This is a genomic window from Achromobacter sp. 413638 (assembly GCF_043119405.1).
Taxonomy (GTDB): Bacteria; Pseudomonadota; Gammaproteobacteria; order Burkholderiales; family Burkholderiaceae_B; genus Achromobacter.
Genome location: NZ_JBICCO010000012.1, coordinates 56,067 through 105,404, shown reverse-complemented (window position 1 = coordinate 105,404; position 49,338 = coordinate 56,067). Strand labels below are relative to the sequence as shown.

The window sequence follows — 49,338 nt, the reverse complement described above, 5'->3', positions numbered from 1 at the left end:
CCCCCCCCCCGCCCCCCCCCCCCCCCCCCCCCCCCCCCCCCACGTCCAGCACGGCGTGTTCGCCGACCCAGAGTGAGCGGCCGGAGCCGGTCGCCATCATCTCGTCCATGGTCGTGTCGCGCAGCGCGGTCACCGCGATGCGGCCCGACCAGGCCTGCAGCGTGCCGTTCAGCGTGATCTGGCCGATGCCGGCCAGATTGATGCGCTGGCCCGGGTCGACCGCCACCAGCGAACCTTCCGCCAGCGTCAGGCCGACGCGGGACAGCTCGTTCTGCGCGGTCTGCAGCGTGCCGCTCTGCAGGGTCAGGCTGGCGCCCTTGCGCTGCGTCAGCACGCTCTTGACCGCGTCTTCCTGGTAGAGCGGCGGCGTCCAGGGCTGCAGGGCCCGCGTCTTGTCCGTCGCGGCGGCGGCGTCCGGCGCCAGGCGCAGCAGCGGCATCGAGACGCGCAGCTGCGCGCCTTCGACGACTTCCAGGCCGCGCGTGCCGATCAGTTCGTATTGCGAGAAGCCCTGCGCGAAGTCGCTGTCCGCCAGCACCGACACGCCGGCGGGCGCGGCCTGGCCGCGCTGCTCGGCGCGCACCACGCGGATCTGGTTGGCCTGCAGGGTCAGCTTGCCGCCGCCGTCCACGCCGCGCGCGGCCAGCGCGCCGTCCAGCGCCAGCACGCCGGGCGACCCCGCCGATCCGGCCTCCAGCAGCAGATCGCCGCCCCGGCCGGCCAGGGCCTTGCCGCCGCTCTGGATGGCGGCCCCGCCGCTCACGTCCACCAGGCTGCCCTGGCCGAGCGCGATGCTGCCGCTGCTGCGCAGCGCCACCTGTCCGCCGTTGCGGCGCGCCAGGCCGGGCGAGGCGGCGGGATCGAGCGCGGCATTGGTCCACAGGCCGCTGACATCGAGCGTGGCGCCCGCAGCCAGCGTGACGCCGGCGGGCTTGCCGGTCGCGGGCCGGACGAGGACGTCCTCGATCGCGCCACGGTCATTGACCTGCCTGAGCACGTTGCCGGCCTGGATGCGGCCGCCCTGCGCGGCGATGCCGGCCTGGATGTCGACCTGCGGCGCGTACAGCAGCACGCCGGCGCCGGGGGCGAACCCCAGCGCCTGTTCGACGGCGATCCTTTCCTTGGCGGCCACGGTCAGCTGACCCGGATTGACCGCGTTCAGCCAGGCGGCGTCCAGGCGTATCTCGCCGTCGGCGGCCGGACCGCTGCCGATGGATACCTTGCCGGCCAGCGCGGCCAGGGCCCAGTTCACCTGGCCGCTGTCGGCGTCATAGCGCGGCAGGTAGCTGCCGACGATCAGGCGGCCGCGGCGCGCCACGGTCGTCTGCGACTGCAGATAGCCGTCCATGTCCCATTGCGGCGCATCGGTCTGGCGCGGGCCCTGGTAGACCTCGCCGGTGACGCCGCCTTCCAGCCGGGCCTGCCCGGTCGAGACGATCAGGGCGCCGGCGTCGCGGCCGACGGTGTAGCCGTTCTCGAACCGCGTCCGGGGGCCGATCAAGGGGTTGTAGAAGACCCGCGTGGCCTTGTCGCCCCAGCGCTGGTGCACCTGCTCGAAGCCCTTGTACAGGCCGGTGTAGAGCAGGTCACCGGGCGCGCGCGACACGTCGTAGAGGCGGCCGTCGGCGCCGCGCAGCCAGCTCTGGCGGATGTACCCGTCCTGCACGTCCAGCGTGCCGCCGGACAGGTTGATGTCCGAGCCGGCGCGGGTGACCAGCGCGCCGCCGGTGAAGGTGGCGGTGCCGCCCTGGGCCAGCCATTCGCTTGCCGTGCGCCCGCTGGTGGCCAGGTAGCCGCCCACTTCCAGCAGGCCGCCGCCGGTGTACCAGCGCTCGCCGGCATAGCCGTTGGCGCCGCCGGGCACCTTGACCAGCGTGCGCCGGTCGATCCAGATCTCGCTGTTGTTCAGCAGCTTGCTGTCCCGGTTGACCGGCGCGTCGCGCTGTTCATTGCCCTGGACGTCGATCTTCAGATTGTTCGATTCCATGGCCAGGCGCACGCCGATGGCACCCGCCACGTCCAGCCGCGCGCCGGCGTCGAGCAGGGTCTGCCTGCGCGCCGACACGGCGATCTGGCCGCCGGTGGCCAGCGTGGTCGAGCCGTCCAGGAACGAGGCCAGGTTGCCGCTCACCACTTCGATGCGCGGCAGGTCCGGGCGGTCGGCCACCGTGCTCAGGTTGTCGAAGACGCCGGCCGTGTTGTTGTTGGCGAGGCCGTCCAGCGTCTTGAGCGCGGCGGTGCGCTGGCCCTCCAGGCCGGTCACGGCGGATGGCTCCAGCAGCACGGCGGTGACGCTGCCCGCGCCCAGCGTCACGCTGCCGCTGGCGTCGCTGGCGCGGTTCAGCAGGTGGATGGCGCCGCGCGCGCCGATGTCGGTGCTGGCGACCAGCACGCCGTCCTGCCGGATCTGATGGCCGGTCAGCGTGATGTCGCCGGTGGTGGCGCTGATCAGGCCGCTGTTGCGCACCAGGCCCGCCGTGCTGGCGGGCTTGAGCGTGGCGCTGACTTCATTGCCGGCCGTGGTGGACTTGAGGTTGCCGTCGGTGCCGTAGCCCTTGCGGATGTAGAAGTCGTCGCCCGCCGCCAGCGCGGTCTGGCCGCCAGGCGTGGCGATGGCGCCGGCGTTGTGGACCTCGCGGCCCAGCAGCAGCACGTAGCCGCCGCCCTTGGTCGCGGTGGTGGACGCGGCGGTGTCGATGCGCGCGCCTGCCTGCACCTGTATCTGCCCCAGCGCGTCCTTGAAGGTGGGCTGCGTGCCGTTGGCATCGGTATAGATGCCCTTGTCGCGGAACTGCTGGTCGGTGATGGTGGCGGCGGCGGCCACCAGATTGCGCGCGTTGACCTGGCTGGTGCCGGTGAAGATCACGCCGTTCTGGTTGACCACCAGCACGGTGCCGTCGGCCTTGATCGCACCGTGGATCTCGCTGGGTTTCGCGGACGCGCCCACCACGCGGTTCAGCGCCGCGTCGGACGCGTTCTGCTTGAATTGCAGCGTGGTGTTGCGGCCGACGTTGAAGCTGTCCCAGTTCAGGATGGCGCGCGACTGCGTCTGCTCGATGGTCACGACCTGGCGGCCATCGGCCGTGCTCTTCTGCGGCGCCTTGGCGCCTTCCCATTTGGCCTGCGCGCCCTCGGCCGCCCACAGGCCGCCCGGCGTCAGTCCGTCCGGCACGCCGGCGCCATTGGCGGCCGCCGCCGCGCGCGCGGCGGCCTGCGCCGCCTGCTGCGCGGCCACGGCCGCCGCCGTGCGGTTCAGGTTGTCGAGCGAGCGCTGCAACTGCTGGCGCGACTGCGCCTGCTGCTGGCTGGCGTTGCCGACGCCTGCCAGGCTGCCGTCCGGCAGGCGGCCCGAGCGTTGCACGGCCGATTGCGCCGCGCCCTTGTCGGCGAACCAGCCGGGACTGAAGGCCCGCGATTGCGCCTGCGCCGCGCCCGCCGCGCCGCCGGCGATCAGCAGCGCGGCCACCGCCTGGGAAACCGGCGTGCGCCGCCAGGCGCGAGGGGAGGAGGAAGGACGGACGGAAGGCGCTTGAAACGTGGGCATGGCGTCGTTCTGGTATGTCGATGAGGGGCGTCGGCGGCGTGGCCGCCGGGGCCGGCTTACTCATCTAGTCGAACGGCGCGCGGGGACTCGGCACAACAATCCCCATGAAATTTTTATGACATGCGCAATCCGGACCGCGCGCCATCCGTCTCAGCTAAGGAAGACCAGATCGCCCACGCGCCGCACCTGCGCGCCGTACAGCTGCTGGATCTGGGCGATGGCCTGGTCCAGGTCCTGCACCTCGTAGCGGGCGCTCAGGCGGCGCCGCGCCAAATCTCCATTCATCAGCACCACGCGCCCCGGGCGGTAGCGGTTGATCTCGTCGATCGCCTGCTCCAGCGGCAGGTCATGGAAGCTGACCACGCCCGCGCGCCAGTCCGAGGGCCGAGCCGGCAGCGGCGCGGGGGCGTCCAGGGCATCGTCGTCGTAGGCGATCTGCATGCCGGCCGCGAGCCGCAGCGCGCCTTGCGGATGGCGCACTTCGAGCTGACCGGCGTTGCAGCGCAGCTGCACCTGCTGGCCGCGCAGCCGGCGGATCTCGATATCGCCGTCGGCCAGCAACAGGCGCGCCGCGCCGGCTTTCACCAGGCAAGGCTGGTCGCGCCGGGCCTGGATCGCCGCCTCGCCGGCCACCAGCTCGATCTCCGGCCGGCCGTCGCGGGTGGCGACGTTCAGGCTGGTCTGCGTGTTCAGCGCCAGCGTCAGTTGCTGCGCGTCCAGCGCATAGCGGCGCTGCTCGCCGGTGGCGGTCCGGTAATCCGCCTGCATTTCGGCATAGGATGGCCACAGGCCCAGCGGCGGTCGCAGCAGCCCCACGGCCGCCAGGCTGGCGAAGGCGCCGGCGCCGCCGGCCAGCAGCCAGCGCCGCCGGGGCGAGAATGGCGCCTGCGCCCGGCGGTCCGGGCGCGCCTGGGCGGGGCGCTCGGCCGCATAGGCTTGCACCACGCCGCCCAGCTCGCGCCAGGCGCGGCTGGCTTGCGCCCAGGCGCGCTGATGCGTCGGGCTTTGGCCGCGCCAGGCCTTGAAGGCTTCGCCGTCCTGGACGGTGGGCGACCCCGCGCCCAGGACGCGCGCCCAGGCGTGTGCCTCGCGTTCGATCGCGTCGTCGTCGGGAGAGCCGGGGCGGTGTGCGGTGTTCATGGGCGGGTTCGGGCGGCGCGGGCGGAAGCGCCGTTCTCTTGCTTAGACGTTTGGGCGACGGCAAAACGGCACGCCAAACGCGCGAAATACACACTTGCTTGCATTATTTCTTCGCTCGCTGTCCTCGCCGGCCCGGTTCGACGGGCGGCTGGCCGGGCGTGGCGACGTCCTGCGCCCGCCGCATCGCGCGCAGGCAGTGCTCGTGCGCGGTCTGCAGTTCGCGTCCGACCAGCCGCAGCGAAATGCCCCAGCGTTGCGCCAGTTCGGGCCGCGACAAGCCGTCGACGCGCGCCGCCACCAGGATGTCGCGCTGGCGCGGCGTCAGCATGTCCAGCGCCTTGAACATGCCTGCCATGTCCGAACGCGACTGGGCGATCTCGGCCGGGCCGGGGGTCTCGTCCTCCAGCTCGAAGAATTCGCTGACCTCGCTCTCGCTGAGCAGGCGGGTGTCCTGGCGGATGCGGTCGATGGCCGCGTGCACGGCGGTGTTGACCAGGTAGGTCTGCGGATGGCGCACGCCGTCCAGGTCGTCGCGCGCGGACAGGCGCAGATAGGCGTCGTGCAGCGCGTCGCCGGCCAGGTCGGAGGCGCCGCCCAGGCGCCGCGAGACCTGGTTCCTGAGCGCGTCGTAGCGCTCCGCGATCAGCCGCCTCAGCGCGGCCAGCCCCGCTCCGCTCATCGTGCGCAGGCCTCGCGTCCGTTGGCCGAGGGCAGGATCAGCAGCGTGGCGGGCAGGCCGAAGCCGGGCGGCGGCGCGCCCATCGGCAGCCCGGCCAGCGCGTTGCGCAGGCCGGGCTCCATGTCCGGACGTCCGTCCGCGTGGACCTGCACGCCGTCAATGGCGTGGGAGGCGTCCAGCGTGATCCGCAAGGCGGCGCGGTATTCGCCCACGCGCAGCGCCGGGCGCGCGCACAGGGCCGACAGCACGCGCGCCTGGATCTGGCCGTAGTAGCGCAGGCGGGCGGCGTCCGGCGCGGCCTTGGGCGCGGGCAGGGGCCGCAGCATCAGTGCGCGCGGGGTGGTGTAGATGGCTTGCAGGCCGCTGCCGGCCAGCAGCTTTTGCAGCGCGTCGCGCGAGCTGTAGCGGCCCGACAGGGCGGGCGCGGTCTTGTCGGCCACATGGCCGGCGTCGTAGAGCACCGAGTCGCCGGTCAGCTCGCTGTAGCGCTGCAGGGCGTCATGCAGCGGCTGGCGCGGCCAGTCGAAGGCATGGACGGGATCCGGCTGGGCCTGCGCGGCCGACAGCGCGGCGCCCAGCAGGCCGGCGGCCAGCATCAGCGGCAGGCGCTTCACGCCGCGGGACACGCGGACGTCGGACACGGCGCAAGGGGCAGGGCAGCGGGGAGCTTCATACGCGCGGGCACCCGGCGCGGGCGGCCGGCAGACGGGAAGGGAGCCGCAATGGTAGGGCGCGAAGATGAAGCTTTGGTTGCAGTCAGATGACGGCAGGCGCGGCGGCCGTCATCTGGCGCGGATGCCGACGCGGCTGGGGCGCTGGCGGGGAGCGCGGGCGGCGCCCGATCAGCGCATGCCGGGAAAGGCCGTCACCCAGGAAACCTTGATGTCGCCAAAGGCGCGCACGATCTGGACCTTGAAGTCCGGGAAGGCGGTGACGATCTCCCATTTGCCGCAGCTGCTGGCGAAGGCGCGCACGCGCTCGACGCGGATGTCCTCGAAGGCGTTCACGACCTCGATCTTGATGTCGGGAAAGGCGTTGACGATCTGGACCTTGCCGCGCAGCGGGATGCCCTTGTAGGTGCAATTGGCCTTGTCGAGGTCGCCGGCCTGCGCCAGGGCGGGCGCGGCGAGCAGGCAGAGGGCGAGGCGGATCAGCGTTCTTTTCATGGGGCAGGGATGGTAGCGCGCGGCCCTCAGCCCTTCAAGCCCAGCCGGCGCGCCAGCTTGTGCAGGTTGCTGGGGTCCACCTCCAACACGCGGGCGGCCGCGGCCCAGTTGCCGTCGTGCGCTTGCAGCGCCAGCCGGACGTGCTGGCGCTGGCAGGCGTCCACGGCGTCGCGCAAGGCAGGCAGCGCGCCGTCCGGCGTCGTGGCGGGCGGCGCGTCCGGCGCCGGCGCGAGGGGACGCAGGTCGGCGCCGGACAGGTCCAGCAGGCCGGCCTCCAGCGTGACGATGTGGTTGCGGTTGGCGCCCCGGCTCACCGCCTTGATGGCGGCGCGGCTGATGACATGCTCCAGCTCGCGCACATTGCCCGGCCAGCGGTAGCGGCGCAGCGCCTCTTCGGCGTCCAGCGCCAGCCGCAGGCTGCGCAGGCCCAGCCGGGCGCGGTTCTGTTCCAGGTAGCGGCCGGCCAGCAGCAGCACGTCGTTGCCGCGCTCGCGCAGCGGCGGGATGGCGATGGGATAGACCGACAGCCGGTGGTACAGGTCGGCGCGGAAGTCGCCGTCGCGCACCAGGTCCTTCAGGCTGCGGTTGGTGGCGGCCACGATGCGCACGTCCACGCGCCGGGGACGGTCGTCGCCCAGGCGCTGGATCTCGCCGTTCTGCAGCGCGCGCAGCAGCTTGGCCTGCACCAGCAGCGGCAGTTCGCCGACTTCGTCCAGGAACAGGGTGCCGCCGTTGGCGGCCTCGAAGCGGCCGGGCCGGTCGGCCACCGCGCCCGAGAACGCGCCCTTGGCGTGGCCGAACAGCTCGCTCTCGGCCAGCGACTCGGGCAGGGCGGCGCAGTTCACGTGCACCAGCGGCTTGGCGCGGCGTCGCGACAGCCGGTGCACGCGGTGCGCGAACAGTTCCTTGCCCACGCCGGTCTCGCCCAGCAGCAGGATCGGCAGTTCCGAGTCCGCCACCACGTCGATCTCGTGCAGCAGGCGGGCGATGGACTCGCTCTGGCCCAGGATCTCGTGGTTGTCGGCGGGCGTACCGTCGGCCCGGGACTGGCCCCGCGTCAGGCGCAGCGCGCGCGTCTCGGCCTCCAGCCGCGTGGTGCGCAGGGCCGCTTCCACCAGCATGATCAGCTCGCGCAATTCGGACTGGGCCTCGGCGCCGAAGGTGCCGACCTCCAGCGCGTCCAGCGTCAGCACGCCCCAGGGCTGGCCCTCGACATGCAGGCTGGTGCCCATGCAGTCGTGCACCGGCAGGGGCTCGCCGGCCATGCCGTTGATCAGGCCGTCGTAGGGGTCGGGCAGGGTGCTGTCGTGATGGAAGCAGGTGACGCCCCGGCGCGCCAGGATGGCGGCCAGCCGTGGATGCTGCTGCACCGCGAAGCGCCGGCCCAGCGCGTCCTGGGTCAGGCCGTCCACGGCCACGGGGCGCAGATGGTCTTCCTCCAGTTGCAACAGGGCCACGGCGCCGCAGGAGAAGTGCGCGCGCACGCTGGAGACGAGCCGTTGCAGACGCACGGCGGGGGGCAGATCGACGACCAGGTCGGCCAGGAGCAGGTTTTGCATGGCGGGGTGATTTGTACCGTTCAGGGTTCCATTTACCCGCATCGGGCAGGGTCATGGCTACCCTTGGAATCGCAAGTGCTTGATCCGGCTCAAACTATTTGCTGGCACGGAATTCGCTTTGGAAGAAGCACCGTCACGTACCTTGGAGAGACGCAATGAGTTTGGTCGAGCAATCCCTGGGCCAGCTGGCCCGCAGCATCCCTGGCGCCACGCAGGTGTTTCACGAATACGAGCTGGATTTCTGCTGTGGCGGCAAGAAAAGCCTGGCCGATGCCGCCGCCGAGCGGGCGCTGGACGCCCGCCGCATCGAGGCGCGCCTGATGGAGCTGGCGCGGCAGCCGTCCGACATGCCCGACTGGAACGCGGCCAGCCCCGCCGATCTGATCGATTACATCCTGGCGCGCTACCACGAGGTGCATCGTCAGCAGCTGCCCGAGCTGATCCGGCTGTCGCTGAAGGTGGAGCAGGTGCACGCCGACAGCCCGGACTGCCCCACCGGGCTGGCCGAGCACCTGCGCACCATGAGCCAGGAGCTGGAGAGCCACATGCAGAAGGAAGAGCAGGTGCTGTTCCCGCTGCTGGCGCGCGGCCATGGCGCGATGGCGGCCATGCCCATCACGGTGATGCGCATGGAGCACGACGATCACGGCGTGGCGCTGGAACGGCTGCTGGCGCTGACGAACAACATCACGCTGCCGCGCGCCGCCTGCAATACCTGGCGCGCGCTCTACCTGGGGCTGCGCGCCTTCAAGGAAGACCTGATGGCGCATATCCACATGGAGAACAACATCCTGTTCGAGAACGCCATGGCGCCTGCCGCGCGGAGCGCGTCGGTCAGCACGCCGGCGGGCGGGTGTTGCGCAGGCGCCAGCTGAGTCCGGCGCGCGTTCAGCGGCCTGCCCTTGGCCAGTGCGCCATCGGCAGACCGGGAACGGGCGAGCGGAAGCAGGGAATGCGCGTGCCGAACAGGCTGCCCAGATACACGGTGCGCAGGTCCGGGCCGCCGAAGGTGATGCTGGCCATCCACGGCGCGATGGCGCCGCGCGCGCGCTGCATGTCCTCGCTGCGCAGCGTGCCCGCGTCGAAGCGCCGCATCAGGTTGGCGCTGGCCTCGGCGTCGCCGTCGTCCAGCAGCAAACGCATGTCGCCCTGGGGCGTGAGCGCGATAAGCCGGTCCACCATGATCAGCGTGGCCCACAGATTGCCGTGCGCGTCGAACGCGATGCCGTCGGGCAGGCCGCCCAGGTGGGCGGGGCCGAAGATCTCGCGGTCGACCAGCCTGACTTCGCCTGGCCGGGACTCGTCCAGCCGCATGCGGGTGATGCGCGGGCCGGTGGTTTCCACGATGTACAGCCATTGCTCGCGGGCGTCGAGCCGGATTTCGTTGGTGAAGTGAAATCCGTCGGCCACCACGCGGATGCGGCCATCTTCGAGCACCGCTACGTAGCCGTCGCGCACGCGGTCGGCCAGCGCCCGGGTCCATGGGTTCACCCGCGTCGAGACGGTGAGCCAGACGCGGTCCCTGGTATCGCGCAGCACGAAATTGACCTTGCCGATGGGCTGGCCGTCGATGTTGTCGATCAGCGTGCGGGTGCGCCCGTCGCGGTCCATGATTTCCAGCCGGTCGGTGCCGAAGTTGGAGATCAGGATGCTGCCGTCGGCGGCGAAGGCCAGGCCGTTGGGCAGCGTGCCTTGCGTATAGCGGGCCTGCACGGCAGCGCCGGCGTCGTCGGCGCCGTCGCCAAAGCGCGTGTCCGCGCGTTGGCCGACGTAGCGCTGCGAGCCGTCGGGCGCGATGCGGGTGACGCCGCCGCGCGCGTCGGCGGCCCACAGCGTGCCGTCGGGCTCGGCCAGGATGCACTCGGGACGCTGCAGTTCGCGGCCGACGTAGCGGATGGTCGAGGGATCGACGGTGTATCCGTCCAGGGGATTGGACGCTGCCATGGGCGGGCTCCTTGTTGCGCGGCCGGTATCAGAAGGCGACGTTGGCGCGGCCCTTGAGCTGCAGGATCCGGCGGGCCTCGTCGGGCGTGGCGATCTCCATGCCCAGCTCGGTCAGGATGCGGCGGATCTTGGCGACCTGCTCGGCGTTCGACGTGGCGAGCTGGCCGCGTCCCAGGAACAGGTTGTCCTCCAGGCCCACGCGCACGTTGGCGCCCATCACCGCGCCCATGGTCACGAAGGGCATCTGCTGCCTGCCGGCGGCGAACAGCGACCAGACGTAGTCCTTGCCGAACAGGCGGTCCGCCGTCTGCTTCATCAGCAGCACGTTCTCCGGATCGGCGCCGATGCCGCCCATCACCCCGAACACCGACTGGATCAGGAACGGCGGCTTGACCAGGCCCTGCTCGACGAAGTAGGCCAGGTTGTAGAGGTGGCCGATGTCATAGCACTCGAATTCGAAGCGGGTGCCATGCGTCTTGCCCAGCGTTTCGAGGATGTAGCGGATGTCGCGGAAGGTATTGCGGAAGATGCCGTCCTCGGTGGCCTGCAGATAGGGCACTTCCCAATCGTGCTTCCACTGACGTGGTTTCTCGGCCATGCGGAACATGGCGAAATTGATCGAACCCATGTTCAGCGAGGCCATTTCCGAGGACGCGCGCAGCGCGCCCGCCAGGCGCTGCTCCAGCGTCATCGTCACGCTGCCGCCGGTGGTGATGTTGAGCACGGCGTCGGTCTGCTCGGCGATGCGCGGCAGGAACTGCATGTACACGTCGGCCGATGGCGAGGGGCTGCCGTCGGCCGGATTGCGCGCGTGCAGGTGGATGATGGCCGCGCCGGCCTGCGCGGCGGCGATGCTCTGCGCGGCGATCTCCTCGGGCGTGCAGGGCAGGTAGGGCGACATGGTGGGCGTGTGGACCGAGCCGGTGATGGCGCAGCTGATGATGGTCTTGGTCATGGCGGGTGCTTCCAGGGGGCGTTGAATGAGCGGGCGGCGCGCGCCGTCAGGCCGCGGGCATCAGCGCGTCGTCGAAGATGGCGACGGCGCGCGTCCAGCCGGCCGAGGCATTGCGGATCTTGTGCGGGAAGCAGCTGATGTAGAAGCCGTCGGGCGGCAGCGCTTCCAGGTTGTGCAGCTTCTCCAGGTGGCAGTAGCCAATGTCGCGGCCGGCCTTGTGGCCTTCCCAGATCAGGCCGGCGTCGTGGCTGCGGGCATATTTTTCGGCGGTATGGACGAAGGGCGCGTCCCAGCTCCAGGCGTCGGTGCCCGTCAGCCGGACGCCGCGCTCCAGCAGGTACATGGTGGCGTCGTAGCCCATGCCGCAGCCGGCGGACACGAAATCATCATGTCCGTAGCGGCTGCCGGCGCGGGTGTTGACCACCACGATTTCCAGCGGCTGCAACGTGTGGTCGATGCGCTTGAGCTCGGCCTCGATGTCGGCGGCGGTCACGACATAGCCGTCGCCGAAATGACGGAAGTCCAGCTTCACGCCAGGCTGAAAACACCATTCCAGCGGCACTTCGTCGATGGTCCAGGCGCGCTTCTTCTCGCCCAGCGCCTTGTCCATGGTGCTGTGGAAGTGGAACGGCGCATCCAGATGCGTGCCATTGTGGGTGGACAGCGTGACCTTCTCCACGGCCCAGCCTTCGCCGTCGGGCAGGTCTTCCTTCTTCAGGCCGGGAAAGAACGGCTCGATCTGGCCGATCGTGTGCTCGTGGGTGAAGTACTGGATCTCGGGCTTGAAGGCGGGCGGATCGGAGACGACATCGTTCTCCAGGTAGATGGACAGATCGACGAAGCGGCGCGTCATGGCGGAATTCCTGTTTGTGTTGGGGAGTGTGGTTGCGGCCGGGCTCAGTGCGCGGCGACGGGTTCTTCGGCGGCGGCTGTCTTGCCGGCGGGCAGCAGCAGCACCACGGCGGCGGCGATCACGAACACGCCGCCGCAGGCGGCGATGCTCGGGCCGAAGCCGAAGGTGGCGGACATCGAGCCCAGCAGCAGCGGCGCGAAGGCGGAGATGCCGCGTCCCACGTTGAAGCAGAAGCCCGCGCCCGTGGCGCGCAGCTGGGTGGGAAACAGTTCCGCGAAGTACGAGCCCATCAGTCCGGCGAAGGCCATGAAGAAAGCAAATACCGGCCCCAGCCACAGCAGCAGCAGGTGATCCGTGGCCTGCACGTAGAACGGCAGCAGCAGGCCGGAGCAGACCAGCGACAGGATCAGGGCTTTTTTCTTGCCGACGCGGTCGGCGATATAGCCGAAGGCGTTGTAGCCGACGAACATGCCGATGTTGAGCAGGACCAGGAAGCGCGCCATGGTGCCCGTCTCCAGCCCGCGTTCCTTTTGCAGGAAGGTCGGCAGCCAGGTGCTGGCGCCCCAGTACGCGGCCAGCGTCAGCGCCGAGACCATCGTGCCCAGCAGCGTCACGCGCAGCAGGGCCGGCGCGAACAGCGGGGCGACGCCTTGCCCGCCCGCGCCTTGCGGCGCGCCGGCGCGTTTGCGCTGGCGGTCGGCCAGCCAGGTCTCGGATTCGGGCACGTAGCGCCAGACGTAGACCATGGCGATCACGACCGCCGCGCCACAGACGAAGAACAGCGCGCGCCAGCCATGGGCGGGCAGCAGGTAGGAGGCTGCCGCGGCGGCGATGGCCGCGCCGATGGAAAAGGAACTGAGCACGAAGGAGGTGGCCCGCGCGCGCTGGTGCGCCGGCCAGGTTTCGTTCACGTGGGCGGCGGCGATGCCCCAGACGCTGCCCAGGCCCAGGCCCGAGAGAAATCGCAGCGCCAGCACTTCGCGCCAGTCGGTGGCGCCGGCAACCGCCATCGTCAGCGCGCCGAAGCTGCCCAGCGACAGCAGCAGCACTTTGCGGCGGCCCCAGCGGTCGGCCAGCGGCCCCATGACCAGGCCGCTCATGCCGATGCCGAGCAGGGTGGCCGTGGCCAGCAGCCCGGCCTGCATCGGGCCGATCTGCAGCGACGCCGAAATCGCCGGCATGGCGATCGCCAGGATGAGGATGTCCACGGCATCGAACATGTAGCTCAGGAAGTACCCGGCCAGCACGCGCCATTTCAAAGTGGATGGGGAAGGGGCCATGCTTGTCTCCTGACGTTTTTGATCGTCTCTTATGGAAAACTGACTGTACGATCGTTCAGTTTATTTGGTCAATCCATCGAGCCCCTAGGGAAAACCAGGGCTACCATGACCTCCTTAAAATTCCAGGCCATCCCAGAGGAGAGATGCATGCCAGCAAAGCCTGTGCCCAAGAAAGCGGCCACGGCCCGGACCAAGGCGCCCGCCGCCGTCAGCAAGCGCGACCGGATCCTGGACGCGGCGCAACAGCTGTTCGCACAGGGAGGATTCGACGGCGTGTCCATGCGCGACATCGCGGCGCAGGCCGGCGTGGGCCTGCCCCTGATCGTCTATCACTTCGAGACCAAGCAGAATCTGTACCGCGCCCTGTTCGAGCGTTTCAGGACGCTGCTCGACGCCCGCCTGACCGCCTTGCATGCGCCCGTCGCGCCGGGCGTGGACCCGCTGGAGCACATCGTCCGCGCGCTGGTTTTGCCGGTGCTGCAGGCGCAGGGCGGGGAGGCGGGCGTGGCCTACGCCAAGCTCGTGGCCAGGGAAGTGTCGGACCCGCGCGAAGCCGAGCGCGGCATCGTGGCGGAGTATTTCGATCCGTTCGCCGTGGAGTTCGTCCATGCGATCCGGACCGTGCTGCCCAGGCAGGATCCGGACTACGCGCACTGGGCCTATCTGTACGCGGTGGGCGCCCTGGTGATGAGCGTGTTCGACCGCCGCATCGAACGCATCTCCGAGGGCCAGACGCATGCGGGCGACTTGAAGAACAAGGCGGAGTACCTGGTGCGCTTCATCGTCGCGGGCATGCGGGCGGGGCTCGAGCGCGCCTGATCTGGCCGGTGCGGGACAGGAAGAGGAAGGGGCATGGGCCCTGTCGATCGGTTCAGGCTGCGTTCGGCAAACGATGTCGTGTCGTTGCGTGCGACGGAGAGGTGATCCGGCTCGATGCGCCGTCAAACCGTGGGCACGAGCAACGGCGTGCCGGTGGTCAACATCGCGCCACCACCATCCTGAACCAGGTCACCGCGCCCAATCCCTCGCAGCTGATGGGGACGATGGAAGTGGCCGGTACCCCCCACTTAGCCACACACCCGTCGTTGGCAAGTGCGCAGCACGCGCAGGCCCGGATCAACGATCCAGGCCGGAGGCGTCAGGGATCAGCGCCGAATGGCTGTGATTCGGCATGAAGCACAGGGTGAAGTCCACGAGCCCGACGGCGGTACGCCGGGACACACGACTACGGCTTGTCGTCTTTGAGAGACAGCGTTCCGCGAGATTCGAGCAGACGCCGCGTGTTCTCCAGCTCTTTTTGCAGCAACTCGGCATCTGGCAATACCGTCCGATAGTTCGCCGCCATCACCTTGTTCGGCAAGCCGTCCAGCGCATACCGCGCAAGAGCATGGCCCTTGTCCGCGCACAGGATCAGGCCCACCGGCGGATTCTCATCCGGGTAGGCCCAATGTTCCTTGGCATAGTTGCAATACATGTGCATCTGCCCCACATCGGCATGGGTCAGGCTGCCCAGCTTCAGGTCGACAATGACCAGGCAATGCAGCTTGCGATGGAAGAACAGCAGATCGACCCGATACCAGGTCTGGTCGATGCGCAACCGGCGCTGCCGCCCGACGAAGGTGAACCCTTCACCCAGTTCCAGCAGGAAGTACTCCAGACGCTGGATCAAGGCCGCTTCCAGGTCGGATTCCGAATACTCGTCTTTAAGGTCGAGGAACTCCAGCACATACGGGTCTTTGATGGCGTCATTGGGCTTGACGGCATCCTCGGGCTTGGCCACTGCCCCCTTGACCAGCATCGCCGCCTTGTCTTTGGACAAGGCCGTACGTTCGTAGAACTGGCTTCCAATCTGCCGGTCGAGTTGGCGCACGCTCCAGCCGCCGCGCAACGCCTCGGCCTCGTAGAACTGGCGGGCATGGTCATCCTTGACCGACAACAGCCGGACATAGGCCGACCACGGCAAAGTGAAGACCTGGGCCAGTTTGGAGAGGTCGAATTTCCGAGACACCGTCTCGGAATTCTCGATGGGCAGTCCGTCTCCAGATTTCCGAGACAGTGTCTCGGAAATTGCAGACAAGGGATAAGCAACGAAGAAGCGCCGCATGTTCTCCAGGTTGTCCGGGCTGAACCCGCGCCCGAATCGGGTCGTTAGATCGGCGGACAAGCGTTCCATTAACTGCTCACCGTAACCGGCCCGCCGCTTGCCCTTCTGCTCGGCTTCGACGATCCGGCGGCCAATCTCCCAATAGCTGGCCGTCATCAGCGCATTGACACTGCGCGCCGCTGCCTGGCGCGCAGCATCCAGTAACTCCACAATGCCACCGTGGATGCCGGCATAGCCAACCGGTAAGGCGCTGCGTTTCCCCGCTGCCGCAGGCGTCTTCCTTATTGTCATGCTGTCACCTTCATAGAACGGGATGTCCCGGTAATCGCCAGCCGCTGATTCGCCACCAACTCGGCCGCATCGCGCACCGGCCTGTCCTCGGTGTGAACATAGTGCATAAACATCGCCACGGTCTTGTGGCCTGTGAGCTTCCTGTCCACCTTGGTCGGCACTCCCGACTTGGCAATGCCAGTCGTCGCCCGATGGCGGATACCGTGCGTGCTCGGGATGATGCAACGGTCAATGACGCCCTGATAGAGCCGCGCTGCGTGCCGGGCTTGTTGCGCTGCTTCGAGTAGTCCTCCATGAAGGTGTGGCAAAACTCCTTCATGGTCGGTGCCTTACGGGCGGCGTTCCTGGCGGTGCTCGGGTCGCCGCCCTTTTCGGAAAGCTCCGGCATATGTTGAACTCGCCTAAGTGATTGATGAACCTGCTGTATCGAACCTTGGCGTAGTCCAGCGAATTGCGGCACTGGAGTCATCGTGAAACAAAAAAAGCCCCGCGCCAGGGGAGACGCGGGGCCAAGACACGAGGAACGTGTCGGGGGTCTGGTTCAGGGCTGCGCGGCGGGGGCGGCGGCCTCCTTGGCGGGTTCCTGGGCGGGCGCCTGCGCCGGCGAACCCATGGCCTGGAACAGCGCCGCCGTTTCCGTCAGCCGCTGCGTGGCGTACTGCACCTCGGCCAATCGCGCCGAGATGAAGCGCTGCTCGCTGGCGCGGCCGGCATAGGGCGCCAGCGCGCCCAGCCGCACGCGGCTCGCGGTATTGCGATAGGACTGTTCGGCGGAACGGCGCGAGGACTCGGCCGCGGCCAGCGCCTGGCTGCCGGCTTCCAGCCGCGCCAGCGTGTCGGCCACGTCCTGGAACGCGGACAGCACCGCCTGCTTGTATTGCTCGATCGAGGCCTCGTACATGAGCTTGGCCGCGCGCCGCTCGGCCAGCAGCTGGCCGCCATGGAAGATCGGCTGCGTCAGCGAGGCGCCCATGCCCCAGATCGAGCCGGCGCTCGACAGCGCGCCGGGCCAGTTGAATCCGCCCTTGCCCATCGAGGCCGTCAGGCTCAGCCTGGGAAAGAGCTTCGCGGTGGCCAGCCCTACATCGGCGGCGGCTGCACGCACCGCCGTTTCCGCCGCGAGGATGTCCGGGCGCGAGGCCAGCAGATCCGACGGCACCAGCACCGGCACATGAGCGGGCAGCGTCAGCGCGCCGAAGGCCAGGTCGGGCGGCGCCTGGTCGGGCGTGCGGCCCAGCAGCACGGCCAGCGCGTGGCGGGTGGACTGCCATTCGGCGTACAGCCCGGGCAGCGAGGCTTCCAGGTTGGCGGCGTCGCGGTCGGCGTCCAGCGCTTCGCTTTGCGAGGCCGAGCCCAGCTCGTAACGGCGCTGCGCGTCGCGCGCGACCTGGCGCGACAGCACGGCCTGCTTTTCCGTCAGCGCGACCCGCTCGGCCAGCGCGGCCGAACGGATGGCGCCGGTGACGATGTTGGCGGCCAGCGCGCGGCGCGCCGAGTCCAGCTGGAAAGCGCGCTGCTCGACGCGCGCGCTCTCGGCCTCGTTGGCGAAGCGCGCGGCGCCGAAGATGTCCACCTCGTAGCGCGCCTGGATCTGGCCGGTGTAGATGTTGTAGAGCTTGGTGGGATCCGGCAGGCCGGGCATGGTCAGCGCGCGCTTGCGCGAGACCTCGCCGCCGGCGTCCACGCTGGGCATCAGGGACGAGTTGATCTGGCCGCGCAGCTGCTCGCGGGCCGCGGCCAGCGAGCGGCCGGTGGCAGCCAGGTCCGGGTTTTTCGCCAGGCCTTCCTCGACCAGCGCGTCCAGCTCGGGCGAGCCATAGCGCTTCCACCATTGCGGCACCGGCTGGGCGCCCTGTTCATAGCGCTGGGCCACGCCCTGCGCCGTGGCGCCGGCGGCGGGCAGGGTCTGCACGCCGTACTGGGCCGGCTGCGGCGCGGCGGGCGGCTTGCGGTCGGGGGCGAAGGCGCAGGCGCCCAGCGCCAGCACCAGCGGCAGGATGGTCAGGCGTACCGGGATGCGCGGGGATTTCACGGTGGTCATTGTTGTGCTCCCGCGCGCTCGTCGTGTTTCACCCGGAACCAGGCGGCATAGAGCGCCGGCAGGAAGAACAGGGTGAGCACGGTGGCGCTCGTGATGCCGCCCATCAGCGCGGTGGCCATGGGGCCGAAGAAGTTGCTGCGCAGCAGCGGGATCAGGGCCAGCACGGCGGCCGCGGCCGTCAGCGTGATGGGACGGAAGCGCCGCACGGTGGCGCCGACGATGGCGTCGATGCGTTGATGGCCGGCGCCGATGTCCTGCTCGATCTGGTCCACCAGGATCACCGAGTTGCGCATGATGATGCCGAACATGGCGATCACGCCCAGCATGGCGACGAAGCCGAAGGGCTGGCCGAACAGCAGCAGCGTGGCGACCACGCCGATCAGGCCGAGCGGCGCGGTCAGCACCACCATCATGACGCGCGAGAAGCTCTGCAGCTGCACCATCAGCAGCGTCAGCACCACCACCAGCATGATCGGCATTTGGGCGTTGATCGAGTTCTGGCCCTTGGCGCTTTCCTCGACGCTGCCGCCGACCTGGATGCGATAGCCGACAGGCAGCTCCTGGCGCAGCGCGTCCAGCTGCTTGTCGAGGGCGTGGGTCACGTCGATGCCCTGGGCGCCGGCGACCACGTCGGCCTGCACCGTGATGGTGGGCTGGCGGTCGCGCTCCCAGATCACCGCGTATTCCAGGCCGTAGCGCAGCTGCCCCAGGCTGCCCAGCGGCACGGGGCCGTTGGGCGTGGGCATGGCCAGCGTGGCCAGGCGGGCCGGGTCGACGCGTTCCTCGCGCGGCGCGCGCAGTTCCACGTTGATCAGCTTGTCGCGCTCGCGGTACTGCGTCACGGTGTAGCCGGACAGCGTCAGGGCCAGGAAGCTGGACACGTCGCTGGACGTGACGCCGACTTCGCGCGCCTTCTGCTGGTCGATCTCGAAGCGCACCGAGCGCTCGGACGGCTCGTCCCAGTCGAACTGCACGTTGACCGTGCGGGCGTCGGCGCGGATCTGGGCGGCGACCTTCTCGGCGGTGGCGCGCACGGTGGCGATCTTGTCGCCGCTGATGCGGAACTGCACCGGGAAGCCGACCGGCGGCCCATTCTCCAGGCGTGACAGGCGCGTGCGCACGGCGCTGAATTCCTCGCGCAGCTTGCCGCTCAGCCATTGCGCCAGCTTCTCGCGGTCCTCCACCGAATGGGCGGTGATGACGAACTGGGCGAAGTTGGGCGTGGCCAGCTGCTGGTCCAGCGGCAGGTAGAAGCGCGGCGCGCCGCTGCCCACGAAACTGACCATGTGCTCGATCTCGGGCCGGCCGTCCAGGGCTTTTTCCAGGCGCTCGACCTGGCGCAGCGTGGCGGCGAAGGACGCGCCTTCCTGCAGGCGCACGTCCACCAGCAGCTCGGGGCGGTCGGAGCTGGGGAAGAACTGCTTGGGAATCAGGCTGAAGCCGGTCATGGACACGATGAAGACGATCACCGTGCCGCCCAGCACCAGGTAGCGCCGGTCCACGCACCAGCCCACCCAGCGGCGGAAGTGCTGGTAGAAGCGGGTGTCGTAGATGTCGTGCTCGTGGTCGTCGGGCAGGTGCGCCTCGCGTTTGCGCTCGGGCAGCATGTGATAGCCCAGCAGAGGGATCAGCACCACGGCCGCGAACCAGGACGTGATCAGCGCGATGGCCGAGACCTCGAAGATCGAGCGCGTGTATTCGCCGGTGCTGGACTTGGCCAGCGCGATGGGCAGGAAGCCGGCCACGGTGACCAGCGTGCCGGTCAGCATGGGGAAGGCGGTGCTCGTGTAGGCGAAGGCGGCCGCGCGGGAGCGGCTCCAGCCCTGTTCCAGTTTCACCGCCATCATTTCCACGGCGATGATGGCGTCGTCCACCAGCAGGCCCAGCGCCAGCACCAGCGTGCCCAGCGAGACCTTGTGCAGGCCGATGTCGAACATGTCCATGAACAGCGCCGTCACCGCCAGCACCACGGGGATGGAGATCACCACCACCATGCCGGTGCGCATGCCCAGCGACACCAGGCTGACGGCCAGCACGATGGCCACGGCTTCGGCCACCGAGCGCAGGAAATCATCCACCGAGTGCGATACCGCGCGCGGCATGCTGGAGACTTCGGTCAGCGTCAGGCCGGCGGGCAACTGGGCGGTCAGCTCGCCAAATCTGGCGGCCAGTGCGCGGCCCAGGTGCACCACGTCCTGGCCGGGCTGCATGGTGATGCCGATGCCCAGCACCGGCTTGCCGGCCAGGCGCATCTGGTCGACCGGCGGGTCCTGGTAGCCGCGGCGGATCTCGGCGATATCGCCCAGGCGGATCGACTTGTCGTTGACGCGGATCAGCGTGTCGCCCAGCGCGCGGGCGTCGTCGAACTGGCCGCTGGGGCGCACGAAGATGCGGTCGTCCTCGGTGGTCAGCGTGCCGGCGTGCGTGACCGCGTTCTGGCTGTTGATGGCCTCGGCCAGCTGCCGCGGCGAGATGCCCAGCCGGGTCAGCTGGGTGTTGGAGATTTCCAGGTAGATGCGTTCGGGCTGATCGCCGAAGTAGTCCACCTTGGCCACGCCGGGCACGCGCAGCAGCACGGTGCGCAGCGAATCGGCGTAGTCGCGCAGCTGGGCGGACGAAAAACCGTCGCCTTCCAGCGCGTAGATGTTGGTGTAGACGTCGCCGAACTCGTCATTGAAGAACGGGCCCTGCACGCCTTGCGGTAGCGTGGCCGCGATGTCGCCGACCTTCTTGCGGATCTGGTACCACTCTTCCGGCACCTTGCTCGCGGGCGCCGAATCCTTCATGGTGAAGAAGATCAGCGATTCGCCGGGGCGCGAGTAACTGCGCAGGAAGTCCGTGGCCGGGGTTTCCTGCAGCTTCTTGCCGATGCGGTCGGTGACCTGTTCCTGCACCTGCTGGGCCGTGGCGCCGGGCCATAGCGTGCGGATGACCATCACGCGGAAGGTGAAGGGCGGATCCTCGGACTGCGCCAGCCGCGAGTACGACAGCACGCCGAACAGCGTGACCAGCGAAATCAGGAAGACCACCAGCGACTGGTGGCGCAGCGCCCAGGCGGACAGGTTGAAGCTGCCTTCCTCGTCGCGATGCGAGGCCTGTCCGGCTTGTTGATCCACGCCGCTCATGATGCGAAGTCCTCGGGGTGCAGCGGCGGCACGGCGCGCACTTTCTGGCCGGCCGACACGGCATGCACGCCCTGCCAGACCACGCGCTCGCCCGGTTGCAGGCCCTGGGTCAGCGTGACCGTGCGGGCGTCGTAGCGCAGCACCTGCACGCGGCGCAGTTCCAGCGTGTCCTCTTGCGGCTTGACCACCCAGACGGCGGGGTCCTTGCCGTCATGGAACAACGCGGTGGCCGGCAGCGTGTAGGTCGCCGCGCCATTGGCGCTGGCGTTGCTGAAGCTGATGTTGGCCGTCATGCCCAGGCGGACCTCGGGCTTGGGATTTTCCAGCGTGAGCTTGGCGCGGTAGGTGCGGCTCTGCGGGTCGGCGGCGGGCGCGATCTCGCGCAGCACGGCGTCGAAAGTCTGGCCGGGCAGCGGACCGAGCGTGACGCTGGCGCGCTGGCCCACCGCCAGGCTGGCCAGCAGGCTTTCGGGCACGTCGCAGATGGCGTCGATGTCGCCCGACCAGGCCAGGTTGTAGACCGCCTGGCCGGCCGAGACGTTCTGGCCCGTGTCGGCCCGCTCGGCGGTGATCACGCCGGCGTGGTCGGCCTGCAGGGTGGTGTATTTGAGCTGGTCGGCGGCCAGCGCCGATTGCTGCGCGGCCTGGTCGCGCTGCGCCAGCGCCGAGGCGTAGGCGTTGCGGGTCTGTTCCAGCTGGGTGGCGGCGATCAGGTTCTCGCGCGCCTGGGCGCGGTCGCGGTCCAGCTGCTGCTTGGCGTAGTCCAGCTGGTGCTGGGCGGCCGAGAGCTGGGCGCGGGCGCTGGCCGCGTTCTTGGCGGCGTCGGCCGGATCCAGCCGGGCCACGATCTGGCCGGGCGTCACGGCATCGCCCAGGCGCACCAGGCGTTCGACGATCTTGCCGCCGACGCGGAACGACAGCGGCGTGCTGTAGCGCGCCTGCACTTCGCCCGGCAGGGTCCAGGCCGGCAGCGCGGCGTCGGCCTGCACGGGCATGGCGACGACGGGCCGGGGCGCGGGCGGCGCGGCCTCTTTGCGGCCGCAGCCCGCCAGGGCCAGCGCCACGACCAGCGCTGCCGGCAGCGCGCGGCGCAGGCGCCGGGCGCGGGCGCGCAGGGGAGAAGAGGCCGCCGCCAGGGCGGGACCGCGCGCCGGGGGCGCGTCAGAGCCAGGGAAAGTCACGGGATACCTCGCGGGGTGCTTGGGGAAACACCGGATTGAATAAATACGGAATGGATTCTAATTCGTTAATGAATCCAAATTCAATACTGTATTTGAAATTTAGGCCAAATGCTAAAATCCCTACATGTCCAAAGTCCGTCTAACCCGAGAGCAGAGCCGCGATCAGACGCGCCAGCGCCTGCTCGACGCCGCCCAGTCCATATTCATTACCAAGGGCTTCGTGGCCGCCAGCGTGGAAGACATCGCCGAACAGGCCGGCTATACCCGCGGCGCCTTCTATTCCAATTTCGGCAGCAAGTCCGAACTGTTGCTGCAACTGCTCAGGCGCGACCATGAGCACGTCATGGCCGAGATGCGCGCCATCTTCGAGCAGGAGGGGGCCTCGCGCGCGCAGATGGAAGAAAGTGTGCTGCGCCACTACAGCACCCATTACCGCGAGAACGACTGTTTCCTGCTGTGGATGGAAGCCAAGCTGCAGGCGGCGCGCGATTCGCAGTTCCGCGTCGGCTTCAACGCCTGTCTGCGCGAGCTGCGCGAAGTCGTCGCCGAATACGTGCGGCAGTTTTCCGAGCATGTGGGCACGCCGCTGCCCATGGCGCCGGAAAAACTGGCGGTGGGCCTCTTGGCCCTGTCCGACGGCATGCAGTTCAGCTACGCTTTTGATCCGCAGACGATCACCGACGAAGTCACCGAGGCCGTGCTGGCGGCGTTCTTCCGCCGCATCGTCTTCGGCGAACCTACGCCAGAATAAGCACGCCGCCCGCCGGTCCGCCGGCGGGCGCGCGACGCAGGTGGCGCGCAGGCTGGACTGAGGGGGCCCGCGCCGCATCGCATTTTCCATCCCTCGGGCGAAAGGAGCGCTGCATGACTTCAGAAACCCGACCGTCCACCATCAACCGGCCTGTCTTCTACACGGCGGCGGTGTTCATCCTGTTGCTGGTCGGCTTCGCGATAGCGGTGCCCAAGACCGCCCAGGCGCTGTTCGAGTCGATACAGGGCTGGATCCTGGGCAACGCCAGCTGGTTCTACATCCTGGTGGTCGCCATCATCCTGCTGTCCGTCGCCTTCCTGGCGCTGAGCCGGTATGGCGACATCAAGCTGGGGCCCGACCACAGCGAGCCGGACTACCGCAACTTCACCTGGTTCGCCATGCTGTTCTCGGCCGGCATGGGCATCGGCCTGATGTTCTTCGGCGTGGCCGAGCCGGTCATGCACTTCATGGCCCCGCCGGTGGGCGAAGGCGGCACCGCCACCGCGGCGCGCGAAGCCATGAAGATCACTTTCTTCCACTGGGGCCTGCACGCCTGGGCGATCTACGCGGTGGTGGCGCTGACGCTGGCGTTCTTCTGCTATCGCCATGGCCTGCCGCTGACGCTGCGCTCGGCGCTGTACCCGCTGATCGGCAACCGCATCCACGGCCCCATCGGCCATGCCGTCGACATCTTCGCCATCATCGGCACGGTGCTGGGCGTGGCGACCTCGCTGGGCCTGGGCGTGGCGCAGATCAACAGCGGCCTGAACCATCTGTTCGGCGTGCCGGTGGGCGTGACCACGCAGATCATCCTCATCATCGTCACCTGCGGGCTGGCGACGTTGTCGGTGGCCAGCGGGCTGGACAAGGGCATCCGCATCCTGTCCGAGGCCAACCTGGTGCTGGCGGCGGTGCTGCTGCTGTTCGTGCTGGTGGCCGGCCCCACCGTGTTCCTGTTCCAGACCTTCGTGCAGAACACCGGCGCTTACCTGTCGGACATCGTCAACAAGACCTTCAACCTGTATGCCTACGAGCCGACCGACTGGATCGGCGGCTGGACGCTGTTCTACTGGGGCTGGTGGATCGCGTGGTCGCCTTTTGTGGGCCTGTTCATCGCCCGCATCTCGCGCGGCCGCACCATCCGCGAATTCGTCAGCGGCGTGCTGCTGGTGCCGGCCGGCTTCACGCTGTTCTGGATGACGGTGTTCGGCGACACGGCCATCCATTTCATCCTGGTCGACGGCATCAAGGGCTTCGCCGAGACGGTGCAGGGAGACAGTTCGCTGGCGCTGTTCGCCTTCCTGGAGCAGCTGCCCTGGAGCGGCGTGGTGTCCATCGTGGCGATCGCCATGGTGGCGGTGTTCTTCGTCACCTCGGCCGATTCGGGCGCGCTGGTGGTGGACCTGCTGGCCTCGGGCGGCGCCGAGCGCACGCCCATGCTGCAGCGGATCTTCTGGTCGCTGCTGATGGGCGCGGTGGCCATCGCGCTGCTGCTGGCCGACGGCCTGACCGCCTTGCAGACCGCCACCATCGCCAGCGCGCTGCCGTTCTCGGTGATCCTGCTGCTGTCGCTGTGGGGGCTGTTCAAGGCGTTGAAACTGGACGCCACCAAGCGCGGCATCCGCTACCAGTCGCTGACGCTGTCGCGCCCGGCGCGCGGCGGCCAGTCCTGGGAACGCCGCCTGCGCAACATGGTCATGATGCCGCGCCGCGCCCATGTGCAGCGCTTCATCACCGACGTGGTGCGTCCGGCCTTCGAGGATGTGGCCGACGAGCTGCGCAAGCAGGGCTACGAGGTGCAGGTCAAGGACGCCGAGGACGACGGCGGCGTGGCGCTGGAGGTCTCGCACGGCGAACACCTGGACTTCTCCTACGCGGTGAAGCCGGAAGCCTTCGTGCGCCCCAGCCTCACGCCCGACGAGGCGGCCGACGAGGAAGAGCGCAAGTACTTCCGAGCCGAGGTGCATCTGCGCGAGGGCGGGCAGGACTACGACATCATGGGGTGGAGCCGCGACGCGGTCATCGGCGACATCCTCGACCAGTACGAGCGGCATCGCCACTATCTGCACATGGTGCGCTGAGCGCACAGGATGTGTTCAGGCCAGGACGCCGGCGGTTCCGCAAGGAATCGCCGGCGTTTTCACATGGGGCGGTCGCCCGTGACGTCCTTCAGGGTTGCTTCAGCGCGCGCAGCACGCCGGCCAGCTTACGGATGGCGACTTCCTGTTCGTTCGGCGCATGGGCGGCGAATCCCATCAGGAACCCGGCCTTGTGCCGCGCCGAGGCGTGCAGGCCCGTGAGGCCCAGCAGGTCTATCCCTTCCCGCCGCGCCGCGTCCAGCGCCTGGCGCTCGGACAGGCCCGGCGCCAGCACGCAGGGCATCTGCATGCCGCCGGCCGGCACGCGCGCCTGCAGCCAATGCGACAGATGCTTGTCCACCAGCCGCGCCAGCACGTCGCGCCGTTCGGCGTAGACGGCGCGCATGGTGCGCACGTGCGCGCCGAAATGCCCGCCATCGATGAAGCGCGCCAGCGTCAGCTGCGGGATCGGCGCGCTGTGCCCGTCCAGCAGCGTGCGCGCCGCCGTCATGGGCGCGACCAGCGCCGCCGGCAGCACCATGTAGCCGATGCGCAGGCCGGGAAACAGCGATTTGGTGAAGGTGCCGATATAGATCGTCCGTTCCTGCGGATCCAGGCCCTGCACGCAGGCGGTGGGCTTGCCGGCGTAGTGGAATTCGCTGTCATAGTCGTCCTCGATGATCCAGGCCTGGCGCCGCCGCGCCCAGTCGATCACCGCCAGCCGGCGTTCCAGCGCCAGCGTGGCGCCGGTGGGGAACTGGTGCGAGGGCGTCAGATACACGGCCCGCGCCGACAGGGCCGGATCGTCCAGCCGTTCCACCCGCATGCCGTCCGCATCCAGCGGCACGGGCACGCATTCCAGCCCGGCGGCGGCGAAGGCCTTGCGCGCCCCGTGATAGACCGGATCCTCGATGCAGATCTGCTCGCCGGCGTCCAGCAGCACCGTGGCGCATAGCGTCAAGGCCTGCTGCGAGCTGGTCAGCACCAGCACGCGCTCGGGCGTGGCGCGCGCGCCGCGTTCCAGGTTGACGTAGTCGGCGATGGCCCGGCGCAGCGGTTCCATGCCCTGCGGCGGGCTGTGCAGCAGCGCCTGGGCGCCATATTCCTTGAGCACCTGCCGCGTCAGCCGTTCCCAGGTCGGCAGCGGAAAACTGCGCGTTTCCGGCACGCCGGGCGCGAAGGCGCGCGGGGCCAGGAATTCGCGCACGCCGCCGTCCTGGAACATGGCGCTGCCGCGCTGGCTCAGGCGCAGCGCCGCCTTTTGCGGGCTGGCGCGCCGGGCCGCGCCGCGCCCGGGCGCGTACTGCGCCCGCTCGGACACGAAGCTGCCGCTGCCCACGCGCCGCAGGATGAAGCCCTCCACATGCAGCTGGCCGTAGGCCGCCTCCACCGTGTCGCGCGACACGCCCAGCGACCGGGCCAGCGCGCGCGAGGCGGGCAGGGGACGGCCGGCCTCCAGCGCGCCGTCCAGGATCAGCTGGCGCACGGCCCGGTGGATGCGCGCGTGCAGCGGCAGGGCGCCGTGGGCGGGGTCGCCGACCCAGGCTTTGACGGATTCGAGTTGCGCGTGCTTGAACATAATTGGTCTGGATCTATGTGAAAAAGTGGTGGGGAACAGCCAGCCATTCCAGGACTATAAATCCGGATATCGATTCATGCCGGCTGCGCCGTCTCCAGGAACCCCATTCAGGCCATGTCTTCCGTCCGTCCGCATTCCCCCGCTCGCTGGAGCGATCTCGCCCACCCCGTCGTCGCCGGGCTGATCTCGGTCATCGTCAACTACGGCGGCACCTTCATCCTGGTGTTCCAGGCCGCCAAGGCTGCCGGCCTGAGTCCGGAGCTGACGGCCTCCTGGGTCTGGTCGGTCTCGATCGGGGTGGGCGTGACCGGGCTGGTCCTGAGCTGGGCCGCGCGCGAGCCCATCATCACCGCCTGGTCGACCCCGGCCGCCGCCTTCCTGGTGACGGCGCTGGCCACCACGCCCTACGCCGAGGCGGTGGGCGCCTACCTGGCGTCGGCGGCGGCCTTCGTTCTGCTGGGCCTGTCGGGCTGGTTCGAGCGCGTGATCCGGTTGATTCCGCCGGGCGTGGCGTCCGGGCTGCTGGCCGGCATCCTGCTGCAGTTCGGCATCCAGGCCTTTGGCGGCGTGAGCGTGGATCCGGCGCTGGCCGGCCTGTTGATCGCGGCCTATGTGATCCTCAAGCGCGTCACCGCGCGCTATGCGGTGGTCGGCATCCTGGCGCTGGGCCTGGCCTTCCTGTTGTTGCAGCAGCGCGCCGACCTGAGCGGGCTGGAGCTGCGCCTGGCGGCGCCGGTGTTCACGCGGCCCGAGTTCTCGCTCAACGCCATGCTGAGCGTGGCGCTGCCGCTGTTCCTGATCACGCTGACCGGCCAGTACATGCCCGGCATGCTGGTGCTGCGCAACGACGGCTTCAAGACCAGCGCCAATCCCATCGTGACCATTACCGGGCTGGGCTCGCTGCTGATGGCGCCGTTCGGCTCGCACGCCTTCAACATCGCCGCCATCACGGCCGCCATCTGCACCGGCCGCGAGTCGCACGAGGATCCGTCCAAACGCTGGATCGCCGGCATCGCGGCGGGCGTGTTCTACATCCTGGTGGGCGTGTTCGGGGTCACGCTGGCGGCGGTCTTCATGGCTTTTCCCGCGACCTTCATCACCACGCTGGCGGGCCTGGCGCTGCTGGGCACCATCGGCGGCAGCCTGGCCGGCGCGCTGGCCGATCCGAAGACGCGCGAGGCTTCGCTGATCACCTTCCTGGCGGCGGCCGCCAACATCAAGCTGTTCGGCATCGGCGGCGCCTTCTGGGGCCTGTGCATCGGCCTGCTGGCGCACCTGGCGCTGAACGGCAGGTGGCCGGGCCGCAAGGCGCGGGCCGAAGCGGGGGCCGCCTTGCCTGCGGCCGCGCATCCCGCGCCTGCCGCCGCCAAACCCGCGCCGGGCCGTTGAGCGTCCGCCTATCGATCGTCGGCGCGCCACAGGGGCGCGTCGGTTGAAAACTGGAGTTTCCCGACATGCAGCAAGTCGCCACGCACCTGATGCGTGCCTACGCCCGTCAACCCGTCACCTTCGCGCGCGGCAGCGGCGCGCGCCTGTGGGACGAGCAGGGGGTGGAATACCTGGATGCCATCGCCGGCGTGGCGGTGACCAGCCTGGGCCACGGCCATCCCGAGATCGCCGCGGCCATTGCCGAGCAGGCCGGGCTGCTGATGCACACGTCCAACGTGTTCCGCGTCGAGTGGCAGGAGCGGCTGGGCCAGCGCCTGTGCGCGCTGGCCGGAATGGAAAAGGCGTTCTTCTGCAATTCCGGCGCCGAGGCCAACGAGGCCGCGCTCAAGCTGGCGCGCCTGCACGGCCACCGCCGCCAGGTGGCGCAGCCGCAGATCGTGGTGATGGAGAACGGCTTTCATGGCCGCACGCTGGCGACCCTGTCGGCCACCGGCAATCCGGCCAAGCAGCAGGGCTTCGAGCCCCTGCTGCCGGGATTTCTGCGGGTGCCGTATGACGATATCGCCGCCGTGCGCCAGCTGGCGGAACAGCGCGACGACATCGTCGCCGTGCTGCTGGAGCCGGTGCAGGGCGAGGGCGGCATCCGCGTCGCCGGCGCCGATTACTTGCGGGACTTGCGCGCGCTGTGCGACCGGCATGGCTGGCTGCTGATGCTGGACGAGATCCAGGCCGGCATGGGCCGCACCGGCGCCTGGTTCGGCCATCAGCACGCGGGCATCGCGCCCGATGTGATGACGCTGGCCAAGGCCCTGGGCAACGGCTTTCCCATCGGCGCCTGCCTGGCGCGCGGGCCGGCCGCCGACCTGTTTTCGCCAGGCCAGCACGGCTCCACCTTCGGCGGCAATCCGCTGGCCTGCCGCGTGGCCTGCACGGTGCTGGACATCATGGCGCGCGACGGCATGCCGCAACGCGCCGCCGCGCTGGGCCAGCGCCTGCTGGCCGGGCTGCGGCGGGCGCTGGAAGGTCATCCGCGAGTCGTGGCGGTGCGCGGCCAGGGCCTGATGGCCGGCGTCGAGCTGGACCGCAATTGCCAGGAACTTGTCGGCCGGGCGCTGGCCGAACAGCGCCTGCTGATCACCGTGACCCGCGAGCGCACCATCCGCCTGCTGCCGCCGCTGGTCTGCGACGAGGCGCAGATCGACGAGATCGTCGCGCGCCTGGCCCGTCTGCTGTCCGGCGACAGCGCCCAAGCCATCACCCCATCGAAGGCCGCCGGCCCTGTCGCCGCCGGCCAGACTGAAACCAGGACCTGAAGCCATGACCATCGCCTCCCCGACCCTGCAGGATTTCGACCCGGAACTGGCGCAAGCCATGCGCGCCGAAGCCATGCGCCAGGAAGACCACGCCGAACTGATCGCCTCCGAGAACTATGCCAGTCCGCTGGTGATGGCGGTGCAGGATTCGGTGTTCACCAACAAGTACGCCGAGGGTTATCCGGGCCGCCGCTACTACAGCGGTTGCGAGCACGTGGACGTGGCCGAACGCCTGGCGCTGGAGCGGGTCAAGGCGCTGTTCGACTGCGATTACGCCAACGTCCAGCCGCATGCCGGCGCCCAGGCCAACGCGGCCGTGTTCCTGGCGCTGACGCGGCCCGGCGACACCGTCATGGGCATGAATCTGGCGCAGGGCGGCCACCTGACCCATGGCAATCCGTCCAATTTCTCGGGCCGGCACTATCACATCGTGCCCTACGGCCTGGATCCCGAGACCGGGCTGATCGACTACGACGAGATGGAGCGCATCGCGCTGCGCACCCGGCCCAGGATGCTGATCGGCGGTTTCTCCGCCTACTCGCGCCACAAGGACTGGGCGCGCATGCGCGCCATCGCCGACCAGGTCGGCGCGGTGTTCTGGGTGGACATGGCGCACGTGGCCGGACTGGTCGCCGCGGGCGTGTATCCCAGCCCGCTGCCGCACGCGCACGTAGTCACCAGCACCACGCACAAGACGCTGCGCGGCCCGCGCGGCGGCATCATCCTGGCCCGTGGGCAGGACGAGGACTTCTGCAGGAAGCTCGATTCCGCCGTCTTCCCCGGCATCCAGGGCGGGCCGCTGATGCATGTGATCGCCGCCAAGGCGGTGGCATTCAAGGAAGCGCTGGCGCCGGCCTTCAAGGACTACCAGCGCCAGGTGGTGGCCAACGCGCGCGCCATGGCGGCCGTGATCCAGCGACGCGGCTATCGCATCGTGTCCGGCGGCACCGACAACCACCTGATGCTGATCGACGTGTCCGACCGGCCCTACACCGGCAAGGACGCGGACGCGGCCTTGAGCGCGGCCCGCATCACGGCGAACAAGAACTCGGTGCCGAACGATCCGCGCTCGCCCTTCGTCACCTCGGGCCTGCGCATCGGCACGCCGGCGCTGACCACGCGCGGCTTCGGACAGACCGATTGCGAGACGCTGGCGGGCTGGCTGTGCGATGTGCTGGACGCGTTGGCAGCGGGCACGCTGGAAAGCGTGTCGGCGCGGGTGGCAGAGCAGGTGACGGCGTTGTGCCGCCGGCATCCGGTGTATCGGCGGCCGTCGTAGAATCCCCCGGCCGGTATCGCCGCGGCCGGCCCGTTCTGGTTTCTCGAGCGCGGCCCTGTCTTTCGCACGCAAGGTTGCGCCCGCCCATGACGACTTCCCCGCAGATATCCATCACCTTCGACGGCCTGGACGCCGGGCAGCAGCAGGCGGTGACGCGCTTCATGCAGGCCGCGGCGCAGGCCTTCGAAGACAAGAATCCCCATGCGCTGGCAGCCATGCAGCACGCGGGCGCGTCCGAGTCGGGCCAGCGCAACACCTTCGACTACAACCAGGGGCTCATGGAGGGCGGCGACCGCATCGTCTCGTGGTCGGCCAGCCCGTACAAGGAACCGCGCTGGTCGATCATGAAGCTCTACCAGCATCACCCGGAACCCACCGTCTGGGTGCTCGTGATGCTGGATGACGGGCGCAGGCAGACCGAGTACTGTTTCGCGCTCGCGCCGACCGAGGACGGCGGCCTCAAGTCCTGCTACTACATCGACCGCGTGAAGAAGAAACCAGGCCGCAAGAAGGGGCTATAGCTTTTTGCTAACCTCAACATTACTTAAGCTATTTTGACTTGTCCCAGGCTTTCGCAGATTATCAAAGCACACTCTTTGATAAATGGCGAGAGCATCATGACGGTGAAAGCAGGAGCATGGGCCGCGGGCGTATGCGTGCTGGCGGCAGCGATAGGGACGGGGCTGTACTGGAAGTACGGCGGAGGCGGAAACAAGGGCGGCTGGGCCATGGCGCCCGCCAAGGTGGCGGTGGCGCCGGCCGTGCAGGCCGATTTCCCGGTGTCGCTCAGCGGCATCGGCTCGCTGGAGGCGACGCGCCAGGTGCAGGTGCCGGCCGAAGTGGACGGCCGGGTGGCGCAGATCCTGTTCAATCCGGGCGAATCCGCGCGTGCCGGCCAGTTGCTGGTGCAGCTGAACGACGCGCCCGAGCAGGGCGAGCTGGCCCGGCTGCAGGCGCAGGTGAAGAACGCCCGTGCGCAGCTGGACCGCAGCCGCCGGCTGCTGCCCCTGCAGGCGGCGACCCGCGAGCAGCTGGACCAGGCCCAGGCCGATTATGACCAGGCCCAGGGCGATCTCAGGCGCCTGCAGGCGCAGATCGAGCAGAAGCGCATCAAGGCGCCGTTCGACGGCGTGCTGGGCGTGCGCCGCGTCAACCTGGGCCAGTTCGCCAGGGCCGGCGATCCGCTGGTGTCGCTGACCAACACGTCCACCATGTACGCCAACCTGACCCTGCCGGAGCAGGCACTGGGCGCGCTGCGTCCGGGGCAGAGCGTCAGGGTGACGGTGGACGCCCATCCGGGCCGCGCCTTCACGGGCAAGGTCACCACCATCGAGCCGCAGGTCGATCCGGGCACGCGCACCGTGCGCGTGCAGGCCACGCTGGACAACGCCGACGGCGCGCTCGCCGCCGGCATGTACGCGCAGGGACAGGTCAACCTGCCCGCGCGGCCAGGCGTGATCACCGTGCCCGAGACGGCCGTCAGCTACTCCGCCTACGGCAATTCGGTCTATGTGGTGAATCCGGCGCAGGAGGGCAAGGGCCTGACGGTGCGCCAGGCCTACGTCAAGACCGCCGAGCGCATGCAGGGCCGCGTGGTCGTCAGCGAAGGCTTGCAGGCCGGCGACCGCGTCGTTACGTCGGGCCAGTTGCGCCTGCACAACGGCGCGGCGGTCGAGCTGAGCGAGCAGGACACGGTGGCGCTGGACGCCGCCGCGCCGGCCCAGGCCGTGGCTCAGGCCCAGTAGCGCGGAGGCCGACATGAGATTCACCGATCTGTTCGTGCGCCGGCCTGTGCTGGCGCTGGTGGTCAGCACCCTGATCCTGCTGCTGGGCCTGCGCGCCCTGAGCGGACTGCCGGTGCGCCAGTATCCGCTGACCGAAAGCACCACCATCACTGTCACCACCGAATATCCCGGCGCGTCGCCGGACCTGATGCAGGGCTTCGTCACGCAGCCGATCGCGCAGTCCGTGGCCACCGTGGAGGGCATCGACTATCTGTCGTCCTCGTCCACGCAGGGCCGCAGCGTGATCACGGTCCGCATGAAGCTGAACGCCGATTCCAACAAAGCCATGACCGAGGTGATGGCCAAGGTCAACGAGGTCAAGTACCGCCTGCCGCGCGACGCCTACGACCCGGTGCTGGTCAAGTCGTCCGGCGAGGCGACGGCGGTGGCCTACGTGGGCTTTTCCAGCTCGACGCTGTCGCTGGCCGCGCTGACCGACTATCTGTCGCGCGTGGTGCAGCCGCAGTTCTCTTCCATCGACGGCGTGGCCAGCGTGCAGCTGTACGGCGGCCAGAAGCTGGCCATGCGCGTGTGGCTGGACCCGAACCGCATGGCCGCGCGCGGCATCTCGGCCGGCCAGCTGGCCGACGCGCTGCGCGCCAACAACGTGCAGGCCGCGCCCGGGCAGGCCAAGGGCCTGTACGTGGTGTCCAACATTCAGGTCAACACCGACCTGGTCAACGTGGCCGAATTCCGCGACATGGTGGTCAAGCGCGAGGGCGACGCCATCGTGCGCCTGGGCGACGTGGCCACGGTTGAGCTGGGGGCGGCCTCGACCGATTCCAGCGGCCTGCTGGACGGCGAGCGCGCCGTGTACTTCGGCCTGAACGCCACGCCCGTGGGCAACCCGCTGGTGATCGTCAAGCGGCTCAACGAGCTGCTGCCCGGCATCAAGCAGAACCTGCCGCCCGGCACCCAGGTGCAGGTGCCGTTCGAGCTGGCGCGCTTCATCAGCGCGTCCATCGACGGCGTGATCCACACGCTGATGGAAGCCATCATCATCGTGGTGGCGGTGATCTTCCTGTGCCTGGGCTCGCTGCGCGCGGTGCTGATCCCGGTGGTGACGATCCCGCTGTCCATGCTGGGCGGGGCGGCCATCATGGCGCTGTTCGGCTTCAGCGTGAACCTGTTGACGCTGCTTGCCATGGTGCTGGCCATCGGTCTGGTGGTGGACGACGCCATCGTGGTGGTCGAGAACGTGCACCGGCATATCGAGGAAGGCAAGTCGCCGGTGCGCGCGGCGCTGATCGGCGCGCGCGAGGTGGCCGGGCCGGTGATCGCCATGACCATCACGCTGGCGGCCGTGTACGCGCCCATCGGGCTGATGGGCGGGCTGACCGGCTCGCTGTTCAAGGAGTTCGCCTTCACGCTGGCGGGGGCGGTGGTGGTGTCGGGCGTGATCGCGCTGACGCTGTCGCCGGTGATGAGTTCGTTCCTGCTCAACAGCAAGGTGTCCGAAGGCCGCATGGCGCATCTGGCCGAAGGCTTCTTCGGCCGGCTGGGCGACGCCTACGGCCGCATGCTGGACGTGTCGCTGCATCATCGCTGGGTCACTGGCCTGGTGGCGGTGGTGGTGCTGGCCAGCCTGCCGTTCCTGTACAACGCGGCTCAGCGCGAGCTGGCGCCGATCGAGGACCAGTCCACCGTGCTGACCGCGGTCAAGTCACCGCAGCAGGCCAACATCGACTACGTGGAGAAGTTCGGCAAGAAGTGGGACGACGTCATGGCGACGCTGCCCGAGCAGCGCGGCCGCTGGCTGATCAACGGCTCGGACGGCGTATCCAACAGCATCGGCGGCGTCGATCTGGTGCAATGGGACCAGCGCCACCGCTCGGCCAACGCCATCCAGGCCGACATGCAGTCCATGGTCAACCAGGTCGAGGGCAGCAATATCTTCGCCTTCCAGCTGCCGCCGCTGCCGGGCTCGACCGGCGGCCTGCCGGTGCAGATGGTGGTGATGAGCGCCGCCGACTATCCGGTGGTCTACGAGGCCATGGAAGGGCTGAAAAAGGCGGCCCGCGCCAGCGGCCTGTTCATGGTGGTGGACAGCGACCTGAACTACAACAACCCGGTGGTGCAGCTGAAGGTCGACCGTTCCAAGGCCAACAGCCTGGGCGTGACCATGAAGGACATCGGCGACACGCTGGCCGTGCTGGTGGGCGAGAACTACATCAACCGCTTCGGCATGGACGGCCGCTCGTATGACGTGATCCCGCAGAGCCTGCGCGAGCAGCGCATTTCGCCGGAGGCGCTGGCGCGCTACTACGTCAAGAGCGCCAGCGGCGCGCAGGTGCCGTTGTCGAATATGGTGTCGGTGTCGATGGGCGTGGAGCCCAACAAGCTGACCCAGTTCAACCAGCTCAACGCCGCCACTTTCCAGGCCATTCCCATGCCGGGCGTGACCATGGGCGACGCGGTGCAGTTCCTGACCAGGGAAGCGCGCAACCTGCCGGCCGGCTTCAGCTATGACTGGCAATCGGACGCGCGCCAGTTCAGCCAGGAAGGCTCGGCGCTGATGATCACCTTCATCTTCGCCATCATCGTGATCTACCTGGTGCTGGCCGCGCAGTACGAAAGCCTGCGCGATCCCTTCATCATCCTGGTGAGCGTGCCCATGTCCATCTGCGGCGCGCTGATCCCGCTGGCGATGGGCATGGCCACCATCAACATCTATACGCAGATCGGGCTGGTGACGCTGATCGGCCTGATCAGCAAGCACGGCATCCTGATGGTGGAGTTCGCCAATGAAATGCAGATCAGCCACAACCTGGACCGGCGCGGCGCGATGGAACAGGCGGCCCGCATCCGGCTGCGTCCCATCCTGATGACGACCGCCGCCATGGTGGTGGGGCTGATCCCGCTGCTGTTCGCCACCGGCGCCGGCGCGCACAGCCGCTACAGCCTGGGGCTGGTGATCGTGGTGGGCATGCTGGTGGGCACCCTGTTCACGCTGTTCGTGCTGCCCACCGTGTACACCGTGTTCGCGCGCGACCACCGCGCCGCCGGCGATACGCCGCGCGCCCGCGAGCTGGCGCTGGCGCGCGCGGAAGATGGCGCGTCCGCCTGAGGAAAACGACATGAAGCATTCGACTCTCTATCCCCGCCTGCGCGCCACGGCCGCCGCGCTGGCGCTGGCCCTGGTCGCGGCGGGTTGCGCCGTGGGGCCGGACTACCAGAAGCCGCAGTCCGCGCCGGTGACGCTGGCCAGCCCCGAGCAGGCGCTGTTCTCCAACGGCCAGTTGCAACGCGACTGGTGGAAGCAGCTGCAGGATCCGCAGCTGGACCGGTTGATCGGCCTGGCGCTGGAGCGCAACCACGACATCCGCATCGCCCAGGCCCGGCTGGCCGAGTCGCGCGCCGTGCTGGATGAAAAGGAGCTGGACCAGCTGCCGACCGTCACGGCCGGCGGCCGCTACGAGCGCAGCCTGTCGCAGACCAATCCCGGCCCCGAGGGCGAGCGCAATCTGGCCAGGAGCTATCGCGCCGGCTTCGACGCGTCCTGGGAAATCGACCTGTTCGGCCGGCTGCGCCGGGCCGCCGAGGGCGCGGCCGCGCGCAGCCAGGCGCAGGCCGCCGATCTGGCGCAGGCCCGCATCGTGGTCGCCGCCGAGGTGGCGCGCAATTATTTCGAGCTGCGTGGCGCCGAGCAGCGGCTGGCGGTGGCGCGCGCCAACCTGCGCACCCAGGAGGACAGCCTGCGCGTGATCCAGGCCATGGTGTCGGCCGGGCGCGGCGACGAGGGCGATCTGGCCAGCGCCCGCGCCGAGCTGGCGACGGTGCAGGCCAGCGTGCCGCAGCAGGCCGCCGCCCGGCGCCTGGCGCAGTACCGCATCGCGGTGCTGGCCGGCCTGCGTCCCGCCGAGCTGGGCGAACTGGACGCGGCGCGGCCGCAGGCGCCGCTGGCGGCCCGCCTGCCGATCGGCGACGTCGGCGCGCTGCTGTCGCGGCGGCCCGACGTGCTGGCGGCCGAGCGCAACATGGCCGCCGCCAATGCCGACGTGGGCGTGGCGACCGCCGAGCTGTATCCGCGCATCGACCTGGGCGGCTTTCTCGGTTTCGTGGCGCTGCGCGGCGCCGACTTCGGCAATGCCGCCAGCCGCGCCTTCAGCGTATCGCCCGGCCTCAGCTGGCCGGCGCTGCATCTGCCCACGGCGCTGGCGCGCAAGCGCGCCGCCCAGGCCCGCTCAGAGGGCGAGGTCGCGCGCTACGAGCAGACTGTGCTGCGCGCGGTGGAGGAGCTGGAAACGGCTTTGACCGGCTACGGCGAGAACCAGCAGCGCCTGGGCAGCCTGGCGCAGGCCGCGGCCCAGAGCGGCCGCGCGGCCGAGCTGGCGCAGCTGCGCTACAAGGAAGGCACCACGCCCTACCTGACGGTGCTGGACGCGCAACGTTCCTTGCTGCGCGCCCAGGACGCGGTGGCCGTGGCCGAGACGGCGTCCTACACCAGCCTGATCGCGCTGTATAAGGCGCTGGGCGGCGGCTGGCAGGCGCCGGGCGACGCGGGCGGGGAAGGGGGCGCAGCAGGGGGCGGCAAGGCCGCTGGGACCGGGACGGCCGCTGGAGCGCCGGCCGCCGCCGGCTGACCGCGGCGACGCTTCGTGGCACCATAGGCACATTTCCGGAGTTTCGCCGCGCCCATGTCAGACAGCCTGTCCTCCCAACACGCCTGGACGCCGCATCAGCCCGCCGACCGCGTGCTGATGGCGCTCAAGACGCGCGGGCCGCAGTCCATCGCCGCCATCGCCCAGACCATGGACGTGACGGCCGAGGCGGTGCGCCAGCAGATGAGCCGCTTGCATGCCGAGGGCCTGGTGGACGCGGAAAACCACAGCACGGGGCGCGGCCGTCCCACGCAGATCTGGCGGCTCACCGCCGCCGGCCACGGTCGCTTTCCGGACACGCACGCCGAAATGACGGTGCAGATGATCGGCGCGGTGCGCCAGCTCTTCGGCGACGAGGGCATCGACCGGCTGATCGGCGTGCGCGAGGCCGCCATGCGCGCCACCTATCACCAGGCCATGCTGGGCGCGAGCGGGCTGCGCGACCGTCTTGAGCGGCTGGCGCAGCTGCGCAGCGCCGAGGGCTACATGGCCGAGCTGCGCCGCGACGGTGCCGGCTTCCTGTTCATTGAAAACCACTGTCCGATCTGTTCGGCGGCAAAAGCCTGCATGGGCTTTTGCCGCAGCGAACTGGAACTGTTCCGCGACGTGCTGGGCGAGGGCGCGCGCGTCGAGCGCGTCGAGCACATCCTGGCGGATGCGCAGCGTTGCGCCTACCGGGTCAGCGCGGCGGACTGAGGCCGTTTCCGCAACCGGGCCGACCGTGAGCGCTGCGGGTCCGGAACAGACGTGCCGGACCCGCCGAGCGCGGACCCTGCTCAGCTCGCGCCCGAACCCTGTTCCCAGCCGCCCAGCGCCTTGTACAGCGTCACCGCATTGACCAGCCGGCGCTGCTGCAGGCGGATGAACTCCTGCTCCGACTCGAACAGGCTGCGCTGCGCGTCCAGCATCTCCAGGTAGTTGGCCACGCCGCGCGCATAGCGCCGCTCGGCCAGGCGCTGGCGTTCGCGATCGGCGTCGCGCACCTTGCGCTGGGCCTCGATCTGCTGGCGCAGCGCATCGCGCGCCGACAGCGCGTCGGCCACTTCGCGGAAGGCGGTCTGGATGCTGCCTTCGTACTGGGCCACCGCGATGTGCTTGCGGGTTTCGGCCAGCGACAGGCTGGCGCTGTTGCGGCCGGCGTTGAAGATCGGCAGCGTCAGCTTGGGCGCGAATTGCCAGACGCCGCTGCCCGAGCCGAACAGGTCCGAGAAGCTGCTGGCGGTGCTGCCGATGTCCGTGGTCAGCTGCACCGACGGGAAAAAGGCCGCGCGCGCCGCGCCGATATCGGCGTTGGCCGCCTTGAGCGTGTTCTCCGCCTGGCGCAGATCCGGACGCCGCGTCAGCAGCGCCGACGGCAGGCCGGCCGCCAGCGGGGTAAGGCTCTGGCTTTCCAACGGCGTCTGGTCGGCGTCGGGCGGCAGCGAGAAATCACCCGCCAGCAGGCCCAGCGCATGCACGGCCTGGCTGTGCTCGCGGCTGAGTTCGGCCAGCGTGGCGCGCGACGATTCCACCAGCATCTGCGCGGTGCGCAGGCCCATGGCGGTTTCCAGGCCGGCGTCGTAGCGGCGCTGGGTCAGCGTCAGTGTGGTCTCGCGCAATTCCAGCGTGCTGCGGGTCAGCCGCTGCTGCTCGGCCAGCGAACGCTCGTTGAAATAGGCCGTGGCGGTTTCGGCCACCAGCGACAGCGCGGCGGCGCGGTGCGCCTCGGCGCTGGCCAGGTAGCGCTCCAGCGCCGCGTCGGTGAGGCTCTTGATCCGGCCGAAGAAGTCCAGCTCGAAGGCGGTGATGCCGACGCCGGCGCGGTACTGCTGGCTGATCGCATCGCGTGACGGGCCGGGATCGGACGCGCGGCTGCGGCTGTAGCCGGCCGTGCCGTCCACGGACGGCAGCCGGTCGGCGCGCTGCACGCCGTACAGCGCGCGCGCTTCCTCGATGCGCAGGGCCGCCACGCGCAGGTCGCGGTTGTTGGCCAGCGCGGCGGCGATCCAGGCCCGCAGCGCCGGGTCGTTGAAATAGTCCTTCCAGTCCTGCGGCATCTCGGCCTGGCCGGACTGGGTGGGGGTGTCATAGGCGGCCGGCACGGGCGCGGCGGGACGCTCGTAGGTCGGCGCCATCGAGCAGCCCGTCAACGCCAGGGCCAACAGGGTCAGGGCCACGGGTTTCATGGCGTGTTCTCCAGCGGTTCGCGGTGCGGGGCCGGCTGCTTGCGACGGGCGTCCATGCCCGTCAGCCTGCCCACGACCAGGAAAAAGAGCGGCACCAGGAAAATGGCGAGCACGGTGGCGGTGATGATGCCGCCCAGCACGCCGGTGCCGATGGCGATCTGCGCGCCGGAGGCCGCGCCGCCGGCCAGGGCCAGGGGCAGCACGCCGACGCCGAAGGCCAGCGAGGTCATGATGATGGGGCGCAGCCGCAGCCGCGCCGCTTCCAGCGTGGCCGACAGCAGACCCTGGCCGTCGCGCACCAGGTCCTTGGCGACTTCCACGATCAGGATCGCGTTCTTGGCCGACAGGCCGATGGTGGCGATCAGGCCGACCTTGAAGTAGATGTCGTTGGGCATGCCGCGCAGCGTCACGCCCAGCAGCGCGCCGATCACGCCCAGCGGCACCACCAGGATCACCGCCAGCGGAATGGCCCAGCTTTCATACAGCGCGGCCAGCGCCAGGAACACCACCAGGATGGACAGCGCGAACAGCACGTTGGCCTGGTTGCCGGACAGCTTTTCCTCGTAGGACTGGCCCGACCAGGCGAAGCCGATGCCGCGCGGCAGTTCCGAAGCCAGCTGTTCCATGGCGCGCATGGCCTCGCCGCTGCTGTGGCCGGGCGCGGCCGAGCCGTTGATCTTGAACGCGGGGAAGCCGTTGTAGCGGTTCAGCTGCGGCGGTCCCATGGCCCAGTCCAGCGTGGCGAAGGCCGACATGGGCACCATCTGGCCCTGCGCATTGCGCACGTGCAGGCGCGACACGTCCTCCACGTCGACGCGGTTCTTGCCGTCGGCCTGCACCGTCACGCGGCGCACCTGGCCGTTGTGCATGAAGTCGCCGATATAGTCCGAGCCGAACATCACCGCCAGCGCGGTGTTGATTTCCTCCATCGACACGCGCATGGCCTGGGCCTTGTCGCGGTCGATGCGCAGTTGCAGCTGCGGGGCTTCGCCCTGGCCTGCGTGCGTGACCTCGGCCAGCGCCGGATGTTCGGCGGCGGCCGCCAGCAGCTGCTGGCGGGCCTTCGTCAGGGCCTGGTAGCCCAGGCCGGCGCGGTCCTGCAGCCGGAAATCGAAGCCCGAGGTCGAGCCCAGCTCCGGCAGGGGCGGCGCGTTCAGCGCCAGCACCATGGCGTTCTTGTGGTCCGCGAAGGCCTTATTGACGCGCGCGACCACGGCGTCCACGTGCATGTCCGCGCCGTGGCGTTCCTTCCAGTCCTTCAGCGTGACGAAGAACATGGCCGAGTTCGGGCCGCTGCCGTATTCGCTGAAGCCGCTGACGGAATACACGAATCGCACGGGTTCGTGCTTCATCATGTAATTCTCGACTTCCAGTACCAGCTTGCGGGTCTCGGCCTGGGTCGCGCCCTGCGGCAGGATGACCATGGCGTTGAAGCTGCCCTGGTCTTCTTCCGGCAGGAAGGAAGAGGGCAGGCGCACGAACAGCAGCGCCACCGCCGCGATCACGGCGGCGTAGGCCAGGCCGAAGCGCACCGGGCGCGACAGCACGCCGGCGACGCGCGCGGTGTAGCCGGCGGTCAGGCGGACGAAGGCGCGGTTGAACCAGCCGAAGAAGCCGCGCTTCTCGTGGTGGCCGGCCGGGATGGGCCGCAGCAGGGTGGCGCACAGCGCCGGCGTGAGCGACAGCGCCAGGAAGGCCGAGAAGGCGATCGACACCGCCAGCGTGACCGAGAACTGACGGTAGATATTGCCCACCGCGCCGTCGAAGAAGGCCATCGGCACGAACACGGACACCAGCACCACGGTGATGCCGATGATGGCGCCGCTGATCTGGCCCATGGCCTTGACCGTGGCGTCGTGCGGCGACAGGCCTTCCTCGGCCATGATGCGCTCGACGTTCTCGACCACCACGATGGCGTCGTCCACCAGAATGCCGATGGCCAGCACCATGCCGAACATGGTCAGCACGTTGATCGAATAGCCCAGGCCCAGCATCACGCCCAGCGTGCCCAGCAGCGCCACCGGCACCACCAGCGTGGGGATCAGCGTGGCGCGGAAGTTCTGCATGAACAGGTACATCACGCAGAACACCAGGGCGATGGCCTCCAGCAGCGTGGTGACCACCTTCTTGATCGAGATCTCCACGAAGGTGGAGGTCTCGTAGGGGATGTCCCAGGTCACGCCCGCCGGGAAATACTGGGCCAGCTCGGTCATCGTCTGGCGGATCTTGCGGGTGGTGTCCACGGCGTTCGAGCCGGGCGCCAGCTTGATGCCCAGGCCCGTGGCCGTCTGGCCATTGACGCGCGACAGGTACATATAGTCGGTGCCGCCCAGCTCGACCCGCGCCACGTCCTTCAGGCGCAGCGTGGCGCCGTCAGGCTGCGCGCGCAGCGGGATGTTGGCGAACTGCTCGGGCGTCTGCAGCGTTTCGGTGGCGACGATGCTGGCGTTCAGCGGCGCGCTGGCCGGCACGGCCTGGCTGCCCAGGTCGCCGATGGTGACGCGGGCGTTGTGCGCGCGCAGCGCGTTGACGATGTCGCCCGGCGTGAGCGACATGGCCGTCAGCTTGGCCGGGTCGGGCCAGATGCGCATGGCGGCTTCCGCGCCCCACAGCTGCACCTTGCCCACGCCGTCGACGCGGCGCAGGGCCTGCAGCACGTTGGACGCCGCCAGCTCGCCGAGCTGCATGTCGTCCAGGCGGCCGTCGGACTTCAGCGACACCACCAGCTGGATGTTGTCGGCGGCCTTCTCCACGCGCACGCCGTCGCGGCGCACGGCCTCGGGCAGGCGCGGTTCGACGGCCTTGAGCCGGTTCTGCACTTCGACGGCGGCCAGATCGGGGTTGGTGCCCTGCTTGAACACCAGGTTGATGCTGGCCCAGCCGGTGGAGTCGCTGCTGGCCGTGGTGTAGAGCAGGCCGGGAGCGCCGTTCATCTCGCGTTCGATGATGGCGGTGACGGCTTCCTCGACCACCTTGGCCGAAGCGCCGGGATAGCTGGCGCCCACGTTGACGACGGGCGGGGCGATGTCCGGATACTGCGCCACGGGCAGGGCCCGCAGGGACAGCACGCCGGCCAGCACGATGAGCAGCGAGATCACCCAGGCGAAGACGGGGCGATCGATGAAAAAACGCGCCATGGCGGTTTAACCTTTGTTGGAGTTTCCTTCGGCGGGAGCCTGCGCCTTGGGCGCGGCCCGCTCCACCGGTTTGATCTTCTGGCCGGGCGCCAGCTGCGAGACGTTCTCGACCACGACGCGCTCGCCGCCCTTCAGGCCATCGGTGACGACCCAGTTCGGCCCCTGTATGTTGCGCGCCGTCACGGCGACGGCCTGCAATTCACCGTCCTTGCCGGCCACAAGCACATGCGCGCCGGAGGCGTCGCGCAGCAGCGCGTCGCGCGGCACCAGGTAGGCGTCGCGGTTGATGGCCTGTTCCAGGCGCACGCGCACGTACATGCCGGGCAGCAGGTCGCGCCGCGGGTTGTCGAACAGGGCGCGCATGGTCACGTTGTCGGTGCCGGGGTCCACCGCCAGGTCGGCGAAGGACAGCGCGCCGGTGCGGGCGTACTCGGTGCCGTCGGGCAGCAGCAGGCGCACGCGCAGCTTGTCGGGTTCGATGCCCTGCAGTTGGCCGTCGCGGATCTGCTTCTGCAGGCGCAGCACCTCGGCGGCCGGCTGGGCGAAGTTGACGTAGATCGGATCGATCTGCTGCACCACGGTCAGCGGCGTGGCCTGGCCTTCGCCCACCAGCGCGCCCTCGGTCACCAGCGCGCGCCGGGCGCGGCCGTCGATGGGCGAGGTGACGCGCGCATAGTCCAGCTTCAGCTTGGCGCTTTGCAGGTTGGCGCGCGCCAGCGCCACCTGGGCGCGGGCCTGGCGTTCGTCGGCGGCGGCCTCGGCGTGGTCGCGTTCGCTGATGGCGCGGTCGCCGACCAGGTCGGCATAGCGGCGCAGCTTGTCGGCCGCGGCGGACAGGCTGGCCTGGGCGCGAGCCAGGTTGGCGGCCTCGGAATCGTAGGCGGCCTGCAGCGGCGCCGGGTCGATCTGGAACAGCGCGTCGCCGCGCTTGACGTCCTGGCCTTCCTCATAGAGGCGCGAGGTGACGATGCCGGCCACCCGCGCGCGCACTTCGGCTTCGCGGTAGGGCTCCATCCGGCCGGGCAGCTCGGAGGCGACGGCGGTGGGGGTGGCGCGGGCGATGACGATCCCGACCTCGGCGGGCGCCTTGGCTTCGTCCTGGGGCTCGGATTTGGAACAAGCCGTAATAAGAATTAATACTGACAAGGATGCGAGCGTGCGGCGGAGGACTCGTTGCTTCATTTTTTAGAAATTGTTGTAGGCGCCCGGGGCGGGCCAGATGAGGGAAAGTGCGCACTTTTCCCGGTGGGGATCGCAGTCTATCATTTAATCCGTCATGCTTGATTAAATGTTTTGTTCGAAAGTATGCTCCCGTTCGCACAATTGTTAACAGTGCGGATCGGCGGCGTTCGCATAGCGGGCGCCGCTTTTTTTTGAAGGGGCCCGCGCCGCGCAGGCGCCGCCCCGTGTCCCTTTTCCCTCAACCTTTCATTTCAAGGAGATATCCGAATGGCCCGCAAGACGAAAGAAGAATCCCAACGCACCCGCGACCGCATCCTGGATGCGGCCGAGCACGTGTTCATGTCCAAGGGGGTGGCCAACACCACCATGGGCGACATCGCCGACCACGCCGGCGTGTCCAGGGGCGCCGTCTACGGCCATTACAAGAACAAGATCGATGTCTGCGTCGCCATGAGCGACCGCGCGCTGGCCGCGGCCGTGGCGCTGACCCGGGTCCGCGCCGACGGCAAGGCGCTGGAGTCCCTGTACGCGTCGATGCTGCAATACGTGCGCATCTACTCGGAAGAGGGGTCGATGCAGCGTGTGCTGGAAATCCTCTACGACAAGTGCGAGCAGAGCGACGAGAATGCGCCGCTGCTGCGACGACGGGACATCTGGGAACGCCATGCCCTGCGCAATTCCGAAAAACTGCTGCGCGCCGCGGTGCGCAACGAAGACCTGCCCGGCGCGCTGGACGTGCGCCTGTCCAACGTCTACCTGCACTCCCTGATCGAGGGGGTGTTCGGCAGCATCTGTTGGTCCGATCGCCTGAAAGGCGATATCTGGCCGCGCGTCGAGCGCATGCTCCGCGCCGCCATCGACACATTGCGGTTCTCGCCGCACCTGCGCCTGGCGCAAGCGGCCTAGCAGCCGCCGTCAGGCCCGGCCCGAGCCTACAATCCGGCCATGACGCTCAAGCAACTCGAAGCCTTCTACTGGGCGGCCACCTGCGCCAGTTTCGCCGTGGCCGCCGAGCGCCTGCACCTGTCGGTATCGTCGCTGTCCAAGCGCATCGCCGAACTGGAGGAGGCGCTGGGCCAGCCGCTGTTCGACCGCAGCGGGCACAAGGCCGCGCTGACGGAGGCCGGCCAGCGCCTGCTGCCCCAGGCCGGCGACATGCTGGCGTCGGCCGAGCGGATCCGTGCGTCCGTGGCGCAAAGCGCCGGCCTCGTCGGGCGCTGCCGCTTCGGCGTGGGTGAACTGACCGCGCTGACCTGGCTGCCGCGCCTGATCGGCGTGGTGCGCGCCGCCCATCCCGGACTGGTGCTGGAACCTTATGTCGACATCGGCCAGGTGCTGGAGCAGCGCGTGGCCGACGGTGAACTGGATTTCGCCGTGATCGCGGGCCGTTCGTCGCGCGTCGGCATCGCGTCCGCGCCCATCGGGCAGGCGGCCTTTTCCTGGGTCGCGGCGCCTGCGGCGCTGCAAGGCGAAACCCGCATGAGTCCCGCGCTGCTGGCCCGGCTGCCGCTGGTGACGCTGCCGGAGGGCGCGGGCACCACCCGCATCATCGACGACTGGCTGGCCGGGCGCGAGGCGCCGGGCGAGCGGCTTTGCTGCAATAACTGGGGCGCCATCGCCGGCCTGCTGATCGAGGGCACCGGCGTGGGCCTGCTGCCCAGCCACTGGGCCGCCGCGCTCGAGGCCGAGGGCAGCCTGCGCGTGCTTGACGGCGAGCCGGCCCTGGCCGCGCTGCCGTATTCCTTCCAATTCCGCCGCGATGACGCGCGCGCGCTGATCACGCAGATGCGCGATGCCGTCCTGCGCGCGGCGGACTTCTCCGCGCCCTGCCGCCTGCCCTGAGCCCGGCGCGCGGCAGTGTCCGCGCCCAGGCCATTCGCGCTCGCCACGCTATACAAGCCCCGCGCGCATGGCGCAGAATCCGCCATGCGCGTGCGCGACGGGGGGATGGGCCTGGCGTCGCGGCGTCGCTTCGGGTTGCCTGCACAGGCCGGACCGGAATGCCGGAACCCGCCGGCGGGCGGCCCGTATAAGAAACAATGGAGATTCTTGATGCGTAAACTTTGCCTCGTGGCGGCCCTGGCGGCCATGATGTCCACCGGATTGGCGCAAGCCCAGTCCACCCTTCGTATCGGCCTGCAGGACGATCCCGATGTGCTCGACCCGGTGCGCGCGCGCACTTTCGTCGGCCGCATCGTCTTCGCGTCGCTGTGCGACAAGCTGGTCGACATCACCCCGGACCTGAAGATCGTGCCGCAGCTGGCGCAATCGTGGAGCACCAGCGACGACAACAAGACGCTGACCTTCAAGCTGCGCAAGGACGCGGTGTTCCATGACGGCGCGCCGGTGGACGCGGCCGCGGTCAAGGCCAATCTGGAACGCGCGCGCACGCTGCCCGACAGCAACCGCAAGAGCGAGCTGGCCACGGTCGCCAGCGTCGAGGCGCCGGATGCCGAGACCGTGGTGCTGCGCCTGTCCGAGCCCGATGCCTCGCTGCTGTCGCAGCTGTCCGACCGCGCCGGCATGATGATGTCGCCGGCCGCCTTCGACAAGGATCCCGGCGGCAAGCCGGTGTGCTCGGGTCCCTACCAGTTCAAGGAGCGGGTGCAGAACGATCGCATCGTGCTCGAGAAATTTCCCAAGTATTGGGACGCAGCCAGCTACCACTTCGATCGCCTGGTCTTCATCCCGATTCCCGACAACACGGTGCGCCTGAACAATCTGCGCGCCGGCGACCTGGACATCATCGAGCGCGTGGCGCCGAGCGACGCCAAGGCGGTCAAGGATGACGCCAGCCTGCGGCTGGCGCCGGTGACGGGCCTGGGCTTCCAGGCCATCTCGGTCAATCTGGCCAACGGCGCGCGCGCAGACAACCCGCTGGCCAAGGACAAGCGCGTGCGTCAGGCGCTGGACCTGGCCATCGACCGCGACGTGCTGAACCAGGTGATCGGCGAAGGCATGTTCCAGCCCGCCCACCAGCCGTTCCCGCCCGCCAGCTTCGCCTTCAACAAGGCGGTCGAACACACCGGGCGCGATCCCAAGAAAGCGCAGGCGCTGCTGAAGGAAGCCGGGCTGGATCGCGTCAGGTTCGAGATCACCTTCGGCAACAACACCACCATGCAGCAGGTGTTCGAGCTGATCCAGGCCATGGGCGCCGAGGCCGGCTTCGACATCACGCTGCGGCCGGTGGAGTTCGCCTCGTTGCAGTCGTCGCTGGCGCGCGGCGACTTCGTGGTCGGCCAGAGCGGCTGGTCGGGCCGAGTCGATCCCAGCGGCAACATCCACCAGTACCTGAGCTGCAAGGGCAACCTGAACGACGGCAAGTTCTGCGACCCCGCCGTCGACAAGCTGCTGAACGACGCCCGGGCCGAGGCCGATCCGGTCAAGCGCCGCGCCATGTACGACCAGGTGCTGGCCGTGCTGGAAGAGCAGCGCCCCATCATCTATCTCTTCTACCTGCCCTGGACCTTCGGCGTGCAGAAGAAGGTGGAAGGCTTCGTGCCCTATCCTGACGGGCTGATCCGCCTGAAGGGCGTGTCCGTCGCCGGCAAATAAGCGCAGCCGCCACGGCGGAACCCGGATCCGGGTTCCGCCTTTTTTCTTTCTTCGATGCCATCATGATGTTCACGACTCGTCCTGAAATCCTCGGCACCTTCGGTGTCGTGACCTCGACCCACTGGCTGGCCAGCGCCGCCGGCATGTCCCTGCTGGAGCGCGGCGGCAACGCCTTCGACGCCTGCGTCGCCAGCGCCTTCGTGCTGCAGGTGGTCGAGCCTCACCTGGTCGGCCCCGCCGGCGAGACGCCGGCCGTGTTCTATTCGGCCCGCACGGGCAAGGTTGAAGTGCTGTGCGGCCAGGGCTGCACGCCCGCCGGCGCCACGCTGGAACGCTACCGCGCCGAAGGCTTGTCGCTGATTCCCGGCAATGGCCTGCTGGCCACCGTGATCCCGGGCGCGTTCGACGCCTGGATGCTGTTGCTGCGCGACCATGGCACCATGCGATTGCGCGACGTGCTGGAGCCCGCCATCTACTACGCGGAGCACGGCCATGCGCTGATGCCGCGCATCTCCAACACCATCGCGGGGCTCAAGGATTTCTTCCAGACCCATTGGCCGTCCACCGCCGAGATCTACCTGCCCGGCGGCGCGGTGCCCGAGGCGCGCAAGCTGTTCCGCAATCCGGCGCTGGCGCGCACCTGGACGCGGCTGCTGACGGAAGCGGAAAGCGCGGGCGCGGACCGCGAGCGCCAGATCGAAGCCGCGCGCGACGTGTTCTACCGGGGCTTCGTGGCCGAGGCCATCGACGCCTTCGCCCGGGGCACCGAGGTCATGGACGAAAGCGGCGCGCGCCATCGCGGCGTGCTGACGGCGGACGACCTGGCCGGCTGGTCGGCCAGCTACGACGCGCCGGCCACGTACGACTATCACGGCTACACCGTGGCCAAGGCCGGCGCCTGGAGCCAGGGGCCGGTGTTCCTGCAGACGCTGGCGCTGCTCAAGGACATGGACCTGGCCGGCGCGGGCCCGGCCAGCGCCGAGTTCATCCACCGCGTCACCGAGGCGATGAAGCTGGCCTTCGCTGACCGCGAGGCCTATTACGGCGACCCTGCGTTCGTCGATGTGCCGCTGGAGCGCCTGCTGTCGGAGGACTACAACGCGGCGCGCCGACGGCTGATCGGCGAGCAGGCGTCGCATGAGCTGTCGCCCGGCCGCCTGGCGGGTTTCGAGGCCCAGGTGGACCGCGTGATGGATACCTTGCGGCGCCTGTCCAAGGTCACGGAACCGGGCGCGGCGCCGGCCGTCGTCGCGCCGGCGGGAGCGGCCGCGTCGGCGCGGCGCGGCGACACCACCCACGTGGACGTGATCGACCGCTGGGGCAACATGATCTCGGCCACGCCTTCGGGCGGCTGGTTCCAGTCCTCGCCCGTCATTCCCGCCCTGGGTTTCGGGCTGAACACGCGGGCGCAGATGTTCTGGCTGGAGGAAGGGCTGCCGGGCACGCTGGCGCCGGGCAAGCGGCCGCGCACCACGCTGACCCCGACGCTGGCGCTGCGCGACGGCGCGCCCTACATGGCCTTCGGCACGCCCGGCGGCGACCAGCAGGAGCAATGGCAACTGCTGTTCTTCCTGCGTCACGTCCATCACGGCCTGAATCTGCAGGAGTCCATCGACCTGCCCATGTCGCATACCTCGCATTTCCCCAGCTCGTTCTATCCGCGCGACCGCAAGCCCGGCCATCTGGCGGTCGAGGCCAGCATCGGCGCGGCGGTGATCGAACAGTTGCGCCAGCGCGGCCATGTCGTGGAAGAGGCGGCGGAATGGTCGGTGGGCCGCCTGACCGCGGCCTCGCGCGATCCGGACGGCCTGCTGCATGCGGCGGCCACGCCGCGCCTGATGCAGGCCTACGCCATCGGTCGCTGAGCGGAGGCGTCGTGGGTCGGCGCGCGCGGCGTGCTTGCCGCGCGTGTCGCCACGCACGCCCGGAGGCGGGTTGCGGTGGCTCACCGCCATACGCTATCTTTGCCGCATGACGCCTCCCCCAGAGAGCCCGACCGCAGGGGCTCAGTCCCTGACGGGACAAGAACCGCTGTTCATCGTCCTCAATACCGGCTCCGGACGCGGCGACGCGCAGGTCTTGCAAGAGACCATCCGCCGCGTGCTGGACGAAGCCGGCCGGCGGCATGAACTCATGCCGGTGGACGACCCGTCGCGCCTGGCCGACACGGCGCGCGCAGCAGTCCGGCGCGCCCGCGCCGAAAACGGCATCGTCGTGGGCGCGGGCGGCGACGGCACGCTCAACACGGTGGCCGCCGCGGTGTTGGGGCAGGGCGTGCCGTTCGGCATCCTGCCGCAGGGCACCTTCAATTATTTCGGCCGGCGCTACGGCATTTCCCAGGAAACCGAGGTCGCCCTGCGCGGGCTGCTGCGAGGGCAGGTCCGGCCGGTGCAGGTCGGGCTGCTCAATGACAGGCCGTTCCTGGTCAATGCCAGCCTGGGCCTGTACCCGCAGTTGCTCGAGGACCGCGAGGCCTTCAAGCAGAAGTTCGGCCGCAGCCGGCTGGTGGCATTGTGGTCCGGGCTGGTCACGCTGATGCGCGCGCCGCGCCAGCTGGGCCTGCAGCTCGAGCACGAAGGCCGCGTCCGCGATCTGCGCACGCCGACGCTGGTCGTGGGCAACAACAAGCTGCAACTCGAGCACGTGGGGATCCCGGCCGACGA

General features: G+C 69.3%; 35 protein-coding genes and 1 pseudogene (1 of these 36 cut by a window edge). 17 read left to right on the top strand and 19 right to left on the bottom strand.

Going from position 1 to position 49,338, the window contains the following annotated elements; genetic code table 11:
- From ACEU5R_RS07630 to norR, 6 genes are all read right to left on the bottom strand, one after another.
- On the bottom strand, nt 1-3,544 hold a 3,544-nt coding region (locus tag ACEU5R_RS07630), incomplete at its 3' end, for a filamentous hemagglutinin N-terminal domain-containing protein (protein WP_392409710.1).
- 150 nt (nt 3,545-3,694) lie between these two features.
- A complete protein-coding gene (locus tag ACEU5R_RS07625) occupies nt 3,695-4,684 on the bottom strand; it encodes a FecR family protein (RefSeq protein WP_392409709.1) in 990 nt (329 codons plus the stop codon).
- A gap of 103 nt (nt 4,685-4,787) precedes the next feature.
- The gene (locus tag ACEU5R_RS07620; RefSeq protein WP_392409707.1) at nt 4,788-5,363 is read right to left on the bottom strand and encodes an RNA polymerase sigma factor; all 576 of its coding nucleotides are present in this window, start codon (nt 5,361-5,363) and stop codon (nt 4,788-4,790) included.
- Nucleotides 5,360-6,004 (bottom strand): STN domain-containing protein, encoded by a 645-nt coding sequence (locus ACEU5R_RS07615; protein ID WP_103273021.1) that lies wholly within the window; start codon nt 6,002-6,004, stop codon nt 5,360-5,362. Before ACEU5R_RS07615 ends, ACEU5R_RS07620 begins: the two co-directional genes overlap by 4 nt.
- 201 nt (nt 6,005-6,205) lie before the next feature.
- A complete protein-coding gene (locus ACEU5R_RS07610; RefSeq protein WP_103273022.1) occupies nt 6,206-6,529 on the bottom strand; it encodes a hypothetical protein in 324 nt (107 codons plus the stop codon).
- 26 nt (nt 6,530-6,555) lie between these two features.
- A complete protein-coding gene (gene norR / locus ACEU5R_RS07605) occupies nt 6,556-8,088 on the bottom strand; it encodes a nitric oxide reductase transcriptional regulator NorR (protein ID WP_392409705.1) in 1,533 nt (510 codons plus the stop codon).
- 155 nt (nt 8,089-8,243) lie between these two features.
- Here norR and ytfE point away from each other — a divergent pair, with 155 nt between their 5' ends.
- On the top strand, nt 8,244-8,963 hold the full coding sequence (gene ytfE, locus ACEU5R_RS07600) for an iron-sulfur cluster repair protein YtfE (RefSeq protein WP_392409704.1): 720 nt from the start codon (nt 8,244-8,246) through the stop codon (nt 8,961-8,963).
- Nucleotides 8,964-8,976: 13 nt separating this feature from the next.
- On the opposite strand, the gene ACEU5R_RS07595 is transcribed toward ytfE, so the two are convergent.
- From ACEU5R_RS07595 to ACEU5R_RS07580, 4 genes are read right to left on the bottom strand one after another with little or no spacing between them, the layout of a single operon-like run.
- Complete coding sequence (locus tag ACEU5R_RS07595; RefSeq protein WP_392409703.1) at nt 8,977-10,032, bottom strand: SMP-30/gluconolactonase/LRE family protein; 1,056 nt, start codon at nt 10,030-10,032, stop codon at nt 8,977-8,979.
- 28 nt (nt 10,033-10,060) lie between these two features.
- On the bottom strand, nt 10,061-10,987 hold the full coding sequence (locus ACEU5R_RS07590; protein ID WP_392409702.1) for a 3-keto-5-aminohexanoate cleavage protein: 927 nt from the start codon (nt 10,985-10,987) through the stop codon (nt 10,061-10,063).
- A 46-nt stretch (nt 10,988-11,033) separates the two neighbouring features.
- The gene (locus ACEU5R_RS07585; RefSeq protein ID WP_392409701.1) at nt 11,034-11,840 is read right to left on the bottom strand and encodes a cyclase family protein; all 807 of its coding nucleotides are present in this window, start codon (nt 11,838-11,840) and stop codon (nt 11,034-11,036) included.
- A gap of 44 nt (nt 11,841-11,884) precedes the next feature.
- Entirely contained in the window at nt 11,885-13,120 is a 1,236-nt protein-coding gene (locus ACEU5R_RS07580) for an MFS transporter (RefSeq protein ID WP_103273028.1), read from the bottom strand.
- A gap of 147 nt (nt 13,121-13,267) precedes the next feature.
- Here ACEU5R_RS07580 and ACEU5R_RS07575 point away from each other — a divergent pair, with 147 nt between their 5' ends.
- The gene (locus ACEU5R_RS07575) at nt 13,268-13,939 is read left to right on the top strand and encodes a TetR/AcrR family transcriptional regulator (protein ID WP_392409700.1); all 672 of its coding nucleotides are present in this window, start codon (nt 13,268-13,270) and stop codon (nt 13,937-13,939) included.
- 406 nt (nt 13,940-14,345) lie between these two features.
- Here ACEU5R_RS07575 and ACEU5R_RS07570 read toward each other — a convergent pair whose 3' ends face one another.
- The 5 genes and pseudogenes from ACEU5R_RS07570 to ACEU5R_RS07550 form a co-directional block, all read right to left on the bottom strand.
- Complete coding sequence (locus ACEU5R_RS07570; RefSeq protein ID WP_392409698.1) at nt 14,346-15,515, bottom strand: YhcG family protein; 1,170 nt, start codon at nt 15,513-15,515, stop codon at nt 14,346-14,348.
- Nucleotides 15,512-15,885: pseudogene (locus ACEU5R_RS07565) on the bottom strand (tyrosine-type recombinase/integrase); the annotation flags it as partial. The gene ACEU5R_RS07570 and the pseudogene ACEU5R_RS07565, both read right to left, overlap by 4 nt.
- A gap of 171 nt (nt 15,886-16,056) precedes the next feature.
- Nucleotides 16,057-17,556, bottom strand: coding sequence for an efflux transporter outer membrane subunit (locus tag ACEU5R_RS07560; protein ID WP_392409697.1), 1,500 nt, complete (start codon nt 17,554-17,556; stop codon nt 16,057-16,059).
- The gene (locus ACEU5R_RS07555) at nt 17,553-20,681 is read right to left on the bottom strand and encodes an efflux RND transporter permease subunit (RefSeq protein ID WP_392409696.1); all 3,129 of its coding nucleotides are present in this window, start codon (nt 20,679-20,681) and stop codon (nt 17,553-17,555) included. Before ACEU5R_RS07555 ends, ACEU5R_RS07560 begins: the two co-directional genes overlap by 4 nt.
- Nucleotides 20,678-21,796 (bottom strand): efflux RND transporter periplasmic adaptor subunit, encoded by a 1,119-nt coding sequence (locus ACEU5R_RS07550; RefSeq protein WP_233772851.1) that lies wholly within the window; start codon nt 21,794-21,796, stop codon nt 20,678-20,680. The genes ACEU5R_RS07555 and ACEU5R_RS07550 overlap by 4 nt, the downstream gene beginning before the upstream one ends.
- Before the next feature lie 190 nt (nt 21,797-21,986).
- Between ACEU5R_RS07550 and ACEU5R_RS07545 the strand changes: the two genes are divergently transcribed.
- Nucleotides 21,987-22,613 (top strand): TetR/AcrR family transcriptional regulator, encoded by a 627-nt coding sequence (locus ACEU5R_RS07545; protein WP_392409695.1) that lies wholly within the window; start codon nt 21,987-21,989, stop codon nt 22,611-22,613.
- Nucleotides 22,614-22,726: 113 nt separating this feature from the next.
- The gene (locus ACEU5R_RS07540; RefSeq protein ID WP_103273036.1) at nt 22,727-24,694 is read left to right on the top strand and encodes a choline BCCT transporter BetT; all 1,968 of its coding nucleotides are present in this window, start codon (nt 22,727-22,729) and stop codon (nt 24,692-24,694) included.
- Between the two features lie 88 nt (nt 24,695-24,782).
- On the opposite strand, the gene ACEU5R_RS07535 is transcribed toward ACEU5R_RS07540, so the two are convergent.
- Entirely contained in the window at nt 24,783-26,270 is a 1,488-nt protein-coding gene (locus ACEU5R_RS07535; protein WP_392409694.1) for a PLP-dependent aminotransferase family protein, read from the bottom strand.
- 114 nt (nt 26,271-26,384) lie between these two features.
- Between ACEU5R_RS07535 and ACEU5R_RS07530 the strand changes: the two genes are divergently transcribed.
- The 8 genes from ACEU5R_RS07530 to ACEU5R_RS07495 all read left to right on the top strand — a co-directional run bounded on the left by ACEU5R_RS07530 (nt 26,385) and on the right by ACEU5R_RS07495 (nt 37,332).
- Nucleotides 26,385-27,659 (top strand): benzoate/H(+) symporter BenE family transporter, encoded by a 1,275-nt coding sequence (locus tag ACEU5R_RS07530; RefSeq protein WP_392409693.1) that lies wholly within the window; start codon nt 26,385-26,387, stop codon nt 27,657-27,659.
- 65 nt (nt 27,660-27,724) lie between these two features.
- On the top strand, nt 27,725-28,972 hold the full coding sequence (locus ACEU5R_RS07525) for an aspartate aminotransferase family protein (RefSeq protein ID WP_392409692.1): 1,248 nt from the start codon (nt 27,725-27,727) through the stop codon (nt 28,970-28,972).
- Nucleotides 28,973-28,976: 4 nt separating this feature from the next.
- Nucleotides 28,977-30,251 (top strand): serine hydroxymethyltransferase, encoded by a 1,275-nt coding sequence (glyA, locus tag ACEU5R_RS07520; RefSeq protein ID WP_392409691.1) that lies wholly within the window; start codon nt 28,977-28,979, stop codon nt 30,249-30,251.
- 86 nt (nt 30,252-30,337) lie between these two features.
- The gene (locus ACEU5R_RS07515) at nt 30,338-30,772 is read left to right on the top strand and encodes a hypothetical protein (protein WP_103273041.1); all 435 of its coding nucleotides are present in this window, start codon (nt 30,338-30,340) and stop codon (nt 30,770-30,772) included.
- 96 nt (nt 30,773-30,868) lie between these two features.
- Nucleotides 30,869-31,996: an efflux RND transporter periplasmic adaptor subunit gene (locus tag ACEU5R_RS07510; RefSeq protein ID WP_392409690.1), complete on the top strand. Its 1,128-nt coding sequence runs from the start codon at nt 30,869-30,871 to the stop codon at nt 31,994-31,996.
- 13 nt (nt 31,997-32,009) lie between these two features.
- A complete protein-coding gene (locus tag ACEU5R_RS07505) occupies nt 32,010-35,102 on the top strand; it encodes a MexW/MexI family multidrug efflux RND transporter permease subunit (protein ID WP_392409689.1) in 3,093 nt (1,030 codons plus the stop codon).
- A gap of 10 nt (nt 35,103-35,112) precedes the next feature.
- Entirely contained in the window at nt 35,113-36,618 is a 1,506-nt protein-coding gene (locus tag ACEU5R_RS07500) for an efflux transporter outer membrane subunit (RefSeq protein ID WP_392409687.1), read from the top strand.
- Between the two features lie 54 nt (nt 36,619-36,672).
- Nucleotides 36,673-37,332 (top strand): helix-turn-helix transcriptional regulator, encoded by a 660-nt coding sequence (locus ACEU5R_RS07495; protein ID WP_392409686.1) that lies wholly within the window; start codon nt 36,673-36,675, stop codon nt 37,330-37,332.
- Between the two features lie 80 nt (nt 37,333-37,412).
- Here ACEU5R_RS07495 and oprZ read toward each other — a convergent pair whose 3' ends face one another.
- The 3 genes from oprZ to ACEU5R_RS07480 are packed head-to-tail and all read right to left on the bottom strand — an operon-like array spanning nt 37,413 to nt 43,120.
- Complete coding sequence (oprZ, locus tag ACEU5R_RS07490; protein WP_392409685.1) at nt 37,413-38,801, bottom strand: multidrug efflux RND transporter outer membrane subunit OprZ; 1,389 nt, start codon at nt 38,799-38,801, stop codon at nt 37,413-37,415.
- Nucleotides 38,798-41,938, bottom strand: coding sequence for a multidrug efflux RND transporter permease subunit (locus ACEU5R_RS07485; RefSeq protein ID WP_392409684.1), 3,141 nt, complete (start codon nt 41,936-41,938; stop codon nt 38,798-38,800). The genes oprZ and ACEU5R_RS07485 overlap by 4 nt, the downstream gene beginning before the upstream one ends.
- A 6-nt stretch (nt 41,939-41,944) precedes the next feature.
- Nucleotides 41,945-43,120 (bottom strand): MexX/AxyX family multidrug efflux RND transporter periplasmic adaptor subunit, encoded by a 1,176-nt coding sequence (locus ACEU5R_RS07480; RefSeq protein ID WP_392409683.1) that lies wholly within the window; start codon nt 43,118-43,120, stop codon nt 41,945-41,947.
- Nucleotides 43,121-43,387: 267 nt separating this feature from the next.
- Between ACEU5R_RS07480 and axyZ the strand changes: the two genes are divergently transcribed.
- From axyZ to ACEU5R_RS07455, 5 genes are all read left to right on the top strand, one after another.
- Entirely contained in the window at nt 43,388-44,026 is a 639-nt protein-coding gene (gene axyZ, locus ACEU5R_RS07475) for a multidrug efflux transcriptional repressor AxyZ (protein WP_103273049.1), read from the top strand.
- A 39-nt stretch (nt 44,027-44,065) separates the two neighbouring features.
- Nucleotides 44,066-44,962 (top strand): LysR family transcriptional regulator, encoded by an 897-nt coding sequence (locus tag ACEU5R_RS07470; protein WP_392409682.1) that lies wholly within the window; start codon nt 44,066-44,068, stop codon nt 44,960-44,962.
- Between the two features lie 210 nt (nt 44,963-45,172).
- Nucleotides 45,173-46,675: an ABC transporter substrate-binding protein gene (locus ACEU5R_RS07465; protein ID WP_392409681.1), complete on the top strand. Its 1,503-nt coding sequence runs from the start codon at nt 45,173-45,175 to the stop codon at nt 46,673-46,675.
- 65 nt (nt 46,676-46,740) lie between these two features.
- The gene (locus tag ACEU5R_RS07460) at nt 46,741-48,540 is read left to right on the top strand and encodes a gamma-glutamyltransferase family protein (RefSeq protein ID WP_392409713.1); all 1,800 of its coding nucleotides are present in this window, start codon (nt 46,741-46,743) and stop codon (nt 48,538-48,540) included.
- A gap of 106 nt (nt 48,541-48,646) precedes the next feature.
- Nucleotides 48,647-49,338, top strand: partial view of a diacylglycerol kinase family protein gene (locus ACEU5R_RS07455; RefSeq protein WP_103273052.1) — the 5' portion only. It continues 286 nt past the right edge of the window; the window shows 692 of its 978 coding nt (coding positions 1-692); its start codon is at nt 48,647-48,649; its stop codon lies off the right edge, out of view.

Coding starts and splice junctions, on each gene's coding strand:
- ACEU5R_RS07625 (WP_392409709.1), bottom strand. CDS start 4,684: ATGAACACCGCACACCGCCCCGGCTCTCCCGACGACGACGCGATCGAA.
- ACEU5R_RS07620 (WP_392409707.1), bottom strand. CDS start 5,363: ATGAGCGGAGCGGGGCTGGCCGCGCTGAGGCGGCTGATCGCGGAGCGC.
- ACEU5R_RS07610 (WP_103273022.1), bottom strand. CDS start 6,529: ATGAAAAGAACGCTGATCCGCCTCGCCCTCTGCCTGCTCGCCGCGCCC.
- norR (WP_392409705.1), bottom strand. CDS start 8,088: ATGCAAAACCTGCTCCTGGCCGACCTGGTCGTCGATCTGCCCCCCGCC.
- ytfE (WP_392409704.1), top strand. CDS start 8,244: ATGAGTTTGGTCGAGCAATCCCTGGGCCAGCTGGCCCGCAGCATCCCT.
- ACEU5R_RS07595 (WP_392409703.1), bottom strand. CDS start 10,032: ATGGCAGCGTCCAATCCCCTGGACGGATACACCGTCGATCCCTCGACC.
- ACEU5R_RS07590 (WP_392409702.1), bottom strand. CDS start 10,987: ATGACCAAGACCATCATCAGCTGCGCCATCACCGGCTCGGTCCACACG.
- ACEU5R_RS07585 (WP_392409701.1), bottom strand. CDS start 11,840: ATGACGCGCCGCTTCGTCGATCTGTCCATCTACCTGGAGAACGATGTC.
- ACEU5R_RS07580 (WP_103273028.1), bottom strand. CDS start 13,120: ATGGCCCCTTCCCCATCCACTTTGAAATGGCGCGTGCTGGCCGGGTAC.
- ACEU5R_RS07575 (WP_392409700.1), top strand. CDS start 13,268: ATGCCAGCAAAGCCTGTGCCCAAGAAAGCGGCCACGGCCCGGACCAAG.
- ACEU5R_RS07570 (WP_392409698.1), bottom strand. CDS start 15,515: ATGACAATAAGGAAGACGCCTGCGGCAGCGGGGAAACGCAGCGCCTTA.
- ACEU5R_RS07560 (WP_392409697.1), bottom strand. CDS start 17,556: ATGACCACCGTGAAATCCCCGCGCATCCCGGTACGCCTGACCATCCTG.
- ACEU5R_RS07555 (WP_392409696.1), bottom strand. CDS start 20,681: ATGAGCGGCGTGGATCAACAAGCCGGACAGGCCTCGCATCGCGACGAG.
- ACEU5R_RS07545 (WP_392409695.1), top strand. CDS start 21,987: ATGTCCAAAGTCCGTCTAACCCGAGAGCAGAGCCGCGATCAGACGCGC.
- ACEU5R_RS07540 (WP_103273036.1), top strand. CDS start 22,727: ATGACTTCAGAAACCCGACCGTCCACCATCAACCGGCCTGTCTTCTAC.
- ACEU5R_RS07535 (WP_392409694.1), bottom strand. CDS start 26,270: ATGTTCAAGCACGCGCAACTCGAATCCGTCAAAGCCTGGGTCGGCGAC.
- ACEU5R_RS07530 (WP_392409693.1), top strand. CDS start 26,385: ATGTCTTCCGTCCGTCCGCATTCCCCCGCTCGCTGGAGCGATCTCGCC.
- ACEU5R_RS07525 (WP_392409692.1), top strand. CDS start 27,725: ATGCAGCAAGTCGCCACGCACCTGATGCGTGCCTACGCCCGTCAACCC.
- glyA (WP_392409691.1), top strand. CDS start 28,977: ATGACCATCGCCTCCCCGACCCTGCAGGATTTCGACCCGGAACTGGCG.
- ACEU5R_RS07515 (WP_103273041.1), top strand. CDS start 30,338: ATGACGACTTCCCCGCAGATATCCATCACCTTCGACGGCCTGGACGCC.
- ACEU5R_RS07510 (WP_392409690.1), top strand. CDS start 30,869: ATGACGGTGAAAGCAGGAGCATGGGCCGCGGGCGTATGCGTGCTGGCG.
- ACEU5R_RS07505 (WP_392409689.1), top strand. CDS start 32,010: ATGAGATTCACCGATCTGTTCGTGCGCCGGCCTGTGCTGGCGCTGGTG.
- ACEU5R_RS07500 (WP_392409687.1), top strand. CDS start 35,113: ATGAAGCATTCGACTCTCTATCCCCGCCTGCGCGCCACGGCCGCCGCG.
- ACEU5R_RS07495 (WP_392409686.1), top strand. CDS start 36,673: ATGTCAGACAGCCTGTCCTCCCAACACGCCTGGACGCCGCATCAGCCC.
- oprZ (WP_392409685.1), bottom strand. CDS start 38,801: ATGAAACCCGTGGCCCTGACCCTGTTGGCCCTGGCGTTGACGGGCTGC.
- ACEU5R_RS07485 (WP_392409684.1), bottom strand. CDS start 41,938: ATGGCGCGTTTTTTCATCGATCGCCCCGTCTTCGCCTGGGTGATCTCG.
- ACEU5R_RS07480 (WP_392409683.1), bottom strand. CDS start 43,120: ATGAAGCAACGAGTCCTCCGCCGCACGCTCGCATCCTTGTCAGTATTA.
- axyZ (WP_103273049.1), top strand. CDS start 43,388: ATGGCCCGCAAGACGAAAGAAGAATCCCAACGCACCCGCGACCGCATC.
- ACEU5R_RS07470 (WP_392409682.1), top strand. CDS start 44,066: ATGACGCTCAAGCAACTCGAAGCCTTCTACTGGGCGGCCACCTGCGCC.
- ACEU5R_RS07465 (WP_392409681.1), top strand. CDS start 45,173: ATGCGTAAACTTTGCCTCGTGGCGGCCCTGGCGGCCATGATGTCCACC.
- ACEU5R_RS07460 (WP_392409713.1), top strand. CDS start 46,741: ATGTTCACGACTCGTCCTGAAATCCTCGGCACCTTCGGTGTCGTGACC.